A 57,671-nucleotide genomic window follows, 5' to 3' on the forward strand; every position below is an offset into this window, starting at 1 on the left:
AATACTCGGGGCTTGGTCTATCTGGAGATGGGGGAGTTTGAGCAGGCCGTGGTTGAGTTTGATCGCGTCCTGGAATTAGATCCTCTGTACGCCCGGGCCTATAATGCCCGCGGACATGCCTTGAGTCGGCTGGGACGCTTTGAGCAAGCCCTGAAAGATTTTGACCAGGCCATCGCCCTTGATCCCGACAACCCCATGCCCTGGAACAATCGCGGCTGGTCTTTGATCCAGACGGGGCGGCCTTCCGAGGCCCGGCAAGACTTGGAGCGCGCGGTGACTCTGTCTCCCAGACTGGCCAACGCCCACGCCAACCTGGCTCTGGCGAACAGACTCCTTGGCCGTCATGACCAAGCCCTGGATGCCTATGGCCTGGCCTTGGACCTGGAGCCCGGCAACCCCGTTTTTTTGAGCCAGCGTGGCATCGTCCTGGCCCAGGCTGGTCGCTCCGAGGCCGCGGTTAAGGACTATTCCGAAGCCCTGGAGAAAGATCCCTTGGACGCCACGGTCCTGAACAACCGGGGCATCGCCCTGACGAATCTGCGTCGCTTTGACGAGGCTCTGGCGGATTTTGACCGGGCCGCGGATTTGGCACCCGGCAGTCCGGAAGCGTTCATCAACCTTGGCAACGTCCATATTCACCTGGGCAACTACGCACGGGCCATCGCCTCCTATGACCAAGCCCTGGAGCGTGATCCGCTAAGAGCCGTTTCTTACAATAACCGCGGCTATGCATGGCGCGAATCCGGGCATCCGGACCGGGCCCTTGAGGACTTTCAACGTGCTTTGGACATTGATTCAGAATACGCGCTTGCCTACAACAACCGTGGGGTGACTATGATCCTGGCGGGACGTAATGCCCAAGGCTGTCAGGACTTGCAAACCGCTTGCCGCCTTGGCTATTGCGCGGACTTGGGTTGGGCGAGGGATCAGGGGGGCTGTCCGTAATCTTTTGAAATGTTTTGCCGAAAATGCGGTTGTCGGCACGATGTCACGAAAAGGCCGTTGACTGGGGCGGGGCGGTATCGAATGAATAAAACAGGAACATGTCCCCTCCGGCTTTTTTGGCCTGGTACATGGCCGCGTCGGCCTTCTGCATCAGCACGTCCAGGCTCTGGCCGTCTCCAGGGAAAAGACTGATCCCGATGCTTGCGCTGATAGCGCACTGATATCCAAATGCCACGATATCCTTGGATAGTTCACGGGTAATCTTGCGGGCGACATTTTCGACCTGTTGCGCCTCCACCTGGCCGCCCAGGATCAGGACGAATTCGTCGCCGCCGATCCGCGCCACGGTGTCCGACTTTCGGACGCATTTTTCCAGACGCATCGCGGTTTCCTTAAGCACCGCGTCGCCTATCTGATGGCCCATTTCGTCGTTGATTTCCTTGAATGCATCAAGATCCACGAACATCAGGCAGGCCTTCTCCCCGTAGCGCCTGGCTCTGTTCAGGGTCTGTTCGAAACGGTCCAGGAACAGGCGCCTGTTGGGAAGACCGGTGAGCTGGTCATGCATGGCCATGAACTTGATTTCTTTTTCAGCCAGTTTCTGGCTCGTGATATTTTTCAACGAATAGATGATGCAGGGTTCCTGCTGGAGTTCGAGAAAGCTCGCCGACAGTTGAACGAAAACTTCTTCCCCGCCGAGGGTGTGCAGGATCGCCTCAAAGTCTCGGACTTCCCGTTTATCGTCCAACTCCCGGCGCAGGCGTTGCTGGTCGGCCTTGGTCAGCCAGCAGGGTAGAGACTCCAGGCTCATGCCGACCAGTTTCCCGTGGTCCAAGTCAAGGGTCTGGGCAAAGCTGGGGTTGGCCTCCAGCACCGTTGCGTTGTCGATGTTGACGATGGCAAACCCGTCCAAGCTCGTGTGGAAGGCTTTGGAGAATTTCTCATTGCTGCGTTGGAGGGCTTCTTGGGCGTGGATGGCCTCGGTGATGTCCCGGGAAGAGGCTTGTACCTCGAGAATAACGCCTGTTTTCGCGTCCCGCAGGAGCTTTGTGGATATGTCCAGCCAGACGTAGGCGTCGCTGATGGTGTGCATTCGACAGACAAACCTGCAGGTTTCTTCGCGCAGGCAGGCCGCCGCTTTGGAGGTGCAGTCCGAATGGATGAAATCAAACAGTGACTTCCCCACCAAGGTCTGGGGGGCAAACCCCAGAATGGTCTGGCAGGATGGGGAAACGTAGATGAAATCTCCGCCCGGTGACAGCCGCGTGACCATGTCCGTGGCGTTCTCGGCCAGCAGCCTGAACCTGTTTTCGCTCTCCTTGAGGGCTTTCTCGGTCCGGACGCGCTCGGTTACGTCCCTGTAGACCAGAAGGGTGCCGATGTACTCCCCGTCGTTGTACAGGGGCGTTGTTGAGAGGTAGTCCCACTGATCCAGTTCTTGGCAGTGGATGATCTGCTCCCGTGCTGATTTCCCCGCCTCCTCAATGAACGTCTTATGTGGGCAGATCGAGGCGCCCAAATCCATGCATCCAATGATTCCCAGGCAGAGCATGCCGATCATCTCTCGGGGATGCATGCCATGGTGCGCGGCCAAGGTTTTGTTCACGCGCAGGAAGCGAAAATCCGGGCCAACAATGCTGACATGATCCGAGACGGAATCAAACGTCGTCTCCCACTCCTTCTTGGCCTTGGCGATAAGCTTCTCGACGCGCTTGCGCTCCGTGATCTCGGCCAGTAATTTGGAATTGACCTCTTCCAGTTCCATGGTCCTGGACCGCAACTCCGCGGTCCGCTGGGTCACTTGCTCCTCCAACCGTTCGCGGTAAAGGCGGTTTTCCTGTTGCAGCCTGGCTCGCTCCAGGCAACGTCGGACCACATGCACCAAGGCTTCCAGATCCTGCACCGGCTTGGTCACGTAGTCGCTTGCGCCGATGCGTAAGGCTTCGATGGCGTCCTGGAGCACGCCTGTCCCGGAAACCACGATGCATGGCGTTTCGGGAGATTCCTTGACCACCGAGGCGACCACCTCCAGGCCGTCGACCTCTTCCATGCGCAAATCTACCAGGACGGCATGGGGGGCGAATTTCTGAAACGCTTCGAGACCGGACCGGCCATTGGCGGCTGTATGTGTCTTGAATCCTTGTTCTTTCAGATAGTCGGAAACAGCATCCCGGAACAACTGTTCGTCGTCAATTATCAAAATTCTTGGATTTGAAAAGGAGGCGAGCAAATTTTGGGGCATGTCGATTCCTGGCGGCTCCCATGCGTGACGTTCCAATACATATTGTGTCGCGTCGCACTTTATGTGTGACGAGCTTCCGATCGTCGGGGAGGAGTTGTGTTTCCGTATGCGCAGGACTTCCGGCGTTGCGAATCAACACCCGGGTGAGCCGCTGCACTCACGCAAATTTTGCCAACCTAATGCAAGTTTCAAACCATGCACTGCAGATCTCGCATTGCCATCGGCCCCGTGTCCGGGTGGAGCAATGCTGAAGAAACGGGCCCAGAGCGATCTCGTCTATCACTTCAGAGTTTGACAAGATCGAAGATTCGAAGATTCGTCAGCCATCCGGCAAATCAACCGCGGGAGCCGCCCCTTCCCCCATGCACTCTTTGTTGGGGCTTGTCGAAATATTTTACGTTTCCAAGCCCCAAGCCTGAAAAATGGAGCTTAGGTTTTCGAAGTCATGTGCATTTTGCTCGAAATGCATGACAATTGCATGTGAAATCTCTGGTAGACAACCAGTGACGGCTCCTTTCTTTTTTGGGAAAGCGTCACTGGCGCAATAAAGGCTGTCAACACGTATGTTGGCATGGCCGATTCCCTGGCCAAAAAACAAGCTAGGATTAAAAAAATAACTGTAGTTGGGGGGTTGCATGCATCCAGGGCAGGCAGATCGAAGGAAAAGTATCCGTAAGGAAGTTCTGGCCCCGGCAGTCATGCAGATCGAGGCGGACGGGAGAAGATTCACCTCCCAGGCCATTGTTAAAAATCTTTCTTTGGGAGGTCTTCAGGTCGCGCTTTATGACTATGACGATGATCTTAGGAAGTTGGATCTCACGAACAGCCACGGTGCCATTTGTTTTCGTTTTTCAGGCGGGTCCAGGGAATATCGAGCGACCTGCCAAACCATTCGCGTCGAGAAATGGAACTATACGATCCAAATTGGCGCAATGTTCACGGATATGAGCGAAAGCCAACGCAGAAGCCTGGAGGACATTTGCGCTTCGGCCTAGCAGGAGTTGACAAGCCCGGGCCAACTTTGTTGGGTTGAGACAACAATACTGATAGATATGTCGCTTGGTTTTACAGGTCGTGTCGGATTTTTTTGCACTTTGACTGGGAAGAAAGGTAACTACCCAGCGAATCCGTGAAAAGCGGACCGGATACCTTTATTCGAGGATGACTGCTTCGGAAGCGAGATGGTTACAGTTGAAAAACTCCCAGTTGTTGCGTCGCGCGCAAAATCTCACATGTCAAAGTATTTTAAGGAGGTCCGATGCTGACCACGAAAAAATTTATCGTCGCCTACGCGTTGATGCTTCTAGGCGTATTGTATATGCATGTCCACGCGGATACGGCCATGCCCACCAACAAGCCCTTTACCCAGTTTCCGACCGAGCACCAGGGCTGGCGCATGGTCGGCGAATCCACCTTTAGCGACAGCATCCTGAACATTCTCAAACCCACGGACATCCTGAACCGTTCCTACGCCCGACCCGGCGAGCGGCCCGTGGACTTGCACATCGGCTTCTACGACGGCGGCAAGGGCACTGGAGTGATTCACTCCCCCAAGCACTGCCTGCCCGGAGGCGGCTGGTATGAGTACTCCAGCGAAAGGGTAACCGTGGACATGGGGGCGGACACGGTGAACCTGGTTCAGGCCGTGTATCAGCACGGGCAAAGCAAGGAGCTGTTTCTGTACTGGTTCCAGGCCAAGGACAAAAGCTTGAACAGTGAATACGCGCTCAAACTGGCCGAGATCACCAATTCCATTTTTCACGGACGCAGGGACACGGCCTTTATCCGCATCTCCACTCGCTATGAAGGCGAACCGCAACAGGCCCTTGAAAAGGCTCAATCTTTTGCTCGGGATTTTTATCCCGTGTTTCGGGAGTTCCTGCCGTCATAGCAGGGAGGAATGGCGGAGTAAGCATTTCCCCATCTTCTCCCCAGCACTTGGTAAAGCGGGTTTCAAGGGGCTGACGAGGACAACTCCCGCATCAAGGCCGAAAACGCCCGCATTTCCCGGTCCACGGTCAGCGAGGCCACGCTTTCGGCTACCTCTCCGGGTCGGCGGGCCGCGGTGCGCAGCCAATGCACCGCGTCGGCCAGGTCGTTCCCCAAGCTATTTTTGAGCACATATCCCGTCCGTCCGTGGGCGATCACCTCGGCGGCACCGTTGTTGGCGGTGGTGAGCACCGGACAGTCGCAGGCCATGGCTTCCAGACAGGCGTTGGCAAACGGGTCGTAGAGCGTGGGCAGGACCAGGACGTCCGCGGCTTGATATAATCGGGTCAGTTCCGAGCGGACGCCTAAAAAATGCACCTGGGAGTCGAGATTCCATCTTCGGAGCAGTGATCGGTATTGTTCCGGCCGACCCTTGCCCACCACCAGCAGCACGCCCCGTGGTTCATTAGGCATAACGGCTTGATTGTAGACGGTCAGAAGCTCCAGTGCCCGGGCCAGCCCCTTGCGTTGCCAGCCGCTGCCCACGAAAAGGAACAGGCGACATGGCTTGGGAATATTGCCCGGCAAGTTCAACGCTTGAGTCGGTGGCTTGGTCGGGTCAGTGCTCGGGAAAAAAAGCCGCGGATCAAAGCCGTTGAGCACCACCCGCAGCTTGTGGGCGGCCTGGGGATAGGTCCGCTCCATCTCTCGGCGGACCATTTCGGAGTTGGAGACCACCAGGCGGGCGGAGGTCACGGTTTTGGATTCCAGGCGAGGGTAGAGCCAGTGCAAGGGATTGGTCATCCACAACGGGGAGCGGCCAAAACGCAACGAGCGCCAGCGCAGATGCACCCCGTCCCCGGCTCGGTAAACGTGACACTTGGGCCCTCGCTCCAGATTGAGAATCACGCCGGGCCGGTCGGCCAAGGCCGCGTCCACGTCGGCCGCGAAGCGCAGGGCCCGCCACCAGCCCGGTCCTTTGCCGCCGGCCAGCTTGCTGCCCGCGATGCATGATCCCGCGGCCAGCCGGTGAACCTCCCAGGACGCGGACAAATGCTCCACCAACCGCGCGGCCGCGGTTTCAGCCCCGCCGCCCGAGGATTGACGGCGGACCACGTAGACCACTGGTCGTCGTGAGTCGGAAATGGGAGTGGGCGTCGGATGGGACATGGAAATACGGCTTTCAGGCTCCTGGTTTCTAGCACTCTCCGGCTATCATGGGCCGTCCGGCATCCAGATCCGGGAGCAGTTCGGCCAATTGGGCCAGGACAAGATCCGGAGCCAGACTCAGCAGGCAGTCCAGGTGACCCTCCGGACACTGGCGTTGAAAACAGGGACTGCACTTCAGGCCCAAGGAGACGATGCGCGAGTTCGGGCTGAGCGGCGGAGTGAAGCCGGGGTCAGAGGAGCCGTAAACGGCCACGAGAGGACGATCCAGGGCCGCGGCAACGTGCATCAGTCCGGAGTCGTTGCTGACCACGGCCCGGGCCAAAGAGATCAGGTCCACGGCCTGGGCCAGGGAGGTTCGCCCGGCCAGATTCACGGCCGTCGGGCCGACAAGATCGCACACGGCTTGGGCCGTTTCGCCGTCCTTGGCTGACCCCATTACCCAGATATTCCAGCCCTGTCCGGCCAGAGTCCGGCCCACCGCGGCGAACTGCTCGGTCGGCCAGCGCTTGGCCGGGCCGTACTCCGCTCCGGGGCAAAGGACCAGGATGTCCCGGTCGGCGTCCAAGTTCAATTCGGTCAGGGCGTATTGAACATTCGCTGCATGGACTTCGAGACGTGGAGCGGGCACGTCGGGCGGCGGCTCCGTGTCCTTGGACAGTCCCAGGGCCACGAACCGCTGGACGGTCATGGGCAGGAGGTGCTTGTTCAGTCTTCGTGTGTCGTTCAGCAGGACGTAGCGGTATTCGCCGAGATACCCGGTGCGCTGGGGAATCCCGGCCAGGAACGGCACCAGGGCCGATTTCAGGGAGTTGGGCAGGACCAGGGCTTGGTCATAGCTTCCGCGCAGGCGGTGGGCCAGGGTCAGGCGCTCCCAGAGTTCCAGCCGCCCGTGTCCGGCGGAGATGGACACGGCTCGGCGCACTCCGGGCATCCGCGCCACCAGGGCCGCGCTCCAGGCCGGGGCCAGGACGTCCACCTCCGCGCCCGGAAACCGTTGGCGCAGCACCTGAACCAAACTCTGGGCCATGACCATGTCCCCGACCCAGGAAGGGCCGACCAGCAGAATTCTTGAGGGTCGATTGCCGTCGTGCTTGGGGATGGAAAAGGGAGAAGAGGGCATGGTTTTCAAGCCGGAAACGAGCAATTATTTCTTTTGGCAAGGAACTCAAGAAATTATGAGGAGGCGTATATCAATACGTTGACGAATAATTGTGAAGAGTAACGCAGCCAAAAGGAGACAAGGCCGTTTCCGGAAGAAAACTTATTCGTCGTTCAGCCACTGCCGCCACAATGGCTCGTACGTGCCCTGGGCCGTGAGGATGAATCGGATGGCTTCCCGGGCCGCGCCGTGTCCACCGGCTGCCTGGCTGGTCCAGACGGCCAGTTCCTTGATCTCCGGCTGGGCATTGGCCACGGCCATGGGCAGGCCGACCATGCGCAGCGGCGCCGCGTCCACCCAGTCGTCGCCGAGGTAGGCCAGTTGGGAAAGATCAAGCTCCCTGCTCCGGCAGATCTCCCGGATGATCGGGGCTTTTTTGACCTGGCCGGGGTGGTATTCGGTGATGCCCAGTTCCTTGGCCCTGGCCGCCACGGCCGGGGAGTCCAGGCCGGTGATGATGGCGAACTCCAGTCCAGTGGACTGAGCCATTTTGATTCCCAACCCGTCCTGGACGTTGAAGCGCTTGCTGACGCGCCCCTGGGCGTCGAAATACAGCCCGCCGTCCGTGAGCACTCCGTCCACGTCCAGGATCAGCAGTCGAATCCGTCGGGCCCGCTCTTCAGCATTCATGGTCGAGCCTCCAGATCCGCAGCAAGTCGCCCAACAGCGAGGGCAGCTTGTCCAAGGGCCAACTGTTGGGCCCGTCGCACAGGGCTTGGTCCGGCCGGGGGTGGACTTCCAGAAACAGGCCGTTGCACCCGGCGGCCACGGCGGCCCGGGCCAGGACCGGGACGAATTCCCGCTGCCCGTCCGAGGCGTGCCCCTTGCCACCGGGAAGCTGCACCGAATGGGTGGCGTCAAAGATCACCGGGTGTCCGGATTCGGCCAGCAGCGGAATCGAGCGGAAATCCACCACCAGATTGTTGTACCCGAAGCTGTTGCCCCGTTCGGTGAGCCAGATCAGGGAATTGCCCGTGGAGCGCACCTTGGCCGCGGCGGGCAGCAGATCCCAGGGGGCCACGAACTGGCCTTTCTTGATGTTCACGATCCGTCCGGTTTCTCCGGCGGCCAAGAGCAGGTCGGTCTGGCGGCAGAGGAAGGCGGGAATCTGGATCACGTCCGCCACCTGGGCCACGATGGCCGCCTGTCTGGGCTCGTGGATGTCCGTGACCACGGGCAGGCCGGTCCGTTCCTTGATCGCGGCCAGCCAATCCAGGCCCCGTTCCAGGCCCGGACCGCGGAAGGATTCCAGGGAGCTGCGGTTGGCCTTGTCAAAGGAACTCTTGAAAATCACGGGGATCTGTTCGCGCTCGGCCGTGGTCGCCAGAGAATCGGCGACCTCCAGGGCCAGTTCCAGGCTCTCCAGAACGCACGGCCCGGCGATGAGAAACGGGCCGGATCGGGAACGCGCATATAGCTGTTTCGGGTCGATCATGGCGTGTCCGTTACTGCTTGGTTGCATTTTTAAAGGCCAGGGCCGCGCCGATGAAGTCCCGGAATAGCGGGTGCGGGGCCAAAGGGCGGGATTTGAATTCCGGATGGAACTGACAGCCCAGAAACCAGGGATGGTCGGTCAGTTCGACGATTTCCACCAGGGCGTTGTCCGGGGAGAGGCCGCTGAGCACCATGCCGGCGGCTTCAAAGCGTTCCGCGTAGCGGGAATTGAATTCGTAGCGGTGGCGATGGCGCTCCTGGACCAGTTCCTCGGCGTAGGCGACGAAGGCTTTCGTTTCCGGCCTGATCCGGCAGGGGTATGCGCCCAGACGCATGGTTCCGCCCTTGGCGCAGCTCGCGTCGCGTTTCTGGAGACATTGCCCGCGGTGGTCGTACCACTCGGACATCAGGTAGATCACCGGGTCCGCGGTGGTGGGGTCGAATTCCTCGGAGTTGGCCGTGGGCAGGTTCAAGACGTTGCGGGCGAACTCGATCACCGCGCACTGCATGCCCAGGCAGATTCCGAAAAACGGGACCTGCTGCTCCCGGGCGTGCCGGATGGCCGCGATCTTGCCTTCCACCCCGCGATGCCCGAAGCCTCCGGGCACCAGCACTCCGTGCAACCCGGCCATGGCCTCGGCAATAGTGGCTTCCGTCAGATCCTCGGAGTTGACGTACTCCAGGCGCACGGAGACGTCGTGAGCCACGCCTCCGTGGATAAGGGCCTCGTGCAGGCTCTTGTAGGACTCCCGCAGATCCACGTATTTTCCGACAATGGCGATGCGCACCTCGTCCTTGGGGGCCTTCAGTCTGGCAACCAGTTCCTTCCAACACGGCAGGTGCGGATTTTTGGCCGGAAGTCGCAATAAAATGGCAATCTTCTGGTCGACTCCTTCCTCGTACAGGGCCAAGGGCACTTCGTAGATACTTTTGACGTCAATGGCCGTGAACACCGCGTCTTCGTCCACATTGCAGAACAGGGCGATCTTGGCCTTGATGTCCTTGCCTAGATCGACCTCGCTACGGCACAGAATGATGTCCGGCTGAATGCCGATGGAGCGCAGTTCCTTGACGCTGTGCTGAGTGGGCTTGGTCTTCAGTTCGCCGGCGGCGCGCATCAGCGGGACCAGGGTCAGGTGGATGTACAGGACGTTGTCCTTGCCCAGATTGGAACGCAGTTGGCGGATGGCCTCCAGAAAAGGCAGGCTTTCAATGTCGCCCACCGTGCCGCCGATTTCAATAATGGCCACGTCCTCGTCGTTTTGAGCCACGCTGAGTACCGCGCTTTTGATCTCGTCGGTGATGTGCGGAATCACCTGCACGGTCCCGCCCAGATAATCCCCGCGGCGCTCCTTGGTGATCACGGAGTTGTAGATGCTGCCCGAGGTGTAGTTGTTGCGCTGGGACATGGAAATGTTCAGGTAGCGCTCGTAATGGCCCAGATCCAGGTCGGTTTCCGCCCCATCGTCGGTCACGTAGACTTCCCCGTGCTGAAACGGGTTCATCGTGCCCGGGTCCACGTTGATGTAGGGATCGAGCTTTTGGATGGTGACCTTTAGTCCTCTGGCCTGCAACAGCGCCCCAATGGACGCGGCGGCCAGCCCCTTGCCCAGCGATGAGAGCACCCCGCCGGTGACGAATATGAACTTGGTTTTCATGCCGACTCCTGTTGAAGGAAATGCGCCGTGTCGCGACGATTGGAAGCCCGTCAGGGGTAACCGCGTCCCCCAAAACCAATCCATCTTGCCGCAAAATGTCGTGAAAATCTACTGAGGAGTAGGTTGACGAATTTCAAGGTTGCCTCTATCTCCTCAAATTCGTGGCAGTTGTGGATTCAAGCTCAGGTTGTTTTTTTCTGGAGGCAAGGTGCATGAGCATAGTCAACGTGCTGGTGATCGCGGGATATGGGACCAACTGCCAGCGTGAGACCGCCCACGCGGCCACGCTGGCCGACGCGGACCGCGTCGTGGTGGCCCATTTTTCTGAACTGCTCGCCGGAGACGTGCGGCTGGGCGATTTTAATTTTCTGATTTTCCCGGGAGGTTTTCTGGACGGCGACGACCTGGGGGCGGCCCAAGCCGCGGCCCTGCGCTGGCGCTACGCCAAAACAGCATCCGGCGCGCCCCTGGTGGACGAGTTAAGGCGCTTTTTCGACGCCGGTGGCCTGATCCTGGGCATCTGTAACGGCTTTCAACTGCTGGTCAAGCTGGGTATGCTCCCCGGTACGGGACACGGTGCGTTGGAACGCCAGGTCAGCCTGAGCCACAACGACTCGGCCCGGTTCGAGGACCGTTGGGTCCATCTACGAACCAACCCGAACAGCCCTTGCGTGTTCACGTCCGGGCTTGACGGATTGTACCTGCCGGTTCGGCATGGCGAAGGCAAGCTCGTGCCCAAGGACGGCCCAACCCTGGACGCATTGGAGCGTGACGGCCTCGTGGCCCTGCGGTACGTTGATCCCGAAACCGGCCAGCCGACCATGGAGTACCCTCACAATCCCAACGGGTCGCCCGGCGGCATCGCCGGCCTGACCGACCCCACCGGACGCATTCTCGGGCTGATGCCCCATCCCGAGGCCTACAACCACCCGACCAACCATCCGTCCTGGACCCGCGGAGACCAAGCCCAACTGGGCGTCTCGCTGCTGAGCAACGGCGTGGCCTTTCTGCGGGCGCGGAAGCGATGAACCGCACCCTTGCGCGTTCTTGACAGCCATGAAGCCATCTCGTACAGCTTGCCTCCTGCTCTTTGAGAGTGAAGCGTGCGTCCTGGACAGAGACGTCGCAAGGGGTGCCCCCGGCACCCAAATGCTCCGTCCATGATTAAGAACGGCAAGAACCCTTGGCAGGACCCCATGCGACTGGCCCTGGGCGAAGCCCTGACGGCCCGGGACCACGGAGAAGTGCCGGTGGGCGCGGTGGTTCTGGACCGGAGCGGAACGCTTCTTTCCGCTGCGCACAACAAAACCCTGACAGCCCAGGACCCGGCTGGGCACGCGGAAATGCTGGCCCTGCGCGAGGCCGCGATCATGGTCGGAAACCACCGCCTGACCGGCTGTGTCCTGGTCGTCACCCTGGAACCGTGCCTGATGTGCCTCGGAGCCTTGATTCAGGCCCGGGTCGCTGGCTTGGTGTTCGGCGCACGGGACCCCAAGGCCGGTGCCGTGCTCTCGCGCATCAACATCAACGACCTGGATTGGCTGAACCACCGCTTTTGGGTGATCGAAGGCGTCCTGGCCCAGGAATGCACCGATCTGCTGGGTTCCTTCTTCGCCGGACGCAGAAAAAACTCACTGGCAGCATCCACCCAAAGTAAACCGCCGAACGACGAATCAACCGCTTTCTGATCACGCCATAACCGGAGAGGTACCGAAGTGGCCGTAACGGGGGCGACTCGAAATCGCCTTGTCCCTTAACCGGGGCACGTGGGTTCGAATCCCACCCTCTCCGCCAAGTTATTGAAAAAGCAGGTGTTTCCTTTGCAGAGGGAACACCTGCTTTTTTTTGTGCGTGGAGGCTGAGTGCATCCGAAATAAGGCAGGAAGAGGGGGAAGGAACGAGAATTCAATCCCAGGTCATGGTGGTCTCATCAAAGTTTACCAGCCTCGATAGTTGCGTTTGTTTGGCTGTAACAAAGTAGCTCAGGGGCCAGGGAAGATTGTTAGTGACTTTTTGTCCCGGGGGTGATATGCGCTTGTGAAAAAAAAAGCATGATTTTTGAATCAGAAGATATGCAAGGTAGCTACTCAGCAGAGCCGGAAAGAGACCTGAATCGTGGTAACACGCCAATCCTCCGCTGGCATGAATTCACTCTGCAACGGTCTTTTTTCAGCAGTCATTCTGGTGAAAGACTGACCCCAGGAGTTTGCAATGGCGTTGAACAGGCCGCTCTTTATGAGCAATTCAAGCATCGTATTGGATCAATGCGGCTCGGTGGCACCTCTGTCAGTGATGAAATTGCATTTCAAAATCTGGATTTTTGAAGAGTAGGTTGTATGGGGCTGCTTAAGGTTGATGAATTCAAGCCGGGCATGGTTTTAGCCGCGGATTTGAAATCATCGCAAGGAAGAATGCTCCTGCCTCAGGGGATTCACCTCACGGAGCAGCATATCAAAACTTGCAAGATATGGGGGGTTGTCGAGGGTGATATCTTGGGGGAGGGCAACCAGGACGCCGAGACGCCGCCCTCGGTCCTGAATCCCGAGGATTTGGAAAAAGCCCGTTGCACGGCCAAAATGAAATTTTGTCTGACTGATGTGCGCCATCCAATGGTGCGCGAAGCGGTCAAGCTGTTCATCCTGCGCAAGGCTCAAGCCTTGGCCCTCAATTCAGGTGATGATTCCGACGCGCTGAGTTTGTCTGATACCAGCCTCTCTGAGCAGGCATTGTTGGGCCGTGAGAAGGTGGAGGACATTGCCCAACAGGAACTCGAACTGGCCTCGCACCCCGACATTTTACGCCACATTTTGCAGGCTTCCAGCGATCCCCTGGCTTCCGCGGCCTACGTCGCGGAAGTGGTCGGCAAGGACGTGGCCCTCTCGGCCAAGCTCCTCAAGGTCGTGAACACCCCATTCTACGGATTTCCACAAAAAGTCGACACCATTTCCCGAGCCATCGTGCTTTTAGGGCAGGATAAAGTCGCGGGCCTGGCAATGGGTATCTCCGTGATCAATATGTTTCAGGGGGTGCAAGGCAAACTGCTGGATATGGCCGGTTTTTGGAAGCATTCCGTGGCTTGCGGCATTATGGGTATGGTTTTGGCCGCGCACTGCAACGAGCAGGACAAGGAGCATTTTTTCGTCGCCGGCCTGCTCCACGATGTCGGACGATTGATCATGCTCAAAAATCGCGTGCAGGCGGTTCAGTCCGTATTAGCCGAATCCCGTCGGCTGAACGTGGCTTTGCACGATCTGGAAAATGCGCGCTGGGGCTTTGATCATGCAAGGCTGGCCGAGTTGGTTTTGGGGAAATGGCAGTTGCCGGAAAACTTGCTCCTGGCCGTGAGATACCATCATGCTCCCGGTATTTGCGGATATGCCCGAGATGCAGTCATGATCCATGTTGCTGATTTTTTAACCCATTCTTTGTCTCTGGGCAATAGCGGCTCAACCCTGGTTCCGCCCCTGGACCGCCACGCTTGGGAGAGTTTGGGGCTGTCCAAGAACGTGCTTCCGGTGCTGGCTCGCCAAGTCGATGCCCAGGTTGGACACACCATGCGGATATTTTTCGGGTAAACGACAATGGCTCTCCCTTTGGATTTCTCTGATTCGCGCATTCGTCGAGTGTCGTACCTGGAAGAGGTCAACAGGGCGTCACTCCAGGCGCTTCAACTGGTGTTGGAAATGGGCAGACAAGGTACCAGTCTGAATCGCATCGATGATCCGCGGACGATTCTTGAGGAGTTTCACGACAAGACCCATCAGTTGATCCCGTGGAAAGCCGCCGCATTCTACCTGATGGATGAGCAGAGCGCGGTTCTGGATATGGCCCTGTGCAGGCCGTTGGAATCCGCGCCGCATCTCAGTGCGGTTTTTGACCGTCTTTTTGAGGATCGGACCCTGTCCCTGGCTTTGCATGATGCCAGCCACACGTTCGTCGAGGTTGACGGGTGCGAGGTGCTGATGCATGCCTTGAACACGATTACCCGGTGCCGGGGTTTTTTTTTGGGCATTCCCACGGATTCTCGGAAATCAATCCCGGACACGTCCCTGGCTATTCTTTCAATCATGATGCAGTCCGCTGCCCAAACCTTGGAAAGTTATGAGCTGTATCGGCTGATTCGCCGGGTCAATTCTGCTCTGGAAGAAAAGGTCGAACGCCTGGAAGTGGAAATGGCCGACCGTATGCGGGCCGAGGCGGAGCGGGAAAAATTGCAAGGCCAGTTGCTCCAGGCCCAGAAGATGGAGGCCTTGGGCATCCTGGCCGGAGGCGTGGCCCATGATTTCAATAATTTGTTGCAGATCATGGGCGGAAAAATTCAGCTTCTCCTCCATGCCAATCCGGGCAGATATATTGCAAACAAACATCTGCGCACGGTGAGTAAATCCATTGATCGCGCGGCGGCTCTGGTTCGGCAATTGTTGGTCTTTGGTCGCAAAACCGAGCCCCAGATGCAGCACATTGATCTCGGGTATGAGCTGGAGGAAATTGCCGGAATGCTTGAGGGAACCATTCCCGCTTCGATTCATGTTGAACTGGGCGTGCAGTGCCAAACATGGCCGATAAGCGCCGACCCGTTGCAGATTGAGCAGATACTTCTCAACCTGACGAAAAATGCCGTGGACGCCATGCCCTCCGGAGGCCGGCTGGCCATTGCAACGCAGAACGTGATCCTGGGCGAGGAGTTCGTTCGTTCGCACATGGGCGCAAAGCCCGGAAGGCATGTGCTCTTGACGGTGACGGACACGGGGGTCGGCATGGAGTCAGAAGTTTTGCGACAGGTCTTCGACCCTTTCTTTACCACCAAGGAAGTAGGCAAGGGCACCGGTCTGGGCTTGGCTTCGGTCTACGGTATCGTCAAGGCGCATGGCGGGTACATTCAATGTACCAGCCGGTCCGGCCGAGGTACGATCTTTTCAGTTTATCTACCGGTTGCGGAGCAGGAGGGCGAGGCAAAATGCGACAAGCCGCCCAAAGCCGTCTCCAAAAGCGGCAGCAAAACCATTCTGGTGGTGGACGACGAGCCTGATATCCGGGAACTGACCCAGGAGGCGTTGGAGTCGTTCGGGTATGCCGTACAATGCGCGGCCAGCGGAGAGCAGGCCTTGGATATGTATCAGCGCAACGGCAAAGCCATCGACCTGGTCCTGCTGGACTTGAGCATGCCGGGCATGGGCGGGTGCGGATGTCTCCAGGAGCTGTTGCGCCTCGACCCTTCGGCCAAAGTGTTGATCATCAGCGGGAATGCGGCCAAATGCCAGAGCAATGATCTCCTGTTGTCCGGAGCCAAAGGCTTTCTCGGAAAGCCGTACCAATTGCGGGTTCTGGCGGCCAAAGTACGCGAGGTTCTGGGGTGATTTCGGCGGGAATTCTGGTCCTTTGGCTGATCCCCGCTCCATGTCGTCCCTGGGGAGCTCCTATTCCATGGCGTGTCCGCGTTCCCGTGCCGTTTTTAGCAGTTCGTCGCGCGAGGCCTCTTGTGCGCCTTGATCGCCTTGCACCAGAAGGACTTGACTGGGCCATTTGCGCATCCGCTTCACGAAATTAACCATGTCGCGTTGATCGGCGTGGGCCGGATTCTCGATATCTCATTGAAAACGCTGTTGTTTCCTTGAAATGAAAGGAGGCTGTGGCGTTTTTTGTTTCGAGTGTAGAGTGGAGGGTTACAGGTACACCAGCACCGTTCCGGCCAGGGCCAGGAAGACGTTGGCAAAGGTGTAGGTTCCGGCGTAGCCCAGGGCGGGGATGGGACTTTTTGCGGCTTGGGTGATCACGTTAAGGGAGGGGGTGCTGGTCATGGCGCCGGTGATGGCTCCCAGGAGTAGAGCGGGTTGAATGCCGAGCACGAAGCGGCCGAAGAGCAGGCCGACGATGACAGGGGTAAGAGTGATCACCATTCCGCTGAAAAAGAGCGGCAGGCCCACGGACAGCAGGGCGTCCACGATGCCCACCCCGGCCTTGACCCCGATGCCGGCCATGAAAAAGAGCAGACCCAGTTCCCGCAGAATCCAGCGCGCCGCGGGCGGGACCCGGCCGAAGGTCGGGTGCATGGAGCGCAGGAAGCCGATGGTCAGTCCGGCGAAGAGCAGGCCCCCGGCCGTGCCCAGTCCCACGGCCACGTCGCCGATCTTGACGCTGATCTGGCCCAGCAGCATGCCGCCGACAATGCCGAAGCAAAACGTCAACAGGTCGGTCTGCACGAATCGACGCTCCACGTAACCGAAGGCGCTGACCAAGCGCTCAAGGCGATTCTTCAGGCCGGTGACCACCAGCACGTCGCCTTTTTCCACCTGAAAATCCAGGCTCATCGGCAGTTCCACCTGGGTCCGGATGACCCTGGTGATGAAGCAGCCGTAGACCGCGGGAATGTGCAGCTCGCTGATCCGCTTGCCCACGGCCCCAGACTTGCTGACCACCACGGCCACGGTGTCGATGGGGGTTTCCAGGAGATGGGCGTCGAAAGTTCCTGGGCCGATGTAGTCGGTCAATCCTTCCAACTTGGTCAGCGGGCCGGCTACGGCGACCAGGTCGCCGTGTTGCAGGGTGGTCTGGGCGTCGGGCAGGAACAGTTCATCCCCACGTCGAACCTGCTGGATCACGCACCCCGTGGTCCGCACGAACTGCAAGTCACGCAGCGGTTTGCCGATGATCTTCGGATTGACGACCTCAAAGGCCCGAACCCGCAGGCTGCGGCTCTCTTCCAGATCCTGGTCCTCACCCTCGTCCGTACCGAAGCCACTCCGGCTCTTCCGGGCCAGCTTGGCGGCCTCGGCTGGCAGGTCGATGCACAGCAGCCTTGGCAGAAAACGGATGCAGGCGATCAATCCGGCCAACCCGAAAAGATAGGTGATGGCATAGCTGGCCGTGAGGTCGCCCAGGAGAACTTCGATTTGCTCTGCGGACAGGGCGTGGGCCAGGCCGTCGCGGATTCCGGCCTCGGAAGCGGCCAGGGTCGGCGTGCTGGTCAAGGCGCCGGCGACCATTCCGGCGATCATGGCCGGGCCGAGTTCCAGCATGGCCCCCAGGAGCAGGGCCGCGCCAATGGCGCTGAGCACAACCACCACGGACAGGGCCAAATACTTCAAGCCGTCCTGGGCAAAGACGCTGAAAAATCGGGGACCGGCCTGCAAGCCCACGGAGTAGATGAACAGGACGAATCCGACTTCCTGCACGGAGTGGGGCACCTGAAAACCGAAGTGGCCGAAGAACAAACCGGCCAAGAGCACTCCGGAGGTTGGGCCCACCTCGAGCCCACGCCAGTTCAGGTTGCCGACCAGATAGCCCAGGCCAAGAACAAGGAAGAATACCAGTAGGTTATTGGCGTGAAGCAGCGAAACGACGTCGATGACCATGGGATCGATCCGTAATCGCTTTCCAGCGTCATTGCAAACCAACGCCGCGAGCAGGCCTCTCAACCGTGCACTGATATTGACGAATCAACGTCGTCAGGCCCATACTTGAAGAATGGACACGCGAACCCATGGCGGAAACATCTGGCAACTGGCCCGGAATTTGGGGTGCGAACCACGGGAGATTCTGGATTTTTCGGCCAGCATCAACCCTTTCGGGCCACCCTCCTGGCTCGGTGAAACGATCCGGGATGTTGTTTCGGACCTGCGGCACTATCCCGATCCGGACTGCTCCGAACTGCTTCAGGCCGCTTCCGGGCATTACGGCATTTCCGTAAACGAACTGGTGGCGGACAACGGTACGGCGGAGATTCTGCATCGCCTTCCGCTCCTGTTTGTCGGGGACTCCAGGCCGGGGCGGTCCGTCATCCCCGGACCGGCCTATGCCGACTACGCCGCGACGTGCGCGGCCCACCGGCTGGAGGTGAACCATCTTCCCCTGGAGCCGCGTGACGATTTCGCGCTGGATTGGGACCGGCTTCACGACAGGCTCCGTGAGGATTCGCGCTCTCCGGCCCTGACCTTTCTGGGCCAGCCGAACAATCCCACTGGGCGGACCTTTTCCCCCGACCGTCTGCGGGCCCTGGCCGCGGAGCATCCCAGGTGCTGGTTCATCGTGGACGAGGCTTTCGCGGACTTCGTGCACGGACTGGATCGGCTACTTCACCGGCGTCCGCCCAACGTGATCGTTCTGCTCTCCCTGACTAAATTTTACGCCCTGCCCGGACTGCGCATCGGTCTGGCGGCCATGGAGCCCGCCCTGGCAACGCGCTACCGCAAGCGCTCCCCGGACTGGTCCGTGAACACCCTGGCCCAGATCGCGGGAGCGCGGTGCCTTCAGGACGCCGAATTTCAGCGGGAGAGCCGGGAACGCACGGTCCTGGAGCGGGACCGGTTCGCCGCGGCCCTGGCCGGGATGGCGGGCCTGCGGGTCTTTTCCTCGGAGGCCAATTTCCTGCTGTGTCGCGGTCTCGGTCCGGAATTCGACGCCGGTCGGCTGGCCGGGAAGCTGCTTGGTCAACGGATCGCCATTCGAGCCTGCGCGAACTTTCCGGGCCTGGACAGCTCGTATTTTCGACTGGCCGTGCGTCGGCCCGAGGAGAATGATCTCCTGCTGGACGCCCTGGGCGAAGCGCTGGAGCCCGCCGGTCGGCTCCACTCCCCGGCCTGGCCCCGCTCGCGGCCCCGCAAGCGGGCCACCCCGGCCCTGATGTTTCAGGGCACCTGCTCAAATGCCGGGAAAAGCCTGCTCACCGCGGCTCTGTGCCGGATTCTGCGTCAGGACGGGTTTTCCCCGGCCCCGTTCAAGGCCCAGAACATGGCCCTGAATTCCGGGGTCACTCCGGACGGCGGGGAAATCGGCCGGGCCCAGATCCTTCAGGCCCAGGCCTGCGGCCTGGAGCCGGACCGACGGATGAACCCGATTCTGCTCAAGCCCAATTCCGAAACCGGCTCCCAGGTCATTGTCATGGGAGCGCCACGGGGCAACATGACCGTGGGGGCCTACATCCGGGCCAAGGAAGAGCTGCGGGGCCTGGTTCACGACGCCTACGACAGGCTGTCCGCGGAGCACGACGTAATGGTCCTGGAGGGGGCCGGCAGTCCGGCGGAGATCAATCTCAGGCATCATGACCTTGTGAACATGACCATGGCCCGCCACGCCCGGGCCGCGGTCTATCTGGTGGGCGACATCGACCGGGGCGGCGTGTTCGCGGCCCTGAGCGGGACCATGGACATGCTGGAGAAATGGGAGCGAGACCTGGTCCGCGGACTGGTGATCAACAAATTTCGCGGCCAGCGCTCCCTGCTGGACCCGGCCTTGGACTGGGTTGCTCGGCGCACGGCCCGGCCCGTGTTAGGGGTGGTTCCCTATCTAGCCGACCTGGGGCTGCCTGAGGAAGACTCCGTGAACTTCAAGCAGGGCGCGCTGTTTCGTCCGGACCGGTCGCGTGGGGTAAGCGGCCCGGGCCAGGGTGTGGCCCAGGATGTGGCGTTGGACGTGGCTTGCCTGGACCTGCCGCATATCTCCAATTTTACAGACTTGGACCCCCTGGCCGCGGAGCCGGGCGTGGCCGTGCGCCTGGTCCGCCATGTCGGGGAACTGGGCGTTCCGGACCTGCTGATCCTGCCCGGCAGCAAGAACGTGATGGCGGACATGGATTTTGTCCGCCGGCGGGGCCTGGCCGAGGCCGTGGTCAGGCTGGCTGAGGCCGGCGGAACGCAGATTCTGGGCATTTGCGGCGGATACCAGATGCTCGGCATGCGGATCGAGGACCCTCACGGCCTGGAGTCCGCGACCCGGACGTCCATCCCCGGTCTGGGGCTGCTTGCGTTGACCACCTGTCTGGAACCGGACAAGACGTTGCGACGGACCGTGGCCGAGCATTCCGTCTCGGGGCTGGAGGTCACGGGGTATGAAATCCATCATGGGCAATCCGCTCCGGAGCCCGGATGCGCCGACCTGGTCGTCGCCGTGAAGACGGCAGATGGCCGAGTCATCGGCCTGGGGCTGCGCGACAAGCCCATATGGGGATCGTATCTGCACGGCATCTTCGACGACGCGCTATTTCGGCGCTGGCTTTTGAACGCGATCCTGACCGCCAAGGGCGAATCGCCCCTGACCGCCGTCGGAGACTGGGACACGGAAATCGCTCTGGATCGTCTGGCGGACCATGTGCGCCAGCACCTGGATATTGCGAGGATGTACGACAACCTTGGCCTTGGCCAAACCCTGGAGGTGCGTTGACATGGAACAAAATCTTTTACTGGCCTTCGCTTTGACCACTTTTGCGGGACTGTCCACAGGGTTCGGCAGTTTTTTGGCCTTTTTCGTCAAACGGGAGAACAAGCTTTTTCTGGCCACGGCCCTGGGCTTTTCCGCCGGGGTGATGATCTACATATCCTTTGTGGAAATGCTTCCGGAGTCCATGGAACTGCTGGAACCGGTTTACGGCGAGCAAGGAGCGGCCTGGCTGATGACCGCGGGGTTCTTTGCCGGGATTTTCTTCATCGGGATTATCGACCGTCTGGTCCCGGAATATGAAAATCCGCACCATGTCCGCTCCGCGGATGAAATTACCTCCCCGCCGGATCGCTCCAAACAAAAACTGCACCGGATGGGGATTTTCACTGCCCTGGCCATTGCCATCCACAATTTTCCCGAGGGCATGGTCACGTTTTTTGCCACTCTTCACGATCCTACTCTGGGCGTGGCCATTGCCGTGGCCGTGGCCCTGCACAATATCCCCGAGGGCATCGCGGTGGCCGTGCCCATCTACTATGCCACGGGCAGCCGGATGAAGGCCTTCTGGCTCTCTCTGCTCTCCGGGCTGGCCGAGCCGCTGGGCGCGGTGATCGGCTATCTGATCCTGCGTCCGTTCTTCTCGGACACCGTGTTCGGGCTGATATTCGCCGGGGTTGCCGGAATCATGGTCTTCATCTCCATCGACGAGTTGTTCCCCGCAGCCAAGGAATACGACCAGGGCCATGCCCCGGTGTACGCCCTGATCGTCGGCATGGGGGTGATGGCACTGAGTTTGCTTTTGTTGATGTAAATTGGGCTTGAGTTTGGCGTGAGGTCGATGGGGGGAACGAGGTCGGCGGGCGCGACGGATTCACGTTTTTTTCGCGACAACCGGACCAAACGTATTGCCAACCAGCCTTTTCGTCTTACTGTAGACTTTACATCTCCGTGCGAACGGGGCATGGTAGGGTCAACCTCATCGAAAAGTCGGGTCAACATTGACGACCTCCGACTCAAGCCATAAGGAGAGGGCATGGAAAAAAACAGATGCAATCGAGACGTAAGCTGTAAGAGCAACCCCCCTGTTACCGGCTTGAATCGTCAGCATTCCCCGAAAAAGGGCTTTGATCCGGAATTGATGTTCGTGGAATGTCATCAATGTGGTCGCCCACTGATCTGGAACCAAGGTGAAGCCAGTCAAATTATTGAACAGTCAGGAATCGACACCAAAAAACTGGACGCCCAGTGTCTGATTCTGGCCGAAGGGTGCCCGCAGTGCGCTCCCGGCGAAGGGGGCTATATGGTTCGCGTGGTCCGGCTTCGGGAAGACGGATATCGCGACGTCAAGGAACAGGGCCATTAGCAGGCCAAGAACAAGTTTTTTTCGCCAACCCCCTTTCTTCCTCCCAGCCGCACGGGGCGAACCAACGTTCGTCCCGTGTGCTTTTTTCACGCATGCACACCACGCCATCTTCAACCGTCGCAACATCGAGCGCCCTCCGAAAACCGCCGTGGTTGCGTCGGCCACTGCCACGGGACGGACGCTTTTTCCAACTGAGCGAGAATCTTCGGGGCCTGGGCCTGGCTACGGTCTGCCGGAGCGCCCGGTGTCCGAACATCGGGGAGTGCTTCTCCAGCGGAACGGCCACCTTTTTGATCCTGGGCGACGTTTGCACCCGGTCCTGCGCTTTTTGCAACATCACCTCCGGCCGGCCCGGCCCGGTGGCCGGGGACGAGCCGTTCCGGGTCAGCCAAGCCGTGGCTGCAATGGGCCTGCGGTACGCGGTGATCACCTCCGTGACCCGGGACGACCTGCCCGACGGTGGAGCCGAACATTTCGCGCGGGTGGTTCGGCAGCTCAAGACCAACATTCCCGGACTGGCCGTGGAAGTGCTGATCCCGGATTTTCAGGGCAGCCGGGACGCGCTGGAAACCGTGCTGGAATCCGGGGTGGACGTGCTCAACCACAACCTGGAAACCGTGCCGGATTTGTACCCCCGAGTACGCCCTCAGGCCGGATACGCCCGCAGTCTGGAGCTCTTGGCCCGGGCTCGGGATTGGGCTAAGGAGCGCGAACAGAACGTGCACACTAAGAGCGGTCTGATGCTCGGACTGGGTGAGACACGGGAGCAACTGCGCCGGGTTTTCCGCGATCTGGCCGCCTCGGGGTGCGCCATCCTGACCATGGGCCAGTACCTGGCCCCGTCCGCGGCACATCATCCGGTGATCCGCTATCCGTCTCCCGAAGAGTTCGCCGAGTTGGCCACGTTGGCCAGGGCCGAGGGCATCGGCACGGTCTTTTCCGCTCCGCTGGTGCGCAGCAGCTACCACGCCTCGGAGGTCGCCGAGTCCGCCCTCGTTGCGTCGGATTCAACCTCAACCTTGAACACCGCCCCATGAAAACACACGCCGTTCTTCCGTTCCTTGTCGGTCTGCCCCAGATTTCCATTCCCTCGGATCCGGCCCAAAGCCTGGCCAAGGCCGAGGAGTTCGTGCATCAGGCCGCCCGCCTGGGCGCACAAGTGGTCTGTCTGCCGGAATTGTTCCGGTCGCAGTATTTCTGCCAGCACGAGGATCCGGAATTTTTCGCCCTGGCCGAATCCATTCCCGGCCCGTCCACCGAGGCTCTTGGGCGCGTGGCCAGGGAGGAGGGGGTCGTGGTCTTGGCCTCCCTGTTTGAGCGCCGCGGGCCCGGGGTTTACCACAACACCCTGGCGATCATCGACGCGGACGGATCGCTGCTCGGCGTGTACCGCAAAATGCACATCCCGGACGATCCCGGCTATTACGAAAAATATTTCTTCGCTCCCGGCGACACCGGATTCAGAGCCTTTGACACCCGTTTCGGCCGGATCGGCGGTCTGGTCTGCTGGGACCAGTGGTACCCTGAAGCGGCCCGGCTCACTGCCCTGCGCGGGGCCCTGGCCCTGTTCTACCCCACGGCCATCGGCTGGCATCCCGAAGAGAAGGACAGGTTCGGAGAAGAGCAGCAGGACGCCTGGGTCACGGTGCAGCGGGGGCACGCCGTGGCCAACGGCGTTTACGTGGCCGTGGTCAACCGCGTTGGTCACGAAGTCCCGCCCGGAGGAGGGCCGGGCATCGAGTTCTGGGGCAACTCCTTTGTCGCCGGTCCCATGGGCGAGCTGCTTTGCCGGGCCTCGGCGGACAAGGAGGAAATCCTGCTGGCTGAAATTGACCCCGCCCGCCTGGAAACCGTCCGCCAACATTGGCCCTTTTTCCGCGACCGCCGCATCGACGCCTACGGCGGGATCACGAGTCGCTATTTGGGGGATGAGGCATGACCGTCCGATATCGTCTGCCCGCCGAGTGGGAGCCCCACGCGGCCACGTGGTTGGCCTGGCCGCACAATGCCCGGGACTGGCCGGGCAAGTTCGCGCCCATTCGGTGGGTGTACGCGGAAATCGTCCGTCATCTGGCACTGTCCGAACCGGTGCGGATTCTGGTCCGTTCCCCGGAGCAGGAACTGGAAGTCCGCAATCTCCTGAAGCGCTCCCATGTGGACCTGGGACAGGTGACGTTTTTCCCCATTCCCACGAACCGCGTCTGGACACGTGACTATTGTCCGGCTTTTGTTCATGCCCACGACGGCCAGAACAAACGGACGCACGCCGTGCGCTTCGGCTTCTCCGGCTGGGCCAAGTACCCGGACCATGAGCTGGACGCCGCGGTGCCGGAGCATATCGCCCGAACCTTGGACATTCCCCTGACTCCGCTGCGTCACGGCGACCGGACGGTGGTTCTGGAGGGCGGGGCCATCGACGGCAATGGTCGGGGTTCGCTGCTGACCACCGAGGAATGTCTGCTGGACCAGCAAACCCAGGTCCGCAATCCCGGCCTGAGCCGCGAAGACCTGGAAGCGGCTCTGCTTGAGCATCTGGGTGTGACCAACGTGATCTGGCTGGGGGACGGGATCGCCGGGGACGACACCCACGGCCACGTGGACGACCTGTGCCGGTTCGTGAATCCGAACACCGTGGTTCTGGTCCGGGAAAACGACCCCAAGGACGCCAACTACCGTGCGCTGCGGGAAAACCGCGAGCGCCTGGAGTCCGCCCGCCTGGAAGACGGCTCCCGGCTCGAGGTCGTGGCCCTGCCCATACCCGCGCCCCTGTACTTCGAGAACATTCGGCTCCCAGCCAGTTACGCCAATTTCTACATCAGCAACGCCACGGTCGTCGTGCCCACGTTCAACGATCCGCAAGATCGGATCGCCCTGGGCATCCTGGCCGATCTGTTCCCGGACCGAAAGGTGGTGGGCATCCATGCCGTGGACCTAGTCTGGGGCTTTGGAACCCTGCATTGCCTGACCCACGAGCAAGCCGCGGAGTGACCTCCGGGCGGGAGTTTCCCGCCGTGGTCACTGGCAATCTGAAAGGCGCCGTTCCTTCCCCCATCTACCTGGCGGACCGGAGCCTGATCGTCCGGGATTTGGGCCTCATGCCCTATGACCAAGCCCTGGGAATCCAGGCCGAGGCCGTGCGGGATGTGGCGACCGGAGGAGCGGAGCGGCTTCTGGTGCTGGAGCACCCGCTGGTGATTACCCTGGGCCGCAACAGCGGCGCGGAACATCTGCTCGTTTCCCCGGAAACCCTGGCCGAGCGCGGCATCCAACTCGTCCACGCCGCCCGCGGAGGCAGCGTGACCTGCCACTTCCCCGGCCAACTCGTTATCTACCCCATCCTGCGTCTGAACCAGCGTCCCGGAGGACTGCGCCGACTCGTCTTTGACCTGGAAGAAGCCGTGATCCGGACCCTGACGCCCTACGGCCTGCCCGCCGCCCGCAACCCCGGCCGTCCCGGAGTCTGGATCCAAGACCGCAAAATCGCCTCCATCGGCCTGGCCCTTAAAAACTGGGTCACGTTTCACGGCCTGGCCTTGAACGTCGGACTGAATACCTCTCTGTTTGATCTGATTACCCCCTGTGGTCTGTCCGGCGTCCGGGTCACCTCGGTCCACGGTGAGTTGGGGCGGGAGGAGCCGGGGGTGGCCGAGGTCAAGGAAGCCCTGGTCGCCGCTTTACGGGAAGAGCTTGCATAGATGTGGAGAATGGGGGATGTTTAGGGAAGGTTGATGAAGCGGGAAGGGCTGCGGGTTAGCGCCAAAATCAATCAATTTATGCAGCCACGACTGAGCTGGAGTGAGGTTTATGCCAACAATCTCAATTTTCTATGGCATCATTATACGAATGTACTTCGCTCCGGACGAGCATCCGCCTCCGCATTTTCACGTCTATTACGGCGAGTTCAGAGCGACTGTGGACATCCGCACGTGCGAAGTCATTCAAGGCAATCTGCCAAAAAAGCAGACAAGGCTTGTGTTGGCGTGGGCGGAGCTCCGCCAGGATGAATTAATGGCGGATTGGGCGTTGGTAATGAATGGCGAAGAGCCTTTCAAGATTCAGCCGCTACAATAGGAGGCCAGGCCGTGTATCCATCAGTAAAGAAGGTCGTCCCTTCCGAAGATTACATGCTTTCCATTGAATTCGACAATGGCGAACACGGGACTTTGGACATGAGGCCGTATCTCGATTTCGGTGTTTTTCAACGACTAAAGGACCGCGATACGTTCAGACGTGTTCGGGTGCCTTTTGATACCATAGAATGGGACTCCGAAATCGATCTCGACCCTGAATTTGTTTATGAAAAATGCCAACGAATCAGTGTAAATCGTAAAGATTGATGCAATCTGTATTATTTCAATTCATTTTTCCGACTAATCGAGGTGAACCATGTCGCGAATGATGAGCGTTCAGGTCCAGACCGGCCAGCTCCGGTCTTCCCCGTCTTTTTTGGCCGGGATTGTCGGGGAGGTGGCGTACGCCCGGCAGGTTCAGGTGTTGGAGGAGCGGGCCGGATGGGCGCGGGTGGCTGTTCCCGGTACGTCGTTGGCTGGCTGGATGCACGGCTCGGCCTTGAGCAGCAAGCGGATCGTGCTCCAGGCCGGGGCCGAGGACGTGGAGCGGGCGGCGACCACCGGTGAGATCGCCCTGGCCGGGAAAGGGTTTAGTGAGGAAGTGGAGCGGGAGTTTCGCTCCCGGAACCCGAACCTGGACTTTCGCAGGATCGATCAAATGCAGGCTTCGGCCCCGACCATGGCCCAGATCCGTCGATTTGCCCAGGAAGGGCAATTGCGCTTGGCCTAGAGGAGGTTATGTCCATGAATTTGTGGTCAAGACGAGATTTTTTGGCTTGGTCGAGCAAGGCGGGCTTGGCCGGGGCGTGCGCCGGGCCATTGCTGACAGGGGGGCTGGCGGGGTTGCTGTCCGGGTGCAAGACCGCGGAGATCGCCGCGGATTTTGGGCGTGCGGCGGGGGTGCTGGACGAGCAGCAGGCCCAGTCCGTGGCCCGGGTGGGTACGGCCATCGGCCGAAGCTTCGAGGACATCACCCCGGAGCAGGAATACTACATCGGCCGGACCGTAGGGGCCACGATTCTGGGTTCCTACAAGCCCTACGCCGACCAAGGAGCCAATGCCTACGTCAACCTGGTGGGCACCATGGTCAGTTTGTCATCGGACATGCCCGAGACCTTCGGCGGCTACCATTTCCTGATCCTGGACTCCGATGAAATCAATGCCTTTGCCGCGCCTGGCGGGTTGATCTTCATCACCCGCGGCATGCTGCGCTGCTGCGTCTCCGAGGACGCCGTGGCCGCGGTTCTGGCCCATGAGGTCGGCCATATCCAGCATCATCATGGCATTCAGACTATCCAGCGGGCCCGGCTGACGTCGGCCTTCACCATCCTGGCCGCTGAAGGGGCGCGGACCCTGGGCGGAGCGGACCTGGCCCAGCTGACGGATATTTTCGAGGAATCGGTCTCGGACGTGGTGAACACCCTGGCGGTCAACGGCTACTCCCGCACCGCCGAGCGCGAGGCGGACCGGGCCGCGGCCGTGATCTTGGACCGCGCCGGCTATGACAGCGCGGCCCTGGTCAGCATGCTGGAGGTCATGGATACCAAGCTGACTCCGGGAGGACCGGACTTTGCCCGCACCCATCCCTCGCCCGCCAGTCGAATTCGGGACATCCGTCCGGCTTTACCCGCGGTTCGGGCTTCCGACCCGGCCTTGCGGCAACAGCGTTTTCTGGCCGCCTTGCCTCGGATTTAGCTGTCCCGGACCTCCCCGTCCCGCGGCCGGAACAGGACGAAGTAGGCTACGGGGATCAGCACCAGGGTGAAGAGGGTGGAGGCGATCAGGCCGAAGATCAGGGCCCAGGCCAAGCCGGAGAAGACCGGGTCCAGGGTGATGGGCCAGACGCCCAGGGCCGTGGTCAGGGCGGTGAGCACGATGGGCTGGAGGCGGATGGCCCCGCTTTGGAGCACGGCGTCCTTGAAGTCCTGGCCCCGGTCCACGGCGGCCCGGATGAAGTCGATGAGCACCAGGGAGTTGCGGATCACGATGCCGCCCAGGGCGATCATCCCGATCATGGCCGTGGCCGTGAAGAAGACCGGGTCCGCGAAGCCGTCCACCTCCCGGCCGGTGAGCAGGTTCAGCAGCCAGAACCCGGGCATGATGCCCATCAGGGTCAGCGGGATGGCGGTCATGATCAGCAGGGGCAGGGCCAGGGACGCGGTCTGGACCACCAGCAGCAGATATATCCCGATCATGGCCGCGCCAAAGGCCAGCCCCAGATCCCGGAACACGTCCACGGTGATCTTCCATTCCCCCTCTCCGGTCCAGACCACGTCGACGCCCGGAGGCGGTGGGTCGCCCCGCAGCTTGGCCTGCAGGTCCAGCACGGCTTCGGCCGGGGGCAGGCCGACGGTCTCCGCGGTGACGTAGACCACCCGGCGCAGGTTCTTGTGCAGGATGGGCTGTTCTTCCATTTCCCAGACAAATCGGCCCAACTCGCCCAGAGGCAGCATGCTCCCGTTTGCTCCGCGCACGTGCAGGGCCTCCAGGTCCGCTACGGAAACGCGCAGTTCCCGGGGCAGAATCACCCGCACGGGCAGAGTCTGCCGCTCGTGGGGGCTTTGGACCGTGGCCGGAGTCGTTCCTGCCGCGGCCATGTGCAGAGTGTGGACCAGGTCCCGTGCGCTCAGGCCGTGCAGCCCGGCTTTTTCCCGATCCGGAATGAACGTCAGCCGGGGTCGGGGGGCGACCCGGCTGTCGTCCACGTCCACCACGAATTCCTTGGCCTCCATCTTGGCCCGGACGTGCTCCGCGCCCTGGAAGAGCAGTTCGTACGGCTGCTCCGGGCCGCCGTAGATCTCCGCCACCAGGGTGGCCATGACCGGCGGGCCGGGCGGGATTTCCACGATCTGAATGGTGGCCGACCACTCCCGGGCGATGCGCTCCAGATCGGTGCGCACGGAGAGGACGATCTCGTGGCTCTGGCGGCGGCGCTCGTTCTTGGGCGTCAGGTTGATCCGGATGTCGCCCAGGTGGCCGCCTTCCCGGGCATAGTAGCGCCGGACCATGCCGTTGAAGTCCATGGGCGAGGCGATGCCGGCGAAGCTGAGCACGCTGGCGGTTTCGGGCAGTCCGGCCAGGTAGGCGGCCATGTCCCGGAGCACCGCGTCCGTAATTTCCAGAGGCGTGCCCTCGTCCATGTCCACCACCACCTGGAACTCGTCGCGGTTGTCAAAGGGCAGCATTTTCAGGGGCACTAGGCGCAGCGCGGCCAGAGAGACGGCCAGGAGCAGCAGGGCCAGGACCACGCCGACCAGGGCCGCGCGCAGCATCCGGGAGTCCAGAAACGGGCCGATGGCCACGCGGTAGGCGCGCAGAATCCAGTCCGGAACCCCGGTGGGAGTGCCGCCGGTAGTGGAAGCCTGGGGAAGAGCGACGCCGGGCCTTGTTTTGCGGCGCAGCAGCATGTGGCAGAGCCAGGGGACGATGGTCAGGGCGCAGACCGTGGAGAAGATCACGGTCAGGGGCACGGTGGCGGCCATGGGGGCCATGTACGGGCCCATCATCCCGGTGATGAAGAACAGGGGCAGAAAGCAGGCGATGATGGCCAGGGTGGACATGATCACCGGCACGAAGACTTCGGCCACCGCGCTGAGGGTGGCCCAGGCCGGGCCGGGATGGTTCAGGCGCATGTGCCGGCGGATGTTGTCCACGTTGGTGATGGGGTCGTCCACCACCAGACCCAGGGAGAGGATCAGGGCGAAGAGGGTCACCCGGTTGATGGTGTAGCCCAGCAGATGGCTGCTGAACAGGGCCAGGGAAAAGCTGACCGGAATGGCCACGGCCACCACCAGGGCGGCCCGCCAGCCCAATGTCAGGGCCAGCACGATCACCACCGTGGCCACGGCGAAGACCAGGGACCAGAGCAGATCGCCGACCTTGTTCTGGGCGGTTTGGCCGTAGTCCCGGGTGATTTCCAGATGCACGTCCGCGGGCAGCACCAGGGGCCGCAGTTCCGTTACAGCGGCCAGAAGGTCGCGGGTCACGGCCACGGCGTTGGCCCCGCGCTGCTTGGCCAGGGCCAGGGTCACCGCGGGCATTTCCAGGGAATGGCCGCCCCCGTGCAGGTTCCGCGCTTGCGCTTCGCCAAAGCGGATCCGGGTGTAGCTGACCGGTTCGCAGGGGCCGTCCAGAACCTGGGCCACGTCCCGGAGGAAGACCGGCCGGGCCTGATTGTGACCCTGGTGCACGCCCACCACCACCCCGGCCACGTCCGCGGCCGTGGTGAACCGGCCGTCCCCCAGCACGTTCAGCTCCTGGTTGTCCCGGAGCAGGGATCCGGCGCTCAGGGCCGCGTCGGCCGCGGTCAACGTCCGGTCCAGGTCGGCGAAGGTCACCCCGTGTCCGGCCATGCGCAGCGGGTCCGGCTCCACCCGGACTTCCCGGTGGCGTCCGCCGATGATCTCGGCTCGGGACACTTCCGGGACCTCGGACAGCCGGGCCAGAAACTCCTCTCCGATCCGGCGCAGCTCGAAGTCGGACCGGGTCGGGGAGTACAGGGTCACGGTGAGCACGGGCACGTCGTCGATTTCCACGGGCCGGATCAGCCAGTCCGCGACCAGCGGCGGAACCTGGTCCTCGTGCATGGTGATCTTGTTGTGCAGCTTGACCAGGGAACGTTCCCGGTCCTCGCCCACGAAGAACCGGACCGTGACCACGGCCTGGTCCCGCCGGGACACGGAATAGACGTACTCCACCCCGTCGATCTGCCAAAGCAGCTTTTCCAGCGGCGTGGCCACCAGCTTTTCCACCTCTTCCGGTCCTGCTCCCGGGGCCTGGACGATCACGTCGGCCATGGGCACGACGATCTGCGGCTCTTCCTCCCGGGGCATGACCAGCAGGGCCGCGACGCCCAGGGCCAGGGCCAGGACCAGAAACACCCCGGCCAAGTGCGAGGAGAGAAACGGGGCCACCATGGCCGGGACGAGCCCGTGAGGTCGGGTGGGGCGAGGGGGAGAAGCGGATGCGGTCATGATCAGGGAGCGGGGTGCAGCCAGAGGCGTTCGCCGCCTTCCAGGCCGGAGAGAACCTCGACCATCTCGTCATGGCCGCGGCCCAGGCGCAGGTGGCGCAGGACGTAGGTGGCGTCGTCGTGGATCACGGCGACCAGCTCCAGTTGTCCGACGCGCAGCACGGTCCGGGCATCGACGAGCACCACCGGTTCAACATGGATGGGAATGCGCAGCCGGACGAACATGCCCGGCCGAAGATTCGCGGCCGAGAGGTCGGCGGGCCAGAGGTCGTCCGGGTCCGCGGCGGGCGGGGAGGGCGGGACCAGCTTGACCAGAAAGGTGCGTGAGTCCGTGGACGCCCCGGGCTCGACTTCGTCCACGATCACCGGGAACTCCCGGTTCAGGGCGTCCACCCGGGCCGTGAATTCCGCTCCCGGCGTCAGCAGGTGGTGAAACCGCTCCGGCGCCTGGACCTCCAGGCGTAAATCCGGACTGTGCAGCAAAAGCAGGGTCCGTCCCGGCTGGACCACGTCTCCGGGTTCCACGGAGCGGCGGGCGATGATCCCATCCTCGGAAGCCGTGATGGTGGTATGGCCCAGAGCCACCGTGAGCTCTTGAATCCGCTGCTCCAGCCGCGATTGCTGGGCTTTCAGTTCCTGGATGCTTTGCTCGGCCTGGCCGCTCTCGGCTCTGGCGGCCAGAAACGCGGCACGGGCGTGGTCCAGTTCCTGGACCGCGGACGCGCCCTGGGCTTGCAAAGCTTCGATCCGGGCAAAGTCGGCCTGGGCCAGGTCGAATCCGGCCCGGGCCTTTTCCAGGCCTTGATGCGCCCGCTTCAGCGCGGAGCCCAGGGCGTCCAGGTCGTGGCGGCCCTGGGCCAGGCGGGCCTGAAGTTCCCGGTCGTCCAGTACCAGCAACGGCTCCCCACGGAGGACCCGCTGTCCCGAACGGACCAAGACATGGCGGACCTCGGCCTGAACCTGGGCGCTGATCGCTGTCTCCCCCCTGGGCCGAACCTCGCCCACGGCCTCGACCCAGGCCGGAACGGTGGTCCGCAAGGCAACCGCGATTTCCGCTCCAGGCGGCAAGGCTCCTTTCTGGACGTCGGGTGGGGATGGTACGGGCGGAGCGTCCTTGAGCAGCATCCATGCACCTCCCAGCAGGAGGATCAGCAGGATGACGGGAAGGAAAAGCAGCGGGCGCGGGAAGATGTGGGGCATGGGGAGGAGATGGAGTTGTTTGTCGGAAGCGGCATGCTCTCCGGAAGTTTGGGTTATCGACTTATGGTCCGCACCTTGTCAAATAGGTTCGGATGAGTCGGATTCATTGAAAGGCTACGGAGTAAGGTTTAAGACGGAGGCATGTCGATCCAAATAACGCTTGAAAACATGGAGGCTCCGGTGTTGACGTCGATGCAGGCCCTGCGGGAGCAGATTCAGCGCAACTGCGCCGTTTCCGACGCCAATTTCAGCGGTGCGTTTTCCTTGTGCGGGCTGTTGCTGCGGATGCGGGAGCTGTACAAGTGGGAAGCCGGGTTGCCTCCCTGGAAGGAACCGGAGCACGGCCTGATTCTGGACTGGGTCGAGCAGCGGGAAGATCTGTGGCAGGAGCTGGAAGGGCGAAGCTGTGAAACGCTGTGCCTGGAAGGCGAGGAACTGGACCCCTTCGAGGTGGAACGGATCAACCAGCGGCTGGCGTCCCGGAACCTGCTTTACGGCGCGGGCTACGTGCTGGGGATGAAGCCCAGTTTTTTGCTGGCCGAGCCGGTGGAATCCCAACTGGTCGAAGGACTGCGGGTGTACACGGTGGATCGGGAGCTGTGCCGGGACATTTTCGCGACCCCGGTGATGCGCCAGGGAGAGCGCGTCATCGCCCGCCGCCAGGCCATGGCCTTTCTGATCTGGGACGTGATCCAGGAGCAACGCCCTTCGGTGCGCCCGGCCCTGGGCTACGCCCTGGCCGGGTATGGGCTGAATTCGCAAGACCTGCTGCGTCAACCCGGTGCGCACGGGGCGGTCTACCAGCGGATGGTGGCCGAGGAGTTACGGGTCTGGGTGTATCACGAGATCGGCGAAGCCCTGGAGGACGCCTTTCCCGGCGACGTCTGGCACCAGATGGTGGCCAACACCTGCCAGACCTTGGCCGAAGTGTTCATCCGGGCGGTCAAGGACCTCCTGGCCGACACCCATCCCCAAGGCCTGCTGGCCCGGATGATCCAGGAGGACCGCAAGGCGTCCCTGGGGTTGTACCTGGCCATGATGCGCCCCCTGTCCAAGATGCTCTTCCCGGACATTTTCTCCGTGTTTCCGGACTTCGTCCGCTCCGGAAACTGGAGCGAAGTGGACCAGGCCCGGGGCAAGGCCCATGTCGCGGGTCGGAACCTGGCCGCCAGACTCGTGGACATCCACGCCGCCGCCGACCCGTTTGATCACGCCCGGACCGTGGAACGGATCATCGAGGAGGTGATCCGGCCGTTGGGGATTGTCGACGGGATGGACGTGGAGGCGGAATAATCGCGGAAAGAGCTTGACATGCTTTTCTTCTGGTCCGTAACGGGAGACCTTCCAATTCCAGATATTCGCATCAAGTTTCATCAACCATCTCGGCGCGCGACATGACGGCAAAAAGAGAAGTGCGGGAGCACGTTTCGTGAGTCGGGTGCAAAAAAAGATGAGGTAAGATCAATGCTGATCGACCCCAAGGAGGTGTTTAATAATGAATCTGAGAGAGTGCGAAGCGTCAGCCCTGACGTTGCCCGTCAACGAGCGGGCAATCCTGGCAAAACGTCTGATTGAAAGTCTCGATGCGCTTGACGATTCTGATACGGAACGGCTTTGGCTGGATGAGGCGGAAAGGCGTTATCGGGAATACAAGGAAGGTGGCCTTTCCGCGCGGGATGCCATGGCGGCTGTTTATGAGGCACGGGAACGATTGTGAAGAATACCGTTCGCATGGTGCAATTGGCGGAACAGGAAATGCTTGATGCCGCTGCCTATTATGAAGATCGTGTCGATGGACTTGGACGAGATTTTCTCGATTCCATCGCCTTGGCAATCAAGGATATCGGCGATTTCCCGGAACGCTGGCCCGTTGTCAGGAGAGAGGTTCGAAGAAGCCTTGTATCCCGTTTTCCCTACTCGCTTTTCTATCGTGTCGATCCTGATGAGGTGATCGTTCTCGCGGTAGCCCATCAGCGCCGTCGCCCGGCCTACTGGCTTGGAAGATTATCCCGACACGGGAACCAATAACCGTGCCCCGCACTAAAAACAGCCAAACCAACAACACGCGAAACGCCGCCAAACAACCCAGGATCATCGTTTCGGCCAAATCCCTTTCATTTCATCGTGGTCAACGTAGGGGCGGACCTGCGTGTCCGCCATGAAAATGGTACGGCGTCCACGAAAAAACACGGGCATGTGGTGTTGGGCGGTTTATTGGGCGGACGCAGGGACAGACACATAGGTCTGCCCCCACAGGGCGACATCGTCAGGCATGTTTCAACTAGGTTCCGAGGATTGCGAGACGGGCGGGACTTTTTGAATCAAACCGCGCAGCACGTTCAGGTTGCGCACGTCCTCTTTATAGTCTTTATCCTTGGGCGTTTCCAAAACCATGGGCAAATGCGTCAGGCGGGGGTCGTTGAGAATGGTGGCGAAGCCGGGCAGGCCGATTTGGCCTTGGCCGATGTGCTCATGCCGGTCCACGCGGCTGCCTAGGGCGGTTTTGCTGTCGTTGAGGTGGATCAGGCGCAGCCGGGCCAAGCCCACGGAGTTGTCCAGGCGGGAGACGACCCGGTCCCACCCGGCTTGATCCCGTGGATCATGGCCCGCGGCAAAGCCGTGGCAGCTGTCCCAGCAGACGCCCAGGCGGTCCGGGAACCGGGACGCGGCGATGATCCCGCCCAGATCCTCGGGATCCGCGCCCAGGGCCGTGCCGGAGCCGGCGGTGTTTTCCAGCAGCACGCCGACGCCTGCCCCCGCTGTTCCGGCCTGCTCAAAGGCCGCGTCCAGGCAGGCGGCGGCCCGGGCAATGCCGGTGGTCGCGCCCTGGCCTTTGTGCGCGCCGGGATGCAGGACCACCCAGCGGATGTTCAGCCTGGCGCAGCGCAGCAGTTCCCGGGCCAGGGCGTCCCGGGACTTGCGCCACAGGGTGTCGTCCGGCGAAGCCGGGTTGATCAGGTAGGCTCCGTGGGCAAACACGTGCGGCAGGCCCCAGGCCTGCCAGGCCGCGGCAAAGGCGGCGGCTTCCTCGTCCGTGATCTCCGGCGCGGCCCATTGCCGCTGGTTGCGGGTGAACAATTGCAGGGCCCGGCCTTCAATGCAGGCGATGCGCTCGAAGACCAGGTGCAGTCCGCCCGCGGCGGGCATGTGGGCGCCGAGAAAGGGCATGATTTTTCTCCTGTCGGGCGGAACGGGAAGGCGTGTTTCCAGACGTGGACGTGATTGCTTCTCTTGGCCGGAAAAACTATGAAGGGTCACTGACGCGCCGCATGGCGCCCAATCACCCTCGCGGCGCGGCCGTGAGACTCCGGCAGACTACACCGCACCCCCCAGCCCCTCAACCCCGCGAACGACAATGAAAGATTTCGAACAGTTCCGGAAACTGCTGGACGAGCAGTGCCAGTGGCCCTCGGTGTACACCTTCAAATTCATCGTGCCCAAGGCCCGGGCGGAGGAACTGCTGGCTGTTTTCAGGTCCTGCCCGGAAGTCTCGGTGCGGGAATCGAGCCAAGGCAAGTATCTGAGCGTCACGGCGAACATGATCATGTCCTCCAGCGACGGGGTCGTGGCGGTGTATGAGGCCGTGGCGGAGATTGAGGGCATCATCGCGCTGTAACAGTCCGTTGAAAAACTCCCAATTGCTGCGTCGCTGCAAAAAGTTCAAACTCTCACGTATAAATAAATACGCTTCGACCTTGAACTTTTTTTGCTCCTTGCACTTGGGACTTTTTGAACGGACTGCCGGATAAGGACTTTTTCAACATAATATGGCCCCAAACGACCAAACATTGAACTTTTTGATTATGCCTGAAGACACGCTCATGGCGGCTCCCGCCGCCTCTTCCCCGGTTTGCCGCGAATTCACGGTTTCGGAACTGCGCCGGACCGGTTCGGAATCCGGCCTTGCATCGCCTGGGGGCGCTGGACCGGATCATTCGCACTGGTTGCTGGATCTGGAATTGCCGGAGGGTTTCCCCGGCGAGGATGGGTGGACGCCCGGGCAGTTCGTGATGCTGCGGCCGGTTTCCTGGGCCTTCGAGCCCTTGTGGGCCCGGCCCTTTTCCATCTGCATGCTGGAGCGGGGCGTGCTGCGCATTTTTTTCCAGGTGGTCGGCCGGGGGACCAGGGCCATGAGCGCCTTGCGCCGTGGGGACCGGGTCGTTGTCTGGGGGCCGCTGGGCCGGGGGTTCGTCGTGGAGCCGGAGACGCCCACGCTGCTGTTGGCCGGAGGCATCGGACTGGCGCCGTTCATCGGCTACGCCCGGCGTCATCCCCGGCCCGACCAGGCGCGGCTTTTTTTCGGCCATCGCCCGGAAATCGCTGAATACCCCCTGGACCTGCTGCCGAAAGCCGTGGTCGTGGAGGCTTCCCGCCAGACCTGCGCCGAGGAAATGGCCTGCTTCGTGGGCGATCTGGAACGCTGGATCGCGGAATATGCCGCTAGGCAGGGGCTGATTCTGGCCTGCGGACCGCATCCGTTTCTGCAAGCCGTCCAGTCCCTGGCCGTGAAACACCGGGCCAGGACGCAGCTTTCCCTGGAGAACCGCATGGCCTGCGGGGTGGGGGCGTGTCTGGGGTGCGTGACCAAGACGACGGATCAGGCCTTGCCGGTGAAGGTCTGCACCCAGGGGCCGGTGTTCTGGGCTCAGGACGTGAATCTTGGAGGGGCGGCATGAATCTCGCGGTGGAACTGGCCGGGCTGCGGTTGAAGAATCCGGTGCTGACCGCGTCCGGAACCTTTGGGTACGGCGTGGAGTTCGCGCCCTACGGCGATCTGACCGAACTGGGCGGGATCGTGGTCAAGGGCCTTTCCTGGGAACCCCGGGCGGGCAATCCCATGCCCCGGATCGCTGAAACGCCCTGCGGCATGCTCAACGCCATCGGCCTGCAGAATATCGGCGCGCGTCGTTTCGTCGAGGAAAAGCTCCCGTTGCTGCCCTGGGCCGAGGTGCCGGTCATCGCCAACCTGTACGCCTGCGACGTCGAGGACTTCGCCCGGCTGGCGGAATACCTGGCCGGGCAGGAGGGCGTCGCGGCCCTGGAAGTGAACATCTCCTGCCCCAACGTCCAGGCCGGCGGGGTGCTCTTCGGTCAGGACCCGGCCCAGGCGGCCCGAGTGACCCGGGCGGTCAAGGACCGGGCCGGGACCAAGCCGGTGATCGTCAAGCTCTCGCCCAACGTCACGGACATCACGGCGGTTGCCAAGGCCGCGGGGGACGGGGGGGCGGACATCCTGGCCCTGATCAACACCCTCTCCGGCATGGCCGTAGACGTGCGCACCCGCAAGCCCCGGCTGGCCAACGTGATCGGCGGCCTGTCCGGGCCGGCGATCAAGCCCGTGGGGCTGCGCTGCGTGCATCAGGTCAGCCGGGCCGTGAACCTGCCGATCATCGGGCTGGGGGGCATCGCCTCGGCCGAGGACTTGCTGGAGTACATCCTGGTGGGAGCGTGGGCCGTACAGATCGGCACGGCCAATTTTCTGCGTCCGGACACGGCGTTCCGCATCGCGGCCGACCTGCCGCAACTGCTGGATGAATTGGGCGTGACGTCGTGGGAGGAGTTTCGGGGCGCGTTGGCGTGACAGTCCGTTGAAAAACTCCCAATTGCTGCGTCGCTGCAAAAAGCTCAAACTCTCACGTATGAATAAATACGCTTCGACCTTGAGTTTTTTTGCTCCTTGCACTTGGGGTTTTTGAACGGACTGTGGATAAGGACTTTGTCAACATTCAGGTGAGGTGGTCCGAGGGCTCGGCAATCACTGCTCGAATGAGTAGTTGCCCTTGAAGAACTGCTCCACGTACCAGGGAATCTGGGCCTCGTCGGAAAGGACCATGTCCAGGAGACGGACCGAGCCCAGGAGTCGGCCGAGAAAATCCAGTTTTTCCTCCATCCGGGGATAATCGTATTTCTTGATTTCCCCGCGCACCATGTCCCCCGTGTGTTCGACCCGCAGTCCCAGGCGCTTGAGGATGGCCGCGATCATCATCGCGCGCTTGGTTCGTCGCGACACGTCCGCGGCCCCGCCCTTGAACGAGAAGATGATGTAATTGTCGTTGACCTGTTGGCCGCAGTAGGTGTCGATGGTCACGAAATGGTAGCCCAGCCGGGCGTTGTAGTGCAGGTAGTCGTCGGAAATAATGGCGTAGTTCGGTCCTCCCCTTGGACTTCCGTGATCCGGGTCGTTGAGGACCTTTTCGGCGATGAGCGCCGCGAAACCGGACAACTGGACTCCCGCCGGTCCCACCCAATGCACGCCGGGATGCTCCATGCCCCGGAGCAGGGCCAGGAATGGACGGGAGGCGATCTGATCCCGATCCACGGCCCCTTCCTCCGGGGGCGTCTTGAATCCTCCGCCGAGGTCCAGGATGTAGGTGTTCAGGGGCAAGGGCGTCTTCAACTTGACCGCGTGGTGAACGTCTTCCTGGATGTCGTCGTCGATGCGAAACATTTCCACCATGGCTTTTTCATGGGCGAAACGGACCACGTCGTGCAAGGTCAGGCAGCCGTCGGGGCGGAAGTCGTCGCGCTTGGGATCGATCAGGTTCAAGGGGACGACTTTTTTCAACGTGTCCTTGACCAGCCGGAACAACGGACTGCCCTTCATCAGGTTGGTTCGTGGCCTGGCCTGAATCAGGGCCATCACCCGTCCGGCGTAGACGGTCCGGCGGGAGGCGTCCAAGGTGATTTCCTCGCCGTGGGGAATGGTGCTGGTGGCGTTGTCCGTGCCCACCAGGGTCGGAACGCCGAATTCCCGGGCCACTGAAGCCATGTGCCCGGTGACGCTGCCCACGTCGGTGATGATTCCCCGGATCTTGCCCATCAGCGGCACGTACAGGGTCGACGTCTGTGGGGCGATCAGAATCGCTCCTTCGGGCACGGCGGTCAGGTTGTGCTCGGTCTTCAGAACGAAGGCCGGCCCTCCGGCCGTGCCGGCAGAGGCCGTGGTGCCGCCGCACAACAGGACGTCATGCCCTTCCAGAGCCGTGGCCTCCGCCTCGGCGCAGGCTCGAGGGTCCTGCTCCGGCAGCGTCAGGTTCAAGGGCCGGGCCTGCAGTATGAAGAGCTTGCCGGCCTGGTCCATGGCCCATTCTATGTCCAAAGGGCGTTTATAGTGCTTTTCCAGCATTCGCCCGTACCCGGCCAAAGCGTGGACCTCGTCGCCGCTCAGGCAGGGTTGGTCCCGCAGATGCTCTTCCACCGGGACGTCGTGGATCCCGCCTTCGGGGTTCATGGCAATTCGCCTGGCCTTGCGCGCTCCGACGTATTCCGGTTCACCCTGCTCGGAATGCACCCGCCACAAATCCGTGGGCATGGAGCCGTCTACCACGCTCACGCCCAGGCCCCAGGCCGCGCTGATGATCAGGTTGTGGCTTTCCGGCTCGTTGGGGTCCTGGGTGTACATCACCCCGCTGACCCGGGCGTCGACCATGTTCAGGCAAAGCACGCACATGACCATGTCCTGGTCCCGGTAGCCCACGCTGCGGCGGTAAAAGACCGCGCGAGGATTGTACATGCTGGCCACGACTTCCTTGTAGGCGTCGAGGATGGTGTCCTGGGTGACGTTGAGGACCGTGGAGTGCTGACCGGCGAAGGAGGATTCCGAGTCTTCGCCCGTGGCGCTGCTGCGGACGGCAAGCCGGGTTTGCGGTCCGAACTCCCGAAACAGCTCCTTGGCCTCGTAGAAGATGCGACACTCCAGGTCTTCGGGCAGCGGGGCGGCCATGATCAGCTGCTGGACGGCGGAGCAGGCCTTGGTGAGTTGCGTGGTGTCCTGAATGTCCACGCCTTTCAGTTCGTTGCGGATGGCCTCGTACAGCCCCGCGGAGCGGAAAAAATCGTGACAGGCGTAGGCCGAGACCGCGAAACCTTTGGGCGTGGGCAGCCCGACGCGGTTGGACACCTCGCCCAGGTTGGCCGCCTTGCCGCCGACCTGGCCCATATTTTCGTGGCTCAGCCGGACCAGCGAGAGCACGAGACAGGTTTTTTCCAGCTTGCGCTGTCTGGTCAATCCTCGCAGGACCTGGATGCCGATCCGTTCAGCCGCGCCGAACAGTTCCGAATATTTGCCGCCGGAAAGCGCGTTCAGATCCTCGGCCAGTTCGTAGACTACGCCCACCAGTTCCTCGCTTTGACAGAGAACTTCGTCAAAGGTGAACGGTTGGGAGTCGAAGAGCAGGTTCTCCAGGGCGTTGATCAACTGCAAGGCCTTGTTGTTGTGGCTGAGCAGCTTTTTAAAGAACAGGTATTTTCTTTGAAAAGCCAATTCTTCCGGTGCGATGCGCATGGTGATTTTGCTTTTGGCGATCAACTGGTCAAGCAGGGAAAGCATGGAATTTGTCCGTCTCTCAATATGAAGGAGGAAAGAGGTGAAAAAAGGAGATTAGGGGAAGAGTGGCGGCGCCGGTTCGGAACTTCCAAACATGAATTTTCTACGCCGGAACCGCGAGAATGACAACAGCCCTGGTGCGCGGGGCTTGATGAGCAAAAAGAACAGGGCCTGGAAGGCGAAACACCGAAAAATGTACTGGAAGCCGATGCCGTTTTCCGCTAGGAGGGAGAGCGACGCGGGCGACCGATCAAGGTTGTCGGCTTTTTCCGTATCCCGCCAAACACATCTTCACCAACGGTGCACCCATGCTTTGGCCTCACAAGGACCTGCTCTGTATTTCGCAATTGACCGCGGCTGAAATCCTGTACGTGTTTCAGGTGGCCCGCCGCTTTGCCGAGATCAATACCCGCCCGGTGAAAAAAGTGCCGACGCTCAAGGGCAAGAGCGTCATCCTGTTTTTCGTCGAACCAAGCACACGGACCAAGACATCCTTCGACATCGCGGGAAAGCGGCTCTCCGCTGACACCTACTCCCTGGCCGCGTCGTCCAGCAGCCTGCGCAAGGGCGAGAATCTCAAGGATTCGGCCCTGACCCTCCAGGCCATGCATCCGGACGCCCTGGTCCTGCGGCACCATCAAAGCGGGGCCAGCGAGTTTTTGGCTCGTCGGCTGTCCTGCTCGGTGATCAACGCCGGTGACGGCTGGCATGCCCATCCCACGCAAGCCCTGCTGGACGGGTTCACCCTGAGCGAGGTCTGGGGAGACGACATGGCCGGGAAGACCGTGCTCATCGTCGGCGACATCGCTCACAGTCGGGTGGCCCGGTCCGACGTGCTGCTGTTCACGGCCCTGGGGGCACGGGTCCGGATCTGCGCGCCGCGGACCCTGTTGCCCGCTGGAGTGAGGCAGTGGCCGGTGGAGGTGTTTTCAGACCTGACCGAGGCATGCAATGGCGTGGACGCGGTCGTCTGTCTGCGGTTGCAGTTGGAACGCCAAAAGGCCGGGCTTTTGCCCGACCTGCGGGAGTACGCCAGGACCTACGGCCTGGGAGCCCGACACCTGAGCAAAGCCAATCCAGGGGTGCTGGTGATGCATCCCGGGCCCATGAACCGGGGAGTGGAAATCGACGCGGCCCTGGCGGACGCGGAAAACAGCCTAATCCTGGATCAAGTCTCCGCCGGCGTGGCCACTCGCATGGCCCTGCTGTTTCTCTTTCTGACCCGCAAGGACGCTACGGACCAGGGCGACGCGCGGGGCGATCAGGTCGAATCCCCTCAACCTCAATCTCCGTCGCTTCAGGAGGACTAGGCCATGCCCGGACCGGATCTCATCGTGCGCAACGTGCTCTGGCAGGACGAACTGGTCAGCCTGTGGATCGAGCAAGGCGTGGTGCAGCGCTTGGCCCCGCCGGACGAACCGTGCTCCGAGGGTGAACAGCTGCACGGAGGCGGAGCGCTGCTTTTGCCCGGGCTGATCGACGCCCATGTCCATCTGCGTGAGCCCGGGTTCGAATACAAGGAAGACATCGCTTCCGGCCTGGAGGCCGCTGCCCGTGGCGGGTTTTCCGCTGTGCTGGCCATGGCCAACACCAGGCCGGTCAACGACTCCGCCGCGGTGACCTCGTTCATGCGCGACAGGGCCGCCGAGGCCCATCCATTTGGACCACGCCTGCATCCCGTCGGGGCGTTGACCAAGGGCTTGGCCGGACAAGAACTGGCCCCGCTGGCGGAGCTGGCCGAGGCCGGATGCGTGGCCTTTTCCAACGACGGCCTGCCGGTGGCCAGTCCGGACCTGTTTCGTCGGGCCATGGAGTACGCTTCCGACCTGGGACTGGTGGTGATCGATCACTGCGAAGACCCGGTCCTGGCCGAGGGAGCGAGCATGAATGAAGGCCGGATCAGCGGTCTGCTGGGCCTCAAGGGGCAGCCGGTGGTGGCTGAGAGCATGCAGGTGGCCCGGGACATCCTGCTGGCCGAATACCTGGACCTGCCGATCCATCTGGCCCATATCAGTTGTCGGCAATCCGTGGAACTGATCCGGTGGGCCAAGGCCCGTGGAGTGCGGGTCAGCGCCGAGACCTGCCCGCATTACCTGCTCTGGACCGAGGAAATGGTCCAGGGATACAACACTCTGGCCAAGGTCAATCCTCCCCTGCGCACCGACGACGACGTGCTGGCCCTGCGCCAGGCCGTGAGGGAAGGGGTGATCGACATCCTGGTCACGGACCACGCGCCCCACGCGGACCACGAAAAGGAAGTCCCCATGGACGAGGCCCCCAACGGGATCAGCGGGCTGGATACGGCCTTGTCCCTGAGTTGGAAGCTTGTTCGCGAAGGCGTATTGTCGCCGCAAGACCTTTGCGCGCTGTGGTCCGCGCGACCCGGAGCGCTGTTTTCCCTGCCGGTGAACCGTTTTCAGCACGGCGATCCCGCGGACTTCATTCTCTTCAACCCGGACCTGGAATGGACGGTCACCCCGGAAACGCTGCGCTCCAAGGGCAAGAACACCCCATGTCTCGGGCAAACACTGCCGGGGAGGGTCGTGGCGCATGGGATTACCGGTAAAATTTTGTTTCATGACGTCGATGCATCGTAAGGAGCTGATATGGCGCAACCACTGAAGGATGCCGTGGGCATCTGCAAGACCATCATGCGCAACGGGTTTGACGCTTACGTGATCAATGCCCGGTTGCAGGAAAAGATACTGGAAGGCGGGTCGGAACGAGAGATCGACATCAGCACGGACGCGGACTTCGAGGACCTGAGTAAGCTGTTCCCCCTTTTCGAACCCGGTACGACTCCGGACGTCACCGGAACCCTGAAGGAAGGCGACGTCCTGATCCGCGTCTATCCCGCGGATGTCGAGGACGGGTCCTACCCCGAGGAGTGCGTGGCCCGGTTCACTCCGGGGATGATCAAGGCCCTGGAAAAGACCGAGGGCGGCCTGCCGTTGCAATTGGCCTGCCCGTACATGCCCAAGGCCAAGGAGTTGTACGACGGCTTTGCGGACATCGGGGCCGGGGAGATCCGGTTCCAGGGCATCCCGGACGAGACCCTGAAACAGAATTATCTGCGCGGCGTGCGCGCCTTGCGCTTCGCGGCCAACTTTCAGCTGCCCATTGAGCCCAACTCCTGGATGACTATCGTCCGGGCCGCCAAGCGGATACTGGACTATGTCTCTGTTTCGGACATCATGGACGAGTGGCGAAAGGTGGAAGCGGAGAACATGTGGCACTTCGTGAAGCTGCTCTACGAAAGCACCATCCTGCACGGCTTGATTCCGGAAGTGGCGGCCCTGAGCCGGGTCAAGCAGATCAAGAACCCGGAGGAGGGCGAAGAGGTCGTTCTGGATCACACCATCGAGCTGATGCGCCGGTACCCGGAAGAGTTGCCTTACGACTGGTATGGAACCATGGGCTGCCTGTTCCACGATGTGGGTAAGCTGTTCACGGCGGAATACGTGGGTGGACAGTGGACGTTCTATCAGCACCATCGGGTGGGCGCGAAAGTGGCCCGCAAGATTCTCAACCGATTGCGCTTTTCTCCAGAGGAAATCGACAAGATCTGCCACCTGATCCGCAACCACATGCGGTTCCATTTCATGCTCACGGACAAGGGCATCCGTCGGTTCACGGCCCTGGACGACTACCCGCGGTTGATTGAAATCGCCAGGGCGGATGTCAAGGCTCGCAACGGCGCGTACAAGGAATTCAATCACAACATGAAAATGTTGGAGCGAACGGAGATTCCGGAAGAAGCCCTTGAACCCCTGCTCAATGGCCACGAAATCATGGACTTCGCCGAAATCAACCCCGGCCCGGCCGTGGGCCTGATCCGCGAAGCCCTGCTCCAGGCCCAGATCGCCGGAGAGGTTACGTCGGTTCCGGAAGCCGTGGAGTTCGTGCGCAATTACCGGCAAAAGGAAAAGTTGCAGTGATCGACATGCTGGAGACGCGGTTCATCCAATATTTTCTTTACACGCGAAGCCGTCCTGATTGTTCCAAGCAGCAAACCAATGTGAACGAGTTTTCCTTTCAGCTGGCTCCTGTCCATTGAAACCCAATCTTCTCGACTTCACGTACCCTGAACTTGAACGGTTTTGTTCCGAGTTGGGGGAGGCTCCGTTTCGGGCGCGGCAGGTATGGCAGTGGCTGTGGCAGAAGCGGGAGCGGGATTTTGGTCGGATGACAAATATCTCCAAGGAATTGCGTGAGCGGCTTGGTCGGGAGGTGGACGTTGTTTGGCCGGAGGCGGTTCAGGTTCAAACCAGCCGGGACGGGACGACCAAGTTTTTGTTGGCCTTGGGGGATGGGCAGCGTATTGAAACCGTCCTGATCCCGGAGAAGGATCACTTCACGCTGTGTCTCTCCACCCAGGTCGGTTGCGCATTGGGCTGTACCTTTTGCGCCACTGGTCGGATGGGATTGGTCCGCAATCTGACCATGGCGGAGATCCTGGGCCAGATTCTCGTGGCCCGGGAGCATGTCGCCGGGCTGGCTGCGGGACAGGCCCAGGGACAGACCCAGGATTTGGCACTGCGTAATCTGGTGTTCATGGGCATGGGCGAGCCGTTGCTGAACTGGGAGAATCTGCGTCGCGCCCTGGTTGCATTGCATCATCCCCTGGGACTAGCTTTTTCCAAGCGGCGGGTCACCGTGTCCACGGTGGGGGTGCCGGGCAGGCTCGCGGAACTTGGAGCCTTGGATGTGGCCTCCCTGGCCGTGTCCCTGCATGCTCCGACCCAGGAGCTGCGGGCCAGGATTATGCCCAAGGCAGCCCGGTTCCCCCTGGACGACCTGATTGCCGAGCTTGCGGCTTATCCGCTGCAGCCCCGGCAAAAAATCACCATCGAGTACGTTCTGCTGGGAGGATTGAACGACGACCTGAGTCATGCCCGGGAACTGGTCCGGCTGCTGAACAAGGTCAAGGCCAAGGTCAACCTGATTTCTTTTCACCCCTCCCCGGAACTGCCTTACGCCGCCCCGGACATGAACCGTGTCCTGGCCTTCGAAAACCTCCTCAAATCCAAAGGTCTGCCCGCAACCTTGCGTAAAAGCAAGGGGCAAGATATTTCTGCCGCGTGTGGCCAGTTGCGGGCGGAGATGGCCGCTTTGGAATGACGGTTGAAAGAGGTTTTTTCCCCCGGTTTTGCCGCGAAAGAGTGCGGTTTCTGCTGATCCCGTGTCTCTCTTTCTTTATTATTATTCGGATAATTGCGGAGGAGTTGCCCCGTGAAACCTGATTTTGCGAAGTGCGACGGGCTTGTGCCGACCATCGTCCAGGACGTCGCGAGTCTGGAAGTTCTGATGTTGGCGTACATGAACGAGGAGGCCTGGGACCAAACCCTGGCCACCGGCGAGGCCCATTTTTACAGTCGGTCCCGAAAGAAGTTGTGGCACAAGGGCGGGACGTCCGGGCACGTGCAGAAGGTCCGTTCCGTTCGGATCGACTGCGACGCGGACACGGTCCTGCTTGTGGTGGAGCAGGTGGGAGGGGCGGCCTGTCACGAGGGCTATCGGACCTGCTTTTACCGGGCCAAGGAAGAAGGCGCGTGGGCAACCTGCGCGCCGCTGATTTTCGATCCCAAGGAGGTTTATAAATAAATGACGACACCCAACGACCAACTCAAGCTGGGCATTCCCAAAGGCTCCCTGCAGGACGCCACCATCAGTCTGTTCGCCCGATCCGGGTGGAAAATTCATCTGCATTCTCGGAACTACTTTCCGGAGATCAATGATCCGGCCATCAATTGCAGCATCTGCCGGGCTCAAGAAATGGCCCGCTACGTGGAGGCCGGAACCCTGGACGCCGGTTTGACCGGCAAGGACTGGGTCATGGAATACGAGTCCGACGTGCATGTGGTTTCGGACCTGGTTTACTCCAAGGTCAGCTCCCGTCCCGCGCGCTGGATCCTGGCCGTGGCCGGAGATTCGCCCTATCGCCGACCCGAGGACCTGGCCGGGAAGAAGATTTCCACGGAACTGGTGAATTTCACCAAGCGCTACTTTCAGGCCGCCGGCATCCCGGTGGAAGTGGAATTCTCCTGGGGAGCCACCGAGGCCAAGGTCGTCGAGGGCTTGGCGGATGCCATCGTGGAGGTCACCGAGACCGGCTCGACCATCAAGGCCCACGGGCTGCGAATCATCGCAGAAATGATGCAGACCAACACCCAGCTCATCGCCAACAAGGCCGCCTGGGCCAATCCGGTCAAACGGGCCAAGATCGAACAGATCGACATGCTGCTCAAGGGCGCGCTCCGGGCCGAGAAGCTGGTGGGCCTGAAGATGAACGTGCCCCAGGCCCGGGTGGACGACATCATGTCCGTGCTGCCCAGTTTGACCTCGCCCACGGTGGCCCATTTGCTGAACAGCGACTGGCTGTCCGTGGAAATCGTGGTCGAGGAGAACGTGGTTCGCGACCTGATCCCGGACTTGGTCCAGCGGGGCGCGGAAGGGATTGTCGAGTATTCCTTGAACAAGGTGATTTAGGACCGTTTCTCCGCCGACGGCGGAACCCCGGAGTGAATCATCGTGAAGAAACGGCGTACGTCCTTTCGGAGTCCATCGCCGCGACGGAGAGAGGCGCCGTCGTGGACCTGGACGTACGCTGCTTGTGCGTTTTGCTTGAGCTTGTTGCTCCTGGGCTGCGCGGGAAAGATGGCTTCAGGGCCTTCCGGGAATGAAGAGCTTGGCGGGCTCAGTTCCCGCGAAGTCCAGGTTCGCTTGGACCTGGCCGACGCCTATCTGCGCAACGACGAACCGCGAATGAGCCTGAGGGAGTTGCTGCGGATTCAGCGGGCTGCCTCGGGTTCTCCCCGATTCCAGTTCACCCTGGGCTATACCCAGTTCGTGCTGGAGAACTGGCCAGCTGCGGTGGAGGCCCTGGAGCGGACCGTAGCCCTGGACCCCGGCCATGCCGAGGGCTGGAACAACCTGGGCTTGGCGCATCTTGCCCAGGATGACTTCTCCGCGGCGGAGTTAGCCTTTCATCGCGCGCTGGAAATACCCACCTACCAGACTCCGGAAATCGCGGCCCTGAATTTGGCCTTGTTGCACTTGGAACAAGGTGATCCGGTCGCGGCTAGGCGGTACGCGGATAGAGCCATGGAACTGAACTGGCGCTTTGGTCGAGCCTATCTTTTGGCTGCGGAGGTCGAGGTGGGGCGCGGAAATCTGGACGCAGCCGTCGATCTTCTACGGCGGGGTGTTGAAGCGGATACGGCCAATGTCCGGATGGTCCTGACCCTGGCCGAATATTTGCTGCTTGCCGGTCGCGATCAGGACGCCGAAAAATGGCTGCTACTGGTTATCGAGGCCGCCCCGGACGGTCCGGATGCGAAAACGGCCGAAGGCTACTTGCGGTCCCTGGGAAGGGTGGCTGATCACGGATTTGAGGAAGGCGGCGGCCAAGAAGGAGGAGGCGCGGAGAAATCCGACCCGGCGATGGAATTGACGACTTCTCGGGCGTCTCCAGCGCCCACCCCAGCCTCGCCTTCGACCATCCCACCGGAAACACTCGCGGACTCGATGTATATTGTTCAGGTTGGCGGGTTTCTCGACCCACGCAAGGCTGAAGCGTTGCGCGACGGCTATGCGGCGAAGGGATACCCGGCCGGAACCGTCGAAGTGACGCACTCGGATCGCCAATGGGTTTTGGTGTACATTGACGCATTTCCCGACCTGAAAGCGGCGCAACACCGGGCTCGGGAGTTTCTGAGCCGCGAAAGCGTCGACGCCGTAGTAACCCGCGTCGGCATGGGGCGGTATCTGCCGCTGGACTCGCCTTGAGCGGTAACGGAGCCTTCATCCTTTCTTTCCTCCCTGTTCTTCTTTCCCGTTGTCCTGTCTTCTGCTCTGAGGGTCAGTCGTAAAGCTGATTAATTTCAGCATCTTGATTTTCTTCTGGAAAACGGGGTGTTTTTTCGTTATTAATGACGGAATCTGACAGCCAGAGTCGCGGTTGATGGACGACGTCGTGATCTCCCGGTTCGTCGCGATCTGATTTCCCCACTTATCTCTTCCCCGGCATATTCGCGCGGAGGTTTTTTCCATGCCCCAAATCAAGCAGGCCAAACTAGTCGACGATCCTCTATGGTATAAGGACGCCATTATCTACGAAGTCCACATCAAGGCGTTTTTCGACAGCAACTCGGACGGAATCGGGGACTTGCCGGGATTGACCCAGAAACTGGACTATCTGGCTGATTTGGGGATCACGGCCATCTGGCTGCTGCCCTTCTACCCCTCTCCGTTGCGCGATGACGGCTACGACATCGCCGACTATTTCAGCGTTCATCCCCAGTACGGGACCATCAAGGATTTCAAGGTCTTTCTGCGCGAGGCGCACAAGCGCGGCCTGCGGGTGATCACCGAGTTGGTGCTCAACCACACTTCGGATCAGCACCCCTGGTTCCAGCGGGCACGCAATTCTCCACCCGGCTCCTCTTGGCGCAATTTCTACGTCTGGAGCGAAACGCCGGACAAGTACCAGGACGCCCGGATTATCTTCAAGGATTTCGAGACGTCCAACTGGTCCTGGGACCCGGTGGCTAAATCCTACTACTGGCACCGCTTCTACTCCCATCAGCCGGACTTGAATTTCGACAACCCTCAGGTGGGCAAGGCCCTGTTCCGGGTGATCGATTACTGGCTGAAGATGGGCGTGGACGGGATGCGACTGGACGCCGTGCCCTATCTGTTCGAGCGCGAGGGAACCAACTGCGAGAATTTGCCTGAAACGCATCAGTATTTGAAGGACCTGCGGGCGCACATCGACGCCAAGTACCCGAACCGGATGCTCCTGGCCGAGGCCAATCAGTGGCCCGAGGACGCTTGCGCCTATTTCGGTGACGGCGATTCCTGTCAGATGGCCTTTCACTTCCCTTTGATGCCCCGGCTGTTCATGGCCCTGCACATGGAGGAGTCCCATCCGATCATCGATATTTTCGAGCAGACCCCGGACATCCCGGACAATTGCCAGTGGGCTTTTTTCCTGCGCAATCACGACGAGTTGACCCTGGAAATGGTTACTGATGAGGAGCGGGACTACATGTACCGGATGTATGCCCGTGACCCCAGGGCGCGGATCAACCTGGGCATCCGCCGCAGACTGGCGCCGTTGCTGGAGAACGACCGCAAGAAGATCAATCTGCTCAACGCTATTCTTTTCGCCATGCCCGGTTCCGTCGTGCTCTATTACGGAGATGAGTTGGGCATGGGCGACAACTACTACCTGGGGGATCGGGACGGGGTGCGTACGCCCATGCAGTGGAGTTCGGACCGCAACGCCGGCTTTTCCCGGGCCAATCCCCAGCGTCTCTATCTGCCTGTGGTCATTGACCCGGAGTACCATTTCGAGGCCATCAACGTGGAGACCCAGGCCCAGAACCAAGCCTCGCTGTTGTGGTGGAACAAGCGGTTCATCTCCATGTACAAGCGGTTCCGGGCCTTCGGGCGGGGGGACATGGAGTTTCTGCGTCCGGAGAATCCCAAAATTCTGGCTTTTTTACGCCGCCATGAGGACGAACATCTCCTGGTCGTGGCCAACCTTTCCCGGCACTGTCAATCCGTGGATCTGGACCTGGGGGCCTATACGGACTGGATTCCCGAGGAGGTCTTCAGCCGCAACCGCTTTCGTCCGGTCGGAGAGGGCGGCTATACGCTGACGCTGGGATCCTACGGCTACTACTTCTTTCAGATGATCCGGGCCGAGCAGCCCGGGCTGGGCGGAGAGGTCCGGGATCTGCCCCAGCTGACTATCCGCTCCGTGGAACAGGACATCTGGAGCGGCGAGGTGGGCGAGCGACTGGAAAAGGATATCTTGCCCAGGTTTTTGCCCAAGCGCCGTTGGTTCCGAGGCAAGGCGCGCACGATCCAGCAGGTCACCATCGACGATATTCTGGAGTTCAACCATTCGGATCAGGTGTCCCTGATTCTGCTCCTGACCGTGGACTACGTGGAAGGGGCGGAAGAGCGGTACGTGCTGCCCCTGACCATGGCCTGGGGGGAAGACGCTCGGGAGGTCGCTGCCGAAGAGACGGCCCATCTGCTCAGCCGGACCATCAGGACAACCCGCCAGGGAGAGGAGCAGGGCGTGCTGTTCGAGGCTGTGTACGCCCCGGATTTCGGCAAGCGACTGATCAAGTTTCTGAGCAAACGTCAGCACCTTCGAGGCCGCCAGGGAGAGCTGCATGCCTGGCCTGGTCGGGATTTACGCCAGCGCGACGTTTTGCGTTTGGAACCGCAACTGTCTCGATCCGAACAGAGCAATTCCTCTCTGGTTTACGGTTCCGAGCTGATCCTCAAGATTTACCGTCGGCTGGAGCAAGGGCCGCAGCCGGAGTTGGAGTTGTGCCGGTTTCTCACGGAACGGACATCGTTCCGGAATATTCCACTGTATGCCGGGGCATTGACGTATCATCATAACGGGCACGAGGATTCCGTTTTGGGCGTGCTCCAGCAGTTCGTTCCCAGCCATGGGGACGCCTGGAAGTACAGTCAGGACGCTCTGGAACGGTACGTGGAGGCGGTATTGTCCCTGGGGGCCGAGTCCTCGGCCCCGGAGTGCCCGTGCGGGTACTGGGAGGCGGCCCATGGCAGCACTCCGGAGGCGGTGACCGATTTAATCGGTCCCTATCTGGAAATGACCGCCCTGCTGGGGCGGCGAAGCGCGGAGTTGCACATCGCCCTGGCCTCGCGATTCGACGATCCGGCCTTTGCCCCGGAACCGTTTTCCTATCTGTATCAACGCTCGGTGTTTCAGAGTCTGCAGAATCAGCTGAAAACGGTCTTTGGCTTGCTGCGTAAAAACTTGAAGCGGCTTGATGAAGAGCAGGGCGTTTTGGCTCGTGAGGTTCTGGAAACGGAGAAGGCCATCCTGGAGCGGTTCAGGACCATTCACCGGCATAAGATCCAAGCCTCAAAAATCCGGATTCACGGGGACTACCACCTGGCTCAAGCCCTGTACACCGGCAAGGACTTCGTGATCATCGATTTCGAGGGCGAACCGGCCCGGGCTTTGAGCGAACGTCGGCTGAAGCGTTCGTCCCTGCGGGACGTGGCCGGGATGTTACGCTCGTTCGATTATCTGGCCCAGATGGTCCTGCGCGACCAGATAGCCGTGCGCAAGACCGACGCGGCCGTGCTCGAGCCGTGGATTGACGCTTGGTCTTCGGCGGTTTCCGGGGTGTTCCTGAAGAGCTACCTGGAACTGGCCCGCGGACACATTTTCCTGCCGAACAAGGATGAGGAGATCAAAAGCCTGCTGGAAATCTTCGTCCTGGACAAGGCGGTCTACGAATTGGGCTACGAATTGAACAATCGCCTGGATTGGGTGGATCTCCCGCTCAAGGGCTTGAAAAACCTCATGGAGGTGCCAACGTGAACCACGTCATTCCCGGCGTCAGTCTGTTTACGGAAACGGATAGTTATCTCTTCAAGGAAGGCCGACATTTCCGGCTCTACGACAAGCTCGGCTCCCACCCCATGGAAGTGGACGGCCGTTGGGGAGCCTTGTTCGCGGTCTGGGCTCCCAATGCCGAGCGGGTCAGCGTGATCGGGGATTTCAACGACTGGAATCACGACGCCCACGTGCTGCACCCCCGGTGGGATGGTTCCGGGATTTGGGAAGGATTCATCCCGGACGTTCATCCCTGGCAGCTTTACAAGTACCACATTCGGTCCCGCCACCACATGTACAGCACGGACCGGGCCGACCCCTTCGCCCGGCACACCGAGATTCCCCCGAACACGTCTTCCGTGGTCTGGGATCTGAAGTACCAGTGGCATGACGACCAGTGGATGCGTGAACGCGGGCTGCGCAACGCCCTGCACGCGCCCCAATCCGTCTACGAGGTCCACCTGGGATCCTGGCAACGGGTGCCCGGGGAGTCCAACCGCTATCTGACCTACCGCGAACTGGCTACCCGGTTGACCGGGTACGTCCGGGAGATGGGCTTCACTCACGTGGAATTTCTGCCGGTCATGGAGCATCCCTTCTACGGCTCCTGGGGCTACCAGACCCTGGGGTATTTCGCGCCGACCTCCCGGTTCGGTCCGCCCCAGGACTTCATGTACCTCGTGGACCAGCTCCACCAGAATGGAATCGGCGTGATCCTGGACTGGGTGCCCTCGCATTTTCCCGGAGACGGGCATGGCTTGGCTTATTTCGACGGCACCCATCTTTTCGAGCATTCCGATCCCCGCCAGGGCTACCATCCGGACTGGAACAGCTACATTTTCAATTATGGCCGCAATGAAGTGCGCTCCTTCCTGATCAGTTCGGCTTTGTTTTGGCTGGACAAGTATCATGTGGACGGATTGCGAGTGGACGCCGTGGCCTCCATGCTTTACCTCGACTACTCCCGCGAGGACGGAGAGTGGATCCCCAACCGCTACGGCGGGCGGGAGAACATCGAAGCCATCGAGTTTCTGCGAGCCCTGAACGAGGCCGTTTACACCAACTTTCCGGATACCCAGACCGCCGCGGAGGAATCCACGGCATGGCCCATGGTCTCCCGGCCCACGGATGTCGGCGGGTTGGGGTTCGGCATGAAGTGGAACATGGGCTGGATGCACGACACCCTGGACTATCTGTCCCTGGATCCGGTGCATCGCAAGCACCATCACAACCAGCTGACCTTCAGCATCTGGTATTCCTTTGCCGAGAATTTCATCCTGCCCATGTCCCACGATGAAGTGGTCTATGGGAAAGGGTCGCTACTGAACAAAATGCCTGGGGATGATTGGCAAAAACGGGCCAACCTGCGGCTCTTGTTCGGGTACATGTTCGGTCATCCCGGCAAGAAGCTGCTGTTCATGGGCGCGGAATTCGGGCAGTGGTCCGAATGGGCCCACGAGCAGAGCTTGCAGTGGCATTTGCTGCACCAACCGGAACACGAAGGCTTGCGGCGTTGGGTGCAGGACTTGAATCATCTTTACCGGGCTGAACCGGCCTTGTATGAACTGGATTTCGACCAGAACGGGTTTTCCTGGGTGGATTGCAGCGACGCGGATCAGAGCGTGATCAGCTTCCTGCGTCGCGGCGCCTGCACCCAGGATCTGATTCTGGTGGTGGCCAACTACACCCCGGTGCCCCGGGAAAACTATCGGGTCGGAGTACCTCGGGGCGGGTTCTGGCGGGAGATCATGAACAGTGACGCTCAGGAATACGGCGGCGGCGGCATGGGCAACATGGGCGGCGTGGAAGCCTCTCCCCTGCCCAGCCATGGCCAGTACTCCTCGCTGGCTTTGACGTTGCCGCCGCTGGGCGTGGTTTTTTTCAAGAGTGACGGTCCCGACGACGGGGATGTGGTGTGCCGGAACGAACTTTACGCCGAGATTCCCGAGTCGCCCACCGTGGATTTTTTTCTCAAGAAGCTGAGCTGACCAGATGATCCGAAACCGATCCAGCGGCATCCTGCTGCACGTTACGTCTTTGCCTTCGCGTTACGGCGTGGGCGACTTGGGGCCGGAGGCCAGAAATTTCGCGGATTTTCTGGCGGCCTCCGGACAGCGCTACTGGCAGATGCTGCCCTTGAGCCCCACGTCTCCGGTGCACGGTAACTCGCCCTACAGCAGCGACTCGGCCTTTGCCGGAAACCCTCTGTTGATCAGCCCGGAGGACATGGTCCGGGACGGCTTGCTTAGCCCGGACGATCTGCGAAACATCGCCGAGATTTCCGTGGACCGGGTCAAGTACGCCACGGCCCGTGAAATTCGGGAGGCGCTGCTGGCCAAGGCGTTTGTCGATGCGGGCGCGCGACCCGAAATCCAACGGGCCGTTGCGGCATTTCGCGCCGAACAGGGTGTCTGGTTGGAGGATTTCGCTCTGTTTCGAGCCTTAAAAGCCCACTTCCAGGGCCGCCCCTGGACGGAATGGCCGGAGGATGCGCGGCGACGGGATGCCTTGGCATTGGACGGCTACCGCAACACGCTTCAAAACGAGATAGACCTGATCTGTTTCCAGCAGTTCGTTTTCTTTCAGCAGTGGCGGGCCTTGCGGGCATCATGCCGCGACAGAGGCGTGGAACTGATCGGCGACGTGCCCATCTATGTGAACGAGGACAGCGTGGATGTCTGGGCCAATCCTGAGCTATTCAAGCTTGACGACCAGCTCCGCCCCAGGGTTCGGGCCGGGGTGCCTCCGGACTACTTTAGCGAAACCGGCCAACTCTGGGGCAATCCGCTCTACGATTGGCAGCGAATGGAGCAGGATGACTTCGCCTGGTGGGTACGACGCATCCGGCGCAACGTGGAGCTGTTCGACTTGGTCCGCCTGGATCATTTTCGGGGGTTCGTGGCCTGTTGGGAGGTTCCGTCCGAGCACGAGACCGCTATGCACGGCCAGTGGTCCGAGGTTCCGGCCCGGGCGTTTTTTCGGACCCTTGCCGAAGCCTTTGATCCTTTGCCGCTGATAGCCGAGGATTTGGGAACCATCGACGACGCGGTTCGCGACGTGATGCGTGAATTCAAGCTGCCGGGGATGAAGATCCTGCTTTTCGCTTTCGGTCCGGACCTGCCTACGAACCCGTATGCTCCGCACAACCACGTCCAAAACTGCTACGTCTATACCGGCACCCACGACAACAACACGGTGCGCGGCTGGTTCGGGGAAGAGGCCGATCCCGAGACCTTGGCTCGGGTGGACGCGTATCTCGGTTCGCCCTGTACTTCGGAAACAGTGGCCGCCGCCTTCGTGCGCATGGGCATGCAGTCCGTGGCGGACGTGGCCGTTTTTCCGCTGCAAGACATTCTGGGGCTGGGGGCCAAGGCCAAGATGAACGTGCCCGGCGTGGCCAATGGCAACTGGTCCTGGCGAATGCCCCCGGATGTTCTGGGTGATCAGGGAGACGATGTCCGAAAGAGGCTTCTAGGCATGACGATCTTGTATGGAAGAGGCACTGTACCCCAATGAAGTATTTTACCTGTCTGGTTGCGTTCAGTATCCTCCTTTGGAGCGCTTCGTCCCTCTTCTCGGCACCTTCCGGTTTGGAAACGGCCCAGGATTTTCTGGCCGAAGAGCGCATCACCGACGCCTACCATGCCCTCCAGGACCATCTCCGGCTCCATCCCAAGGATACTCAAGGAATGTTTTTGAAGGGTGTCATTTTAGAGCGCTTGGGACGTTTTTCCGAGGCCATGGATGTCTATCGCGACCTGATTGAAAGTCATCCGGAGCTGCCCGAGCCCTACAATAATTTGGCCGGACTACTGGCGGCGGCGGGGCGGTTCGAGGAGGCCAAGGATACGTTGCAACGGGCCCTGGAGACGCACCCCAGCTATGCCACGGCCCACCAGAACCTGAGCCGGATCTATTCGGCCATGGCCAGCAGTGCGTACCGCCGGGTCCTGGGCAAGGACGACGAAAGTATTCTCGTACGTCTTGATCCGTTGGAAGAGCTGTCCGGCACCCCGGACATGCTGCTGTCCGCGGCGACCCTTCACGTGGCCTCCGTCATCCCTCACGGTCCCGCATCAGAAGTGGAGTCTCCACCCCTTCCCCCGTCTCCGGCGACCTCCGAGCCTTCCCCGGAGTCGATGGCGTCCGCGTCGGAAGTCGCTCCAGAAGCCACCACGGGAATCACTCCGGACGCCAGTCCACAAGCCAGCCCTGAGTCGGCGGTCGAATCCGTTGTCCAAGAGGCTCCCGAGCCAAGCCCTGAGCCCGTACCGGAGACGGTCAGCGAACCCGTTCTTGAACCCGTCATCGAGCCGGCTCCCGAACCAGTCGTACCCCGGCCGGCGGCCCCGGAGCCGGTGATGGTTCCAGCCCCTGAACCCGCCCCGACTCCGACGGTCCCCACTCCTCCGTCCGTGACGCCTCCCGCGCCGCCAGCCTCTGAAGCCCCCGCGCCGCGTCCCAGCCCCGATACCGTCAAGGCAGGCATCATCGATGTCGTGCTGAACTGGGCCAAGGCCTGGGCGAGCCAGAACGTGGAAGCATACCTGTCTTTTTACAGCGGAAATTTTCAGCCTGAACGCGGGCTCAGCCTGGCGCAATGGCGAGAACAGCGCCGGACACGGGTGGCCGCGCCGCCTTTTATCAATGTGACTCTTTCCAATATCGTCGTCTCCAATCTGGACGAAAACGCGGCCCAAGTTCGCTTTGCCCAACGTTACCGGTCCAACGTGATCAACGATGAGGTGTCCAAGGAATTGCAACTGCGCAAGGAAGGCGGCCAGTGGCGGATCGTCAGGGAGCGTCTGCTGCAGTGATCGTGACATCGTGAGGTGGCACGGAAGATATCTCACGCGAAGACGCAACGGCGCGAAGAAGAGCTTCTTCTCCCCTTTGCACTTTCGCATGAGCCATGTTCCTCAAGCCACAAGGCTGTTCATCGCAAACCATTGCTCAAGGAAAGAACTGATGTCCTTGCAAAATATCACCTCCGTCGTTCATGAGCCCCCACGCCGGGCTGTTTTCCCCGGGGTTGCGCTCCTTGTTCTGACCTGTTGCTTGCTGTTTCTCACAGGTCGACCGGTCGAGGCGAACGTGGAGGAACTTTTGGCCAAAGGACATGGTTTGAGCATTACTCGAGAGCCTGAGGTGTTTTTGCTCAACGCCTTGGAGAACGTGCAGCGTGAGCGTCTGGATCAGGCCCAGATCCTGCTGGAGGATCTGATTCGGGACAACCCGGACTTTCGCTTGGCCCAACTGGTCTATGCCGATGTTTTAGCGGCTCGGGCCGGAGCGTTGCGCGGGCTCGGGGCGGGGATGGTTCCGGACGAGGAACTGGCCGGGCTGGCGGATGAGGTCCGAAGGCGGTGGTTGTACTACCAGCAACGTCCCAACGGCGCGCTGCTCCCGTCCAGCTTGGTCGCCCTGGGTGAGAGCGAGCCGTACGCCTTGGTCGTGGATTTGGAATTGTCCCGGATGTACGTCCTGGCGAATATGGGCGGCGGGTTGCGCATCGTGGACGACTACTACGTGTCTGGAGGAAAGGAAGGCCCGGAGAAGCATCGGGAAGGCGACCGGCGCACGCCTTTGGGCGTGTACTTTATTCAGGAACATATTCCCGGCAGCCGTCTCCCCAGCTTGTACGGGTGGGGTG

At 61.2% G+C, this 57,671-nt stretch carries 49 protein-coding genes and 1 tRNA gene (2 of these 50 running past the window's edge); 38 read left to right on the top strand and 12 right to left on the bottom strand.

Translation table 11 applies throughout. From position 1 onward, the window contains the following. Positions 1 to 945, top strand: partial view of a tetratricopeptide repeat protein gene (locus GY33_RS0104075; RefSeq protein ID WP_084184767.1) — the 3' portion only. Its footprint begins 405 nt before the window's first position; 945 of the gene's 1,350 nt are visible here — the last part of the coding sequence; its start codon lies off the left edge, out of view; its stop codon occupies positions 943 to 945. 43 nt (positions 946 to 988) lie between these two features. Here GY33_RS0104075 and GY33_RS0104080 read toward each other — a convergent pair whose 3' ends face one another. Then, on the bottom strand, positions 989 to 3,187 hold the full coding sequence (locus tag GY33_RS0104080) for a diguanylate cyclase domain-containing protein (protein ID WP_031386117.1): 2,199 nt from the start codon (positions 3,185 to 3,187) through the stop codon (positions 989 to 991). Positions 3,188 to 3,822: 635 nt separating this feature from the next. On the opposite strand from GY33_RS0104080, the gene GY33_RS0104085 reads away from it, so the two are divergent. Continuing rightward, a complete protein-coding gene (locus tag GY33_RS0104085) occupies positions 3,823 to 4,182 on the top strand; it encodes a PilZ domain-containing protein (protein WP_084184769.1) in 360 nt (119 codons plus the stop codon). 263 nt (positions 4,183 to 4,445) lie between these two features. Further along, positions 4,446 to 5,078, top strand: coding sequence for an exosortase C-terminal domain/associated protein EpsI (locus GY33_RS0104090; RefSeq protein WP_031386119.1), 633 nt, complete (start codon positions 4,446 to 4,448; stop codon positions 5,076 to 5,078). Between the two features lie 62 nt (positions 5,079 to 5,140). On the opposite strand, the gene GY33_RS0104095 is transcribed toward GY33_RS0104090, so the two are convergent. The 5 genes from GY33_RS0104095 to GY33_RS0104115 all read right to left on the bottom strand — a co-directional run bounded on the left by GY33_RS0104095 (position 5,141) and on the right by GY33_RS0104115 (position 10,537). Further along, a complete protein-coding gene (locus GY33_RS0104095) occupies positions 5,141 to 6,286 on the bottom strand; it encodes a glycosyltransferase family 4 protein (RefSeq protein ID WP_031386120.1) in 1,146 nt (381 codons plus the stop codon). Between the two features lie 28 nt (positions 6,287 to 6,314). Then, on the bottom strand, positions 6,315 to 7,406 hold the full coding sequence (gene waaF / locus GY33_RS0104100) for a lipopolysaccharide heptosyltransferase II (RefSeq protein ID WP_051822318.1): 1,092 nt from the start codon (positions 7,404 to 7,406) through the stop codon (positions 6,315 to 6,317). Between the two features lie 141 nt (positions 7,407 to 7,547). Beyond that, the gene (locus tag GY33_RS0104105; RefSeq protein ID WP_031386122.1) at positions 7,548 to 8,075 is read right to left on the bottom strand and encodes a KdsC family phosphatase; all 528 of its coding nucleotides are present in this window, start codon (positions 8,073 to 8,075) and stop codon (positions 7,548 to 7,550) included. Continuing rightward, the gene (gene kdsA / locus GY33_RS0104110) at positions 8,065 to 8,880 is read right to left on the bottom strand and encodes a 3-deoxy-8-phosphooctulonate synthase (protein ID WP_031386123.1); all 816 of its coding nucleotides are present in this window, start codon (positions 8,878 to 8,880) and stop codon (positions 8,065 to 8,067) included. Before kdsA ends, GY33_RS0104105 begins: the two co-directional genes overlap by 11 nt. Positions 8,881 to 8,890: 10 nt before the next feature. Beyond that, positions 8,891 to 10,537: a CTP synthase gene (locus tag GY33_RS0104115; RefSeq protein ID WP_031386124.1), complete on the bottom strand. Its 1,647-nt coding sequence runs from the start codon at positions 10,535 to 10,537 to the stop codon at positions 8,891 to 8,893. 212 nt (positions 10,538 to 10,749) lie between these two features. Between GY33_RS0104115 and GY33_RS0104120 the strand changes: the two genes are divergently transcribed. The 6 genes from GY33_RS0104120 (at position 10,750) to GY33_RS0104145 (ending at position 15,894) form a co-directional block, all read left to right on the top strand. After that, positions 10,750 to 11,565, top strand: a complete 816-nt coding sequence (locus GY33_RS0104120) for a phosphoribosylformylglycinamidine synthase subunit PurQ (RefSeq protein WP_031386125.1) — start codon at positions 10,750 to 10,752, stop codon at positions 11,563 to 11,565. 132 nt (positions 11,566 to 11,697) lie between these two features. Continuing rightward, a complete protein-coding gene (locus GY33_RS0104125) occupies positions 11,698 to 12,225 on the top strand; it encodes a nucleoside deaminase (RefSeq protein ID WP_051822269.1) in 528 nt (175 codons plus the stop codon). 13 nt (positions 12,226 to 12,238) lie between these two features. Next, positions 12,239 to 12,331, top strand: a tRNA-Ser gene (locus GY33_RS0104130). A gap of 257 nt (positions 12,332 to 12,588) precedes the next feature. Continuing rightward, positions 12,589 to 12,861: a hypothetical protein gene (locus GY33_RS20885; protein ID WP_152555069.1), complete on the top strand. Its 273-nt coding sequence runs from the start codon at positions 12,589 to 12,591 to the stop codon at positions 12,859 to 12,861. 12 nt (positions 12,862 to 12,873) lie between these two features. Continuing rightward, complete coding sequence (locus GY33_RS0104140) at positions 12,874 to 14,112, top strand: HDOD domain-containing protein (RefSeq protein WP_031386127.1); 1,239 nt, start codon at positions 12,874 to 12,876, stop codon at positions 14,110 to 14,112. A 6-nt stretch (positions 14,113 to 14,118) separates the two neighbouring features. Further along, positions 14,119 to 15,894, top strand: a complete 1,776-nt coding sequence (locus GY33_RS0104145) for a response regulator (RefSeq protein WP_084184771.1) — start codon at positions 14,119 to 14,121, stop codon at positions 15,892 to 15,894. 60 nt (positions 15,895 to 15,954) lie between these two features. Here the strand turns inward: GY33_RS0104145 and GY33_RS21935 are convergent, their stop codons facing one another. Together GY33_RS21935 and GY33_RS0104150 are read right to left on the bottom strand one after the other, a co-directional pair. After that, positions 15,955 to 16,122, bottom strand: a complete 168-nt coding sequence (locus tag GY33_RS21935) for an MBL fold metallo-hydrolase RNA specificity domain-containing protein (RefSeq protein WP_407637374.1) — start codon at positions 16,120 to 16,122, stop codon at positions 15,955 to 15,957. 78 nt (positions 16,123 to 16,200) lie between these two features. Beyond that, positions 16,201 to 17,889, bottom strand: coding sequence for an aspartate:alanine exchanger family transporter (locus tag GY33_RS0104150; RefSeq protein ID WP_031386129.1), 1,689 nt, complete (start codon positions 17,887 to 17,889; stop codon positions 16,201 to 16,203). Between the two features lie 112 nt (positions 17,890 to 18,001). Here GY33_RS0104150 and GY33_RS0104155 point away from each other — a divergent pair, with 112 nt between their 5' ends. The 11 genes from GY33_RS0104155 (at position 18,002) to GY33_RS0104205 (ending at position 27,817) form a co-directional block, all read left to right on the top strand. After that, positions 18,002 to 20,692 (top strand): cobyric acid synthase, encoded by a 2,691-nt coding sequence (locus tag GY33_RS0104155; protein WP_031386130.1) that lies wholly within the window; start codon positions 18,002 to 18,004, stop codon positions 20,690 to 20,692. Position 20,693: 1 nt separating this feature from the next. After that, entirely contained in the window at positions 20,694 to 21,500 is an 807-nt protein-coding gene (gene zupT, locus GY33_RS0104160; protein ID WP_031386131.1) for a zinc transporter ZupT, read from the top strand. 222 nt (positions 21,501 to 21,722) lie between these two features. Next, complete coding sequence (locus tag GY33_RS18960) at positions 21,723 to 22,052, top strand: hypothetical protein (RefSeq protein ID WP_235185458.1); 330 nt, start codon at positions 21,723 to 21,725, stop codon at positions 22,050 to 22,052. A gap of 92 nt (positions 22,053 to 22,144) precedes the next feature. Continuing rightward, positions 22,145 to 23,089 (top strand): lipoyl synthase, encoded by a 945-nt coding sequence (gene lipA / locus GY33_RS0104170; RefSeq protein WP_051822272.1) that lies wholly within the window; start codon positions 22,145 to 22,147, stop codon positions 23,087 to 23,089. Further along, the gene (locus GY33_RS0104175) at positions 23,086 to 23,991 is read left to right on the top strand and encodes a carbon-nitrogen hydrolase (protein ID WP_031386134.1); all 906 of its coding nucleotides are present in this window, start codon (positions 23,086 to 23,088) and stop codon (positions 23,989 to 23,991) included. Before lipA ends, GY33_RS0104175 begins: the two co-directional genes overlap by 4 nt. Continuing rightward, a complete protein-coding gene (locus GY33_RS0104180) occupies positions 23,988 to 25,040 on the top strand; it encodes an agmatine deiminase family protein (RefSeq protein WP_031386135.1) in 1,053 nt (350 codons plus the stop codon). Before GY33_RS0104175 ends, GY33_RS0104180 begins: the two co-directional genes overlap by 4 nt. Then, positions 25,010 to 25,747 carry a lipoyl(octanoyl) transferase LipB gene (gene lipB / locus GY33_RS0104185; RefSeq protein WP_235185459.1) on the top strand — a complete coding sequence of 246 codons (738 nt, stop codon included), beginning with the start codon at positions 25,010 to 25,012 and terminating at the stop codon, positions 25,745 to 25,747. The genes GY33_RS0104180 and lipB overlap by 31 nt, the downstream gene beginning before the upstream one ends. Before the next feature lie 109 nt (positions 25,748 to 25,856). Then, positions 25,857 to 26,123 (top strand): DUF4160 domain-containing protein, encoded by a 267-nt coding sequence (locus tag GY33_RS0104190; RefSeq protein ID WP_031386137.1) that lies wholly within the window; start codon positions 25,857 to 25,859, stop codon positions 26,121 to 26,123. 11 nt (positions 26,124 to 26,134) lie between these two features. Continuing rightward, a complete protein-coding gene (locus GY33_RS0104195; protein WP_031386138.1) occupies positions 26,135 to 26,389 on the top strand; it encodes a DUF2442 domain-containing protein in 255 nt (84 codons plus the stop codon). A 49-nt stretch (positions 26,390 to 26,438) separates the two neighbouring features. After that, positions 26,439 to 26,852 carry an SH3 domain-containing protein gene (locus GY33_RS0104200; RefSeq protein ID WP_051822273.1) on the top strand — a complete coding sequence of 138 codons (414 nt, stop codon included), beginning with the start codon at positions 26,439 to 26,441 and terminating at the stop codon, positions 26,850 to 26,852. A 14-nt stretch (positions 26,853 to 26,866) separates the two neighbouring features. Next, entirely contained in the window at positions 26,867 to 27,817 is a 951-nt protein-coding gene (locus tag GY33_RS0104205) for a M48 family metallopeptidase (RefSeq protein WP_084184803.1), read from the top strand. On the opposite strand, the gene GY33_RS0104210 is transcribed toward GY33_RS0104205, so the two are convergent. Then, the gene (locus GY33_RS0104210; protein ID WP_031386141.1) at positions 27,814 to 31,095 is read right to left on the bottom strand and encodes an efflux RND transporter permease subunit; all 3,282 of its coding nucleotides are present in this window, start codon (positions 31,093 to 31,095) and stop codon (positions 27,814 to 27,816) included. The two genes, GY33_RS0104205 and GY33_RS0104210, sit on opposite strands and share 4 nt — an antisense overlap. Positions 31,096 to 31,097: 2 nt before the next feature. Next, positions 31,098 to 32,294, bottom strand: a complete 1,197-nt coding sequence (locus GY33_RS0104215) for an efflux RND transporter periplasmic adaptor subunit (RefSeq protein ID WP_031386142.1) — start codon at positions 32,292 to 32,294, stop codon at positions 31,098 to 31,100. 141 nt (positions 32,295 to 32,435) lie between these two features. Between GY33_RS0104215 and GY33_RS0104220 the strand changes: the two genes are divergently transcribed. The 3 genes from GY33_RS0104220 (at position 32,436) to GY33_RS20290 (ending at position 34,322) form a co-directional block, all read left to right on the top strand. Beyond that, a complete protein-coding gene (locus GY33_RS0104220) occupies positions 32,436 to 33,587 on the top strand; it encodes an Sfum_1244 family protein (protein WP_031386143.1) in 1,152 nt (383 codons plus the stop codon). 202 nt (positions 33,588 to 33,789) lie between these two features. Then, complete coding sequence (locus tag GY33_RS19620; RefSeq protein ID WP_051822275.1) at positions 33,790 to 34,011, top strand: addiction module protein; 222 nt, start codon at positions 33,790 to 33,792, stop codon at positions 34,009 to 34,011. Next, positions 34,008 to 34,322 (top strand): type II toxin-antitoxin system RelE/ParE family toxin, encoded by a 315-nt coding sequence (locus tag GY33_RS20290; protein ID WP_084184772.1) that lies wholly within the window; start codon positions 34,008 to 34,010, stop codon positions 34,320 to 34,322. The genes GY33_RS19620 and GY33_RS20290 overlap by 4 nt, the downstream gene beginning before the upstream one ends. Before the next feature lie 249 nt (positions 34,323 to 34,571). Here GY33_RS20290 and GY33_RS0104235 read toward each other — a convergent pair whose 3' ends face one another. After that, the gene (locus GY33_RS0104235; RefSeq protein WP_051822276.1) at positions 34,572 to 35,462 is read right to left on the bottom strand and encodes a deoxyribonuclease IV; all 891 of its coding nucleotides are present in this window, start codon (positions 35,460 to 35,462) and stop codon (positions 34,572 to 34,574) included. A 187-nt stretch (positions 35,463 to 35,649) separates the two neighbouring features. On the opposite strand from GY33_RS0104235, the gene GY33_RS0104240 reads away from it, so the two are divergent. The 3 genes from GY33_RS0104240 (at position 35,650) to GY33_RS0104250 (ending at position 37,875) form a co-directional block, all read left to right on the top strand. Continuing rightward, complete coding sequence (locus GY33_RS0104240) at positions 35,650 to 35,910, top strand: DUF493 family protein (RefSeq protein ID WP_031386147.1); 261 nt, start codon at positions 35,650 to 35,652, stop codon at positions 35,908 to 35,910. Between the two features lie 187 nt (positions 35,911 to 36,097). After that, positions 36,098 to 36,970: an iron-sulfur cluster-binding protein gene (locus tag GY33_RS0104245; RefSeq protein ID WP_152555071.1), complete on the top strand. Its 873-nt coding sequence runs from the start codon at positions 36,098 to 36,100 to the stop codon at positions 36,968 to 36,970. Next, the gene (locus tag GY33_RS0104250) at positions 36,967 to 37,875 is read left to right on the top strand and encodes a dihydroorotate dehydrogenase (RefSeq protein ID WP_031386149.1); all 909 of its coding nucleotides are present in this window, start codon (positions 36,967 to 36,969) and stop codon (positions 37,873 to 37,875) included. Before GY33_RS0104245 ends, GY33_RS0104250 begins: the two co-directional genes overlap by 4 nt. Before the next feature lie 174 nt (positions 37,876 to 38,049). On the opposite strand, the gene GY33_RS0104255 is transcribed toward GY33_RS0104250, so the two are convergent. Beyond that, complete coding sequence (locus GY33_RS0104255) at positions 38,050 to 40,623, bottom strand: PEP/pyruvate-binding domain-containing protein (protein ID WP_035271235.1); 2,574 nt, start codon at positions 40,621 to 40,623, stop codon at positions 38,050 to 38,052. 305 nt (positions 40,624 to 40,928) lie between these two features. Here GY33_RS0104255 and GY33_RS0104260 point away from each other — a divergent pair, with 305 nt between their 5' ends. The 12 genes from GY33_RS0104260 to GY33_RS0104325 form a co-directional block, all read left to right on the top strand. Then, positions 40,929 to 41,930 carry an aspartate carbamoyltransferase catalytic subunit gene (locus GY33_RS0104260; protein ID WP_084184773.1) on the top strand — a complete coding sequence of 334 codons (1,002 nt, stop codon included), beginning with the start codon at positions 40,929 to 40,931 and terminating at the stop codon, positions 41,928 to 41,930. A gap of 3 nt (positions 41,931 to 41,933) precedes the next feature. Next, positions 41,934 to 43,217, top strand: coding sequence for a dihydroorotase (locus tag GY33_RS0104265; RefSeq protein ID WP_031386152.1), 1,284 nt, complete (start codon positions 41,934 to 41,936; stop codon positions 43,215 to 43,217). A 9-nt stretch (positions 43,218 to 43,226) separates the two neighbouring features. Further along, entirely contained in the window at positions 43,227 to 44,558 is a 1,332-nt protein-coding gene (locus tag GY33_RS0104270) for an HD domain-containing protein (RefSeq protein ID WP_031386153.1), read from the top strand. Between the two features lie 115 nt (positions 44,559 to 44,673). Then, entirely contained in the window at positions 44,674 to 45,741 is a 1,068-nt protein-coding gene (gene rlmN, locus GY33_RS0104280; RefSeq protein ID WP_031386154.1) for a 23S rRNA (adenine(2503)-C(2))-methyltransferase RlmN, read from the top strand. Between the two features lie 111 nt (positions 45,742 to 45,852). Continuing rightward, entirely contained in the window at positions 45,853 to 46,224 is a 372-nt protein-coding gene (hisI, locus tag GY33_RS0104285; protein WP_035271237.1) for a phosphoribosyl-AMP cyclohydrolase, read from the top strand. Continuing rightward, complete coding sequence (gene hisG, locus GY33_RS0104290; protein ID WP_031386156.1) at positions 46,225 to 47,109, top strand: ATP phosphoribosyltransferase; 885 nt, start codon at positions 46,225 to 46,227, stop codon at positions 47,107 to 47,109. A gap of 135 nt (positions 47,110 to 47,244) precedes the next feature. Continuing rightward, positions 47,245 to 48,408 (top strand): SPOR domain-containing protein, encoded by a 1,164-nt coding sequence (locus tag GY33_RS0104295; RefSeq protein ID WP_152555072.1) that lies wholly within the window; start codon positions 47,245 to 47,247, stop codon positions 48,406 to 48,408. A 262-nt stretch (positions 48,409 to 48,670) separates the two neighbouring features. Then, positions 48,671 to 52,003: a maltose alpha-D-glucosyltransferase gene (gene treS / locus GY33_RS0104305; protein ID WP_031386159.1), complete on the top strand. Its 3,333-nt coding sequence runs from the start codon at positions 48,671 to 48,673 to the stop codon at positions 52,001 to 52,003. Continuing rightward, positions 52,000 to 54,006, top strand: coding sequence for a 1,4-alpha-glucan branching protein GlgB (glgB, locus tag GY33_RS0104310; protein WP_152555073.1), 2,007 nt, complete (start codon positions 52,000 to 52,002; stop codon positions 54,004 to 54,006). Before treS ends, glgB begins: the two co-directional genes overlap by 4 nt. 4 nt (positions 54,007 to 54,010) lie before the next feature. Then, entirely contained in the window at positions 54,011 to 55,534 is a 1,524-nt protein-coding gene (malQ, locus tag GY33_RS0104315) for a 4-alpha-glucanotransferase (RefSeq protein ID WP_031386161.1), read from the top strand. Then, positions 55,531 to 56,835, top strand: coding sequence for a nuclear transport factor 2 family protein (locus GY33_RS21785; RefSeq protein ID WP_031386162.1), 1,305 nt, complete (start codon positions 55,531 to 55,533; stop codon positions 56,833 to 56,835). The genes malQ and GY33_RS21785 overlap by 4 nt, the downstream gene beginning before the upstream one ends. A gap of 307 nt (positions 56,836 to 57,142) precedes the next feature. Continuing rightward, positions 57,143 to 57,671 carry the 5' end (the start) of a L,D-transpeptidase family protein gene (locus GY33_RS0104325; protein ID WP_161788440.1) on the top strand. 581 nt of this gene lie beyond the right edge of the window, so 529 of the gene's 1,110 nt are visible here — the first part of the coding sequence; it begins with the start codon at positions 57,143 to 57,145; the stop codon falls past the right edge of the window.

It is taken from the genome of Desulfonatronum thiodismutans, from assembly GCF_000717475.1.
In the GTDB taxonomy this organism is placed as follows: Bacteria; Desulfobacterota; Desulfovibrionia; order Desulfovibrionales; family Desulfonatronaceae; genus Desulfonatronum; species Desulfonatronum thiodismutans.

What these genes read in the sequence shown, in the direction of transcription:
- GY33_RS0104235 (WP_051822276.1), bottom strand. Translation starts at nt 35,462, where the DNA reads ATGCCCTTTCTCGGCGCCCACATGCCCGCCGCGGGCGGACTGCACCTG.
- GY33_RS0104205 (WP_084184803.1), top strand. Translation starts at nt 26,867, where the DNA reads ATGAATTTGTGGTCAAGACGAGATTTTTTGGCTTGGTCGAGCAAGGCG.
- GY33_RS0104085 (WP_084184769.1), top strand. Translation starts at nt 3,823, where the DNA reads ATGCATCCAGGGCAGGCAGATCGAAGGAAAAGTATCCGTAAGGAAGTT.
- GY33_RS0104080 (WP_031386117.1), bottom strand. Translation starts at nt 3,187, where the DNA reads ATGCCCCAAAATTTGCTCGCCTCCTTTTCAAATCCAAGAATTTTGATA.
- GY33_RS0104190 (WP_031386137.1), top strand. Translation starts at nt 25,857, where the DNA reads ATGCCAACAATCTCAATTTTCTATGGCATCATTATACGAATGTACTTC.
- treS (WP_031386159.1), top strand. Translation starts at nt 48,671, where the DNA reads ATGCCCCAAATCAAGCAGGCCAAACTAGTCGACGATCCTCTATGGTAT.
- GY33_RS0104220 (WP_031386143.1), top strand. Translation starts at nt 32,436, where the DNA reads ATGTCGATCCAAATAACGCTTGAAAACATGGAGGCTCCGGTGTTGACG.
- malQ (WP_031386161.1), top strand. Translation starts at nt 54,011, where the DNA reads ATGATCCGAAACCGATCCAGCGGCATCCTGCTGCACGTTACGTCTTTG.
- GY33_RS0104115 (WP_031386124.1), bottom strand. Translation starts at nt 10,537, where the DNA reads ATGAAAACCAAGTTCATATTCGTCACCGGCGGGGTGCTCTCATCGCTG.
- GY33_RS0104150 (WP_031386129.1), bottom strand. Translation starts at nt 17,889, where the DNA reads ATGGTCATCGACGTCGTTTCGCTGCTTCACGCCAATAACCTACTGGTA.
- lipA (WP_051822272.1), top strand. Translation starts at nt 22,145, where the DNA reads ATGCACACCACGCCATCTTCAACCGTCGCAACATCGAGCGCCCTCCGA.
- GY33_RS0104155 (WP_031386130.1), top strand. Translation starts at nt 18,002, where the DNA reads ATGGACACGCGAACCCATGGCGGAAACATCTGGCAACTGGCCCGGAAT.
- GY33_RS21785 (WP_031386162.1), top strand. Translation starts at nt 55,531, where the DNA reads ATGAAGTATTTTACCTGTCTGGTTGCGTTCAGTATCCTCCTTTGGAGC.
- GY33_RS0104240 (WP_031386147.1), top strand. Translation starts at nt 35,650, where the DNA reads ATGAAAGATTTCGAACAGTTCCGGAAACTGCTGGACGAGCAGTGCCAG.
- GY33_RS0104105 (WP_031386122.1), bottom strand. Translation starts at nt 8,075, where the DNA reads ATGAATGCTGAAGAGCGGGCCCGACGGATTCGACTGCTGATCCTGGAC.
- GY33_RS0104265 (WP_031386152.1), top strand. Translation starts at nt 41,934, where the DNA reads ATGCCCGGACCGGATCTCATCGTGCGCAACGTGCTCTGGCAGGACGAA.
- GY33_RS19620 (WP_051822275.1), top strand. Translation starts at nt 33,790, where the DNA reads ATGAATCTGAGAGAGTGCGAAGCGTCAGCCCTGACGTTGCCCGTCAAC.
- GY33_RS0104260 (WP_084184773.1), top strand. Translation starts at nt 40,929, where the DNA reads ATGCTTTGGCCTCACAAGGACCTGCTCTGTATTTCGCAATTGACCGCG.
- GY33_RS0104245 (WP_152555071.1), top strand. Translation starts at nt 36,098, where the DNA reads ATGCCTGAAGACACGCTCATGGCGGCTCCCGCCGCCTCTTCCCCGGTT.
- GY33_RS0104095 (WP_031386120.1), bottom strand. Translation starts at nt 6,286, where the DNA reads ATGTCCCATCCGACGCCCACTCCCATTTCCGACTCACGACGACCAGTG.
- GY33_RS0104090 (WP_031386119.1), top strand. Translation starts at nt 4,446, where the DNA reads ATGCTGACCACGAAAAAATTTATCGTCGCCTACGCGTTGATGCTTCTA.
- GY33_RS0104210 (WP_031386141.1), bottom strand. Translation starts at nt 31,095, where the DNA reads ATGACCGCATCCGCTTCTCCCCCTCGCCCCACCCGACCTCACGGGCTC.
- GY33_RS0104125 (WP_051822269.1), top strand. Translation starts at nt 11,698, where the DNA reads ATGATTAAGAACGGCAAGAACCCTTGGCAGGACCCCATGCGACTGGCC.
- GY33_RS0104270 (WP_031386153.1), top strand. Translation starts at nt 43,227, where the DNA reads ATGGCGCAACCACTGAAGGATGCCGTGGGCATCTGCAAGACCATCATG.
- waaF (WP_051822318.1), bottom strand. Translation starts at nt 7,406, where the DNA reads ATGCCCTCTTCTCCCTTTTCCATCCCCAAGCACGACGGCAATCGACCC.
- zupT (WP_031386131.1), top strand. Translation starts at nt 20,694, where the DNA reads ATGGAACAAAATCTTTTACTGGCCTTCGCTTTGACCACTTTTGCGGGA.
- GY33_RS20885 (WP_152555069.1), top strand. Translation starts at nt 12,589, where the DNA reads ATGATTTTTGAATCAGAAGATATGCAAGGTAGCTACTCAGCAGAGCCG.
- hisG (WP_031386156.1), top strand. Translation starts at nt 46,225, where the DNA reads ATGACGACACCCAACGACCAACTCAAGCTGGGCATTCCCAAAGGCTCC.
- GY33_RS18960 (WP_235185458.1), top strand. Translation starts at nt 21,723, where the DNA reads ATGGAAAAAAACAGATGCAATCGAGACGTAAGCTGTAAGAGCAACCCC.
- GY33_RS0104180 (WP_031386135.1), top strand. Translation starts at nt 23,988, where the DNA reads ATGACCGTCCGATATCGTCTGCCCGCCGAGTGGGAGCCCCACGCGGCC.
- GY33_RS0104215 (WP_031386142.1), bottom strand. Translation starts at nt 32,294, where the DNA reads ATGCCCCACATCTTCCCGCGCCCGCTGCTTTTCCTTCCCGTCATCCTG.
- GY33_RS0104140 (WP_031386127.1), top strand. Translation starts at nt 12,874, where the DNA reads ATGGGGCTGCTTAAGGTTGATGAATTCAAGCCGGGCATGGTTTTAGCC.
- GY33_RS0104250 (WP_031386149.1), top strand. Translation starts at nt 36,967, where the DNA reads ATGAATCTCGCGGTGGAACTGGCCGGGCTGCGGTTGAAGAATCCGGTG.
- GY33_RS0104175 (WP_031386134.1), top strand. Translation starts at nt 23,086, where the DNA reads ATGAAAACACACGCCGTTCTTCCGTTCCTTGTCGGTCTGCCCCAGATT.
- kdsA (WP_031386123.1), bottom strand. Translation starts at nt 8,880, where the DNA reads ATGATCGACCCGAAACAGCTATATGCGCGTTCCCGATCCGGCCCGTTT.
- GY33_RS0104120 (WP_031386125.1), top strand. Translation starts at nt 10,750, where the DNA reads ATGAGCATAGTCAACGTGCTGGTGATCGCGGGATATGGGACCAACTGC.
- GY33_RS0104255 (WP_035271235.1), bottom strand. Translation starts at nt 40,623, where the DNA reads ATGCTTTCCCTGCTTGACCAGTTGATCGCCAAAAGCAAAATCACCATG.
- GY33_RS0104145 (WP_084184771.1), top strand. Translation starts at nt 14,119, where the DNA reads ATGGCTCTCCCTTTGGATTTCTCTGATTCGCGCATTCGTCGAGTGTCG.
- GY33_RS0104200 (WP_051822273.1), top strand. Translation starts at nt 26,439, where the DNA reads ATGTCGCGAATGATGAGCGTTCAGGTCCAGACCGGCCAGCTCCGGTCT.